Raw genomic sequence first — 57671 nt, forward strand, 5'->3', positions numbered from 1 at the left:
GGTCGCCGGAGCGATGAATAATTAAGCCGGGCTGAGGCCGCCGTAAGGCAATGGCTTGACCGAAAGCTCTAATAATCAGGCTTTCTTCCATCGTCATGTCAACGCACCAGTCTACAATTCGTCGCGAAAATAGCGGGGCGGCCCGTGCCGTCTAACCAACTCGCTAAGTATGCCCCGTCACCACCCGTAATCGGGAGATAACGGGGCCGCCCGTGCGGTTATATCGCCCCCCCAAGCCTGATCGGCTCGCACAGGTATCCCCAACTCAAGCAACAAATTAGGGCAAGCCTGCAGACTATGACGCGAATCCGTAGTACGAGGCACAAAACTACGGGGTTGAATGGCCTGCCAATTTTGCTCCTCCATGAGCCGTCTGATGCGATGACGACCTATCTCAATGCCTTCCTCGAGAAGTGCTTTTTGCACCCGTCGACTGCCATACCGACGGTGATGTTCCCAGAAGATCTCCTGAATAGAAGTTGTCATGTGCTGATCAGCTGGTGAAGATTGAAACGTTTGGCCTGCCCGGTACGCATAGTAGCTACCGCTCCGGCGGTCCGGTTTCGCTGACTTCCAGAGTATTACACAGTAATCTTACCGGAAAACTGGCTTCTTCCTGCTGAATGAATTGGTAAGTTAGTCTCAGGTCATGCGGCCGCTACGGCGGCCCGTTGAAAATGGCGATAGCTTTTTTTTAAATATCGCGTTCCATCCCAGTTTGGCGAAGTTGTCGTCGTAGTGAATCGACTTCATCTTCCAAGACGGAGGGCTGTTTCCCTTCCCCTTTGTTCTTTTTTTCAGCCGCTCGCCAAGCATGGATAATGCTATCGCTGATGCCCATTTTGCGGGCTACGCTGAGGATGGATTCGCCATTAGCAACCAAGCGGAGGATGTCCGCTTTAAACTCAGGCGTGTACTTTCGTTTGGGAACGGTCCGCCGTGGCGGTTGAATGTTTGGCCATTTGGCACAAGGTTAAAAAAGTTTCGTGTCCGGATTTTTAGGACCATCTCATCTAACCAATCTGCAACGAACAGAAAGATGAAACAAGTAACCTACTAAACCAGCCTCACCACACCAACGGTGTAAAGAATTTCCTTAGTAAGCCCTAAAATTCCATTTAGAATTATCGCTCCTAAAATCAAAGGCTGCCAAGGTCGGTGTGCTGTCTCCGGATGATACCAGCGCAAACTTTTTTCCTGAAGTTGGCACTACCTTAGGCATTATTCGGTAGGTGCCATCCGTCAATTGATCAATTCGCCATAGCTGTTCAGGCGCTCCGGTAAATGCTGGTACGGTTAGTACTTCCGCATCGGCAGTAGCCGCTAAGGCCCGATCGGTTCCGGCTAATACAATTTTATAGTAGGGTCCGCCTAAATACCCGGTGGTATCAGGCGCATCGGTAATCGTCCATCTTTGATGGGGACGAGACATGTAGTCACCAATTCTCACCTGAATAATCCCGGTTGGCCAGGTTTTTATGACATCAGCCAGCTGCTGGGCCGCAACGGGCTTTATGGGGTCGTTGTCGGGCTGGTTAAATCTCCGGGGTGCCACGGCCATTCTGGTGAAATCAACGGCCAACTCTAAGCCATAGCCTCTTCGTACAGATTCAATTTCGTATGTGCCCTCCTTAAACCTTTCTCCAGCAACAGGCCAGCCATCCTTCCAAACCACCGGCAGAATGCCTAACACACTTCGACCACCCTGCTCCAAATCGGCTTCATAATGAAGGGACATTTTTTCAACGCCTTGTTCAAGTATGATGTGCCCAAAATGACCGGGGCCAATTAAGCCTCCGCGTGTAGCCACCACCAGTTTACCGCCCCCTTCCAACATGCTTCTGCCTACATTATCGATATAGGGACCGGTTATTTTTTTGGATCGACCCACCACCACATTGTAGGTTGAGTTGGCCCCATCGCAACAACTGCCATGAGTGGCCAGCAGGTAGTACCAGCCGTCGCGGTACACCAGCGTGCTGGCTTCACAGACGATGGCGACATCGACGGGTGTATTGCCGGCTTTGAGTTTTCCGGTTTTGGGGTCTAATTCGATCAGCCGGGTGTGGCCGAAATAGGTGCCATAGGTTAGCCACAGACGTCCGGTAGTGGGATCTAATAGTACGCCGGGATCAATGGCGTCATTCTCTTCATAGCCATCCGACGTTGCCACCACATTCGGTTCAGAATATTTAAAATCAGGGGATTTTGGGTCCAATGTTTTGTTCCACATGGTTAGAATGGCTCCTTTGTGGTTGGGTGAACCACCGGTGGCGCCATAGACAACCAGGTACCGATCCCCAATTTTGAGGACATCAGGAGCCGCTCCCCCACCCGGTCTCACCCCGCCACCATGCCAGGTCCAGCCATCATTGGAAATCAATCCGCCACCGCCGGTGCCGAATGTGTAATACTTGCCTTCACATTCAGCGATGGTCGAGGGATCATGGATAAAGGGTCTGCCAACCTGGGCCAATACGGTTTGAGTTACTAATAGGGCTACCAGGAGTATTAGGTGGGGGACTTTCATGCTTTTCATGTACTAATTCGTTTTAATCCGCTTGAGCAGACTACTACCTATTATTCGTAACTAATACGGAGGTTTTGTACAGGCGTTCCTTTTTCATCAAGAAAACGAACGCAGAAATTAGCCATACCCGGTCCGTTTATGACGCCCCCCCGGATGATGTTTCTTCCCTTTTTGAGCGTCAAACGGGCAGAGGTCCCATTATCGGCAATCATATCCCGGTCACCGGAAAGCAACAAGGCTTCCTGACCATTCAACCACCACATGCTGCCGGAATTACAGCCGACAGCCATCCGTACATTTTGGAGTTCGTCAGGGCAATCGATGATCGTAACCAGCCAGACTAGTATGCCATATTTGGGCTTGTTGATGGCATAGGTAAACTGGTATAAGTTAACATTGAAGGCCTTGCTGTCCAACGCATACCACTTCAGTGTCTGGTTGCCCACGTTTACCGTTTCGCCATTGCGGGGAACGGTGGTGTAATCGCTGGAAAAATTATCGGCCGAAAATGTGGTTCGGAGATAGTTGTCCGTAAATATATTATTCCGGACAATATCTTTCTTGACGGGTTCCAGCACCATCCAACGCTGAATAAAGCCCTTGGCATTCGGGGATTTCTGGGCGGCAGAGGCCAACGTGAAGTGTTTGGATAAGGTGTGTGTCGTATCGCCTTTTAGAGGTATAGGCGGGAGAGGTATTCTTTGTCCGGGCCCTTGGGCAAAAGCAGTAAGGCCACCTAGTTGTACTCCTGATAAAACGATAACCGATATCAGTGGCAATAGGTATTTGTATGTTCTGTTCATCGCCTATTCCTTATGAAAGGAGTATTGTTGCTACATAAAGCGTAGAAAATGGAAACCTACTAAACAAAGCGGTGGAAGCATAGTCAGGCTGGAGAGGGCATATCTAGTGATTGATGACTAGTTCGATCATCAGAACAGGTCGTGTACTATCTGTACGTCGCCAACTGAAGGTGGACAATACTGAGCACAATGTATTTTCTGGTTATTATGGATCGGCCGACCAAAGTCGCCAAAGAGTTGTTGGGGCATTATTGTTCCCAGTACAACCGCACGGTCGGCCCAGTCCCCAGCAAAAATGGGAAGAAACATAGGGAGCTTATCACACAACAGCAGCGGCTGCCGCCTGTTCAGACTATATCCGTTCAGGAAAACCCTTGGCCAACTGCACGCCTACTCTTGCCCGGTAAGATAGATTGTTATATTCATTTACGGCTTGAAACAGTTCACGAAAACATTGGAATAAAATCAGGACAGAACGCGCAGCACTTGGTGATACTCCCTGGTCAACTGGAGCAGGTGATCAACTATAGATGACCCATCAAACGCTTCGACGGGTAAGTCGAAGCGTTTGCCCTTTTCATCCAGCAGGTAAGCCGATACCAGCACGTTACCATTGGCAACAAAACTGTTTAGGACTTCCAGTTGTATCTCCAGTTCCGCACAGCAAACACCAGGGCTATGCAGGGTACCATCCGGAGCCTTTAGAGAAAAATAAAGAGTCATGGCCTTGCTGGTAGGGAGAGGCTAGAACGTAATTTTATATAAGGTCCCGTCGCCCAGGCTGGTCAGATAAGCCGTGTGGCTATCAACCACTTTCAAGTCCGTTGGCAGGTTCAGCTTGTCGAGCAGTACATCGCTACTGGTTCCTTTTGCCCGGAGCAGCCGACCCGTTTTCGGAGTCCAGCCCATGGGCCCAAACACGGCAAATTCAAGCGCTAAATAGTTGCCACTGCCATCGTTTTCCAGATCAACCAGGCTGTTAAAGGTCTGCTGAAAGACACTGATTTTCCCAGCCAGATCCATCCGATAAATGAGCGCTTTGCCCGCCGGAAACGGGAAACCAAGCAAGGTACTGATGGCAAACTGCTTCCCATCGTACGTAATCCCTGTGGGTACCGATTGAACAAAAGGTGGCCCTGGAGGAGGGCCAGCCGGATTGGGATTGGCGATACCCGGCACGGCCGTTACGACACCTAATTGCCCGGTTTTAGACCGGCGAATAATGGCGTTGGCGGCTGCATCGGAGAAGTAGAGCGCTCCATCTGGGCCCAAGGTCATGTTATATAAATGGGATTCGCCGGTATCCTCGGTGAAGGTATAGTCAATGACGAATTTCTGAATGTTTTCGGGCGTCAGACTAGACGCCGGAATGGGCGCATCGCCGGTTTTGTATGCGCTGATATTGAACGTATAGAGGCCTTTGGCATTCAGAATGTAAAGCACACCATCGGCGGCCAGTAGGTGGTCCGTCGCGTCCAGCTCATTATCGGGGCGTGTAAAGGAATACAATCCGGTAATGATCGGATGCACTTTCCCATCCGGCGTGATTTCCGAGACGCGGCCATCATTGTTACCCGTGCCTTGTTCCGTGACGAAGACTCGTCCAGTGGCATCAGTCTCTACGCCAATTACTCCCACTAAGCCGGTTGCCAACGTGGTCATTGTGGGCTGAACTATCGAGGGAATCCGGTGATCCTGGCATCCTGTGAGTAGGCTACCCGCCAGAAATAAACTTAAAAGGGGTCGTTTGTAGTGCATAACTTGAGTTGTTTAGAGAAAAAATAGGTAGATTGAAAAGTTAAGTCAGGCCAGCGCGGCCTGCACGTTCGTGAATCGCTCGGCCGATAGCTCCTCCTGGGCCAGTTGCCAAAAATGATCGTATACTGCCTGGGGAGCCCCTTGTTTTACGCCCGACAGCCAGGCAATTACTTCCTTATCGTTGATGGATCGCATCATCCAGCGGCTCTCGGCCATCAGCGTCTGAGGGGGAATTGACGCTATAATCGCCTGTTCCATCTGCCGAATCTCAGCGTCGGAATAATGCTTCCAGAGTAGTTCGATCAAGACGGTCTCTTCCTTATTCATATGGTAGAGATTAAAGGCGATAAATTCATGGAAGGCAAACAGGATCTGCTGGCCAATGGCTTCACGCTGGTTGCCGGAGGTGGCGGTTTCCCACGCCCGTATGTGATCGAAGAGCGTCTGGGTCAGTTGGTGATCGATCTCGTGATCTTTTTCCAGTTCATCAATGAGTTGCGCCTGATAGTGGCGAATGTAAGGCAGAATAAAGCGGTCCTCATTCTCGGCGTGTTCATCGAAAAACAGGAGTAACTGATGTAATGGCTCAATGGCCTTGCTGGCTTGTGGCCCAGAAAAATCGGTTTGTTGTAAGCGAAGCGCTGTATCATACAGCATGCCCCGCAGCCCTTTGTGAATTTGGGTGAAGACGTTGTGTCGTTGATCTTGCATGGGTTTTAACAGGTATGTATTGGTCTGATTAGTTGACAATTGAGTTGATTGCTCATTGGGTACGGCCCAACTTACAAGGCTTGAATAATGCGGGCATACACATTGTTGAGCCGATTCACATCGTACCCTCCGCCACTGTCGTCGGCTACGTTCACCGTGATGTTGGACACACTCCCCGAGTTGGCACTCGTTCGGGTGATGCGAACGCCCAGACTCACCGTACTGTTAGCTCCCACCCCCTGGCCCTCATTAATCATCAGACTCAGTTGCCGACCCATCACCGAACTGCCTTGATGCCACCGGGCATTATCGACCGCCACCGGGTTGGCACTCCCCCCCGACACGCTGATAGTAGTCAGCGTGTTGTCGAAGTTGACGCTGTAGCCAGGGGGGACGCTAATGGTCATCACGATGGCCCCACGGGCGGCTGTCCCGTTGACCTCCTGAAGCTGGAGCAGCAAGCCCTTGGTTTCTCCCGCCGAAAAGTTGGCATCGGGCAGACTAACGATGGCCGTCAGGTCGGGACCGCTCAGGGCCGTCACGCTCACCAGGGCACTTTGGCTACAGTTCCCACTGGTGGCCACGACGGTAAACGTTTGCACCCCGGCCGTGGTTAAGCGGGCCAGCACCGCCGAACTCGTGGCGGGGCTGGTCAGGGAGGCCGAGCCAGGGGCGCTCCACTGGTAGGAGAGTGGACCGGCGGCTCCACTGGCCGAAGCGGTCAGGCTGACCACCACACCTACATTGGCCTGAGGCAGAGATGCCCCCACCGTGAGGGTCAGTGCCGATTGGCAGTCCGATTGGCGCTCACTCTCGTAGGCCCCCATGTCGATGGTCGTTTGCTGAATCCGGCTATTCCCCCCCAGATCGGTGGCCGGTCCCCCCGCCGTCTGGTAGGCCCCGTTGTCGCCCGCATTGATGGCTGGCGAGCCCGCTCCTAAAAGCAAGCTGGTGGGACTGGCAAAAGGCGAGCTGGCCGTGGTTCGGTTATTACCAGCGTCCGTGTAGCCTGTGACGGAAGCCTCCAGCAGACTGTAGCGGGCCGACAGGGTCACCTCACCCGTGTTGGAGAAGGTAGTGGCTCCCCCATTGTCAAACAGCACGCTGTTGGCCAGCGTTAGCCCGATGGGGCCACCAGCTGGAGCCCCCCCCGGTATGGAGGTTGCATTGTAGAGAGCGCCACCCTCCCCCGCCCGGTTGCCCGAAAACGAGCAGTTGGTGATAAGGGCATTGAGGACACTCGCCAATGCCGTGGCTTGCCAGATGGCGCCACCCTGGGTAGCGCTATTGCTCTGAAAGGCGCAGTTGGTGATCACCGGGCTTACGGTGTCCCCCTGCGCAACGTTAACGATAGCTCCGCCCCATTGGGTAGCACTATTGCCCGCAAAGAAACAGTTGGTGATCACCGGACGGCTGTTGCCACTGGCCGTAAGGTTGGCGATGGCTCCTCCCGCGGAAGCCGTCGTGTTTTGCTCGAAGCGACAGTTACTGATGACTGGACTGGCCGCACCACCCAGCCCATAATTTAGGATGGCTCCGCCTATGCTAGCCGAATAGTTGTTAATAAAGAACAGGTTGTTCAGCGTGGGGCTACTGCTGCCTGAATTGGCAATGTTCGACAGCCCTCCCCCGACGACAGCGCCTGCATTACCCTCGGCCCGGCCACCGGTGATGACAAAGCCATCCAGCACGGTGGTGGGAGCGAGGTCTATCCCTGCAACGACCACCTGACTGTTATCCAGGGCGTTACCCGGCTGGCCAATATCCCCACTCAGAGTGCTGCTGCTGGGCTGCGATGCCCCACCCGAACCCATATTGGGATTGACTGAAGGGCGCTGGGAGAGGATGGTTTCGTTGCCCACAAACCCCCCGTAGAGGGCCACCCCGGAGAGCAGTGAAAAGTAAACATTGCGGTCACCGGTGGGAGTGGGTTTGTAAACGCCCCCGGCCACCCAAATTTCCTTGAGATTATTCGCGCAGGCGTTGCCCGCACTGAGAGCAGATTGCAGATCGGTAAAGGCATTGGCCCAGTCCAGGCCCGTGTTGCCCCCTGTAGCGCTGGCGTTGACGTAAAAACGGGCGGGCACCACGGGCCCAACCGTCAGACTAAAGGCGGTACTGGTCAGACTGAGTCCTCCCCCGGTAATCACCACCACGTAGCTACCCGCATCCGTGGGATTAGCCGAGGCCAGCGAGAGGGTAGCCGAGGTCTGGCCCGAAACCAGGGTGTTGTTCTTGTACCACTGGTAGGCGGTGGGTGTGCCCGAAACGCCCACGCTCACACTGACGGAGTTGTCCGCACAGACCAACAGGCTGGCTGGGGGCTGGCTGGTGATGCTAAACGGAGCCACATTGATTACGTAGGGAGTCCCAATGCCTGTGCAGCCATTGGCATCGGTGGCCTCAATGACGACCGTAAAACTGCCGGTTTGGGTTGGGCTTCCTGACAATCGGCCATCAGCCGACAGACTAAGGCCCGGCGGCAGACTCCCGCTGACGACGCTAAAGCTGCGGGGAGAAACGCCCCCCGAGGCCGTGAAGGCTTGACTCACCGCCTGATCCACCAAAAAAGATGACGTGGCCGGATTGGCAACGGCAATCCCAAGACTGGTCACCGTCGTGGTGGCCGATCGAGTGCAACCGTTCAGTGAACCCACCACTGCATAGGTGCCCGGACTGTTCACGACCAGCGTGTTACTGGCCGGATCACCAGCTATCGTTAGGTTCCCTGTAGTAAAGGTATAGGAGGTCGCTCCCGATGCCGTCAGGGTAACACTGGGCTGGGCGCAGGTAAGCGGACCGTTATTGGTTAAACTCACCGTGGGCCTCGGGTTGATTGTAACACTAGCCTGACCACTCAGGTTACTGACCGGGGCAAAGCCCTGGTCATCAAGCAGTGATTCAATGGTCAAATACAAGTAAGAGCGGGGAATATCTATCGTGCTGACAGGGATCGAGAAGGTTGACCCGCTGCCTGTGCCCACTGTACCATTGCTGAGCACGATCGTCCAGTTGCCTTTGGCGTTAATGGTGCCCTCTATGTTCGCGGACGAGCCATCGCAGATCGCCAGACTGGTGGTTGTGATGGCTGCAGTAGCTGTGTTTTGGCTAAAGTCAATGGTGGCTATGCCATCCCGGTTCCGACTGATTCCGCCGATACCCGGCGTTACGCTGGTGTTACTGCCAGCGGGACTCACATACGAATAGCCTCCCGTGGCTCCTCCATTAGACGGAAACACACTATCTCCGCCATGACCCCCACCATAACCTCCGCCCCCGCCACCAACCGGTCTCAACGGGGATGCGTCACGTCCGCCTATGGCCCCACCACCCCCAAAACCACTACCGCCAAACCCATTAATAGAACCGTCGTTATATGTCCCGCCGACACTTAGGGCCGTTAAGCTGGCGGCTCCACCGCCCGTGCCTCCCGGACTGTAGCCGCTGATCCCATTGCCCCCTGGCCCATCCAGGCCACCACCGCCACCGCCACCACTGTAATTACCGTCAGCGGAAATACCATTTTGCCCCCCCTCTCCACCGGTACTGGGACCAAGGCCCTGGCCACCACCACCCGGCGTTATGTTTCTTCGCCCGCCACCGCCACCACCGCCAGCAGCCACCAGGAGCGTTTGGGTACCGCTATGAGTCAGCACCACCGCCGATCCACCACCGCCACCGCCACCGCTACCGTTACCATCGCCCCCGAGGCCCAACTTACCACTCTGACCAACCATCACTGTTAAGAGATCGCCACTCTGAACCGTATAAGACCCCTCAACACGGGCCCCAGTGCCGCCGATCGAATACGCCCCCCCATCTCCGCCCCGGGCCGTCAACCAGACTCGGTAAGGACCACCAGCCGGGACAGTGTAGGTGTAGAGACCGGGGGTAGTGTACGTGGCGACCAAACTCATGTCGATCGGCTGCGTTACATTCACTTCGTACGGAGCACCAAGGCCCGGGCAGCCATTGGCATCGGTGGCCTGAATGACGGCCGTAAAACTACCAATCTGGGTTGGGCTTCCTGACAACTGGCCATCAGCCGACAGACTCAGTCCCGGCGGAAGACTCCCGCTGACCACACTAAAGCTGCGAGGAGAAACGCCCCCCGAGGCCGTGAAGGCTTGACTCACCGCCTGACCCACTACGAAAAGCGTCGTGGCCGGATTGACAACGGTCACCGTGGCAACACTAGTCACCGTTGTGGTGGCCGAGTTCGTGCAACCGTTCTGGGAGACGCCCACCACGGAATAGGTGCCCAGACTGGTCACGACCCGGATGTTACTGGCCGGATCACCAGCCAGCGGTAGGCTTCCCGTAGTAAAGGTATAGGAGGTCGCTCCCGATGCCGTCAGGGTGACACTGGACTGGGTGCAGGTAAGCGGACCATTACTGGTTAAACTCACCGTAGGCACCGGTTTGATTTCAGTAACACTAGCCTGACCACTCAGGTTACTGACCGGGGCAAAGCCCTGGTCATCAAGCAGCGATTCAATGGTGTACGTGGTGGGGCTGGCCGGGCTGACAGGAATCGAGAAACTGGTCCCGCTGCCCGTGGTCGTTAGGCCGTTAGTCAGCACCAGGGTCCAGCTGCCTGTGGCGCTAACGGTGCCCTCTATGTTCGAGGGCGTGCCCTGGCAGACCGCTAGGTTGGTGGTTGTGATGGCTGCGGTAGCCGTATTTTGGCCAAAACCAATGGTGGCTACGCCCTCCCGGTTCCGACTGGCTCCGCCGATACCCGGCGTTACGCTGGTGTTACTGCCAGCGGGACTCACATACGAATAGCCTCCCGTAGCTCCATCAACCGGAGCTCCATTATCTCCGCCATGACCACCACCATAACCTCCGCCCCCACCACCGACTGGTCTCCCTGGGAGTGAGTCACCTCCGCCCACGCCCCCACCACCCCCAAAACCACTACCTCCAGCCCCATCATCAGAACTTCTATACGGCCCGCCGGAACTTGGGGCCGTTAAGCTGGCGGCTCCACCGCCCGTGCCTCCCGGATCGAAACCGCTGCCCCCATTGGCCCCTGGCGCATCCAGACCACCACCACCACCGCCACCACTGTAATTACCAGTTGATCGGCCACCTACTCCACCGGTACTGGGGCCAAGGCCCTGGCCACCACCACCCGGCGTTATGTTTACTTGTCCACCACCGCCACCACCGCCAGCAGCCACCAGGAGCGTTTGGGTACCGCTATGGGTCAACACGATCGCTGAACCACCACCGCCACCACCACCGCCCCTACTGAAGAGCCTGCCACTCTGGCCAACAATCACCGTTAAGAGATCGCCACTCTGAACAAAATAAGACCCCTCAACACGGGACCCAGTGCCGCCGAGCGACTGCGCCCCCCCATCTCCGCCCCGGGCCGTCAACCAGACTCGGTAAGGACCACCCGCCGGGACAGTGTAGGTGTAGAGACCGGGGGTAGTGTATGTGAGGGCCGGACCTGTGAAGGTAGACTGGGTTACATTCACTTCGTACGGAGCACCAAGGCCTGGGCAGCCATTGGCATCGGTGGCCTGAATGACGACCGGAAAATTACCGGTCTGGGTTGGGCTTCCTGACAACTGACCATCAGCCGACAGACTCAATCCCGGCGGAAGACTTCCGCTGACGACGCTAAAGCTGCGAGGAGAAACGCCCCCCGAGGCCGTGAAGGCTTGACTCACCGCCTGACCCACTACGAAAAACGTCGTGGCCGGATTGACAACGGTCACCGTGGCAACACTGGTCACCGTTGTGGTGGCCGATCTGATGCAACCGTCCAGGGAGCCCACCACGGAATAGGTGCCCGGACTAGTCACGACCCGGATGTTACTGGCCGGATCACCAGCTATCGTTAGGCTTCCCGTAGTAAAGGTATAGGAGGTCGCTCCCGATGCCGTCAGGGTAACACTGGACTGGGTGCAGGTAAGCGGACCATTACTGGTCAAACTCATCGTGGGCGAAATTATGACAGCAGCCGTTCCCGTTAGCTTGTTAGCATCGGCCAATCCCTGTTGATCGGTTAGGAAAGCAATGTTGTAAGTGGTTGACATGACCGGACTGACCGGAATCGAGAAGGTTGACCCGCTGCCTGTACCCACTGTCCCATCGCTGAGCACCAGGGTCCAGCTGCCCGTGGCACTGACCGTGCCTTGTAGGTTGGTCGAAAAGCCCGGACAAATACTCTGGTTGACCGGGGTAAGGGCTGCGGTAGCTGTGTTGTTGGGAAACGAAAGAATCACTAAACCGTCCTTGTTTTTACTGGCACCATCGGCCCCCGGCGTTACGGTGGTGGCACTACCTGCAGGACTTACAAACGAGTAGCCACCCTGGGCATTCAAAACGGCTTGTGGGGTAGAAAAGGCTCCCGCCCCATTTCCCCCTCCATACCCACCACCGCCACCCCCGGCAGCTTGGGGAGGGTGTGAGTCATATCCGCCCACGCCCCCGCCACCCCCAAAGCCACTCCCGCCAGCTCCATTTGCACCGGAATTGCCACCGGGACTGATGGCCGTTAAACTGGCGCGCCCCCCGCCAATACCACCCGGATTAAAACCTGCAGTACCATTGCCCCCCGGCCCATCCAGTCCTCCCCCGCCACCACTACCACTGTAATTGCCACCCGTTGGTCCACCTGCACCGGCAGAACTCGTTCCAATGCCCCGCCCGCCCAAGCCTTGTATCGTTTCCATAGGAAAATTTCCTCCCTGATTAGTTCCTCCCCCACCACCACCCCCAGCGGCTAGTAACAGGGTGGGGGTTCCATTATGCGTCAATATCACCGCCGACCCACCGCCACCACCGCCATTTGCTGGATTACCAGGATTACCAGTAACGGGCACACCGCTTTGGCCAATGATGAGGGTTACTACATCTCCACTCTGAGCAGTGAAGGTTCCACCAACACGGGCCCCACTGCCTCCATTTCCATCTCCTCCCCCGTCTCCGCCCTGGGCCGTTAATTTAATCTGGAAAGGGCCACCCGCCGGAACGGTGTAGGTGTAGAGACCAGGGGTGGCGTAGATGCCACCGGACTGGGCCAGCATGGGATGACTGGACAGCATAAAAGCCAGCCCCACGAGCAGGGAGGTGGCCGAATAAACAAGTCGCTGAAGAGCGGGGTGAGTGAGCCGGAAAGGTAGTTTCATAAACGTATGTAGGGAAAGAAATGGGATGTACTCAACTAAATCGGATGCCGCGCCCGCGGCTTTTAGGCTGCGGGTGGAGACGTCGGTCGGGCCAGGTTCCTCCAGGATGCAAGGCGGATCGTCCGCGTCTAAGGACAGGCCAAAACTAGGAGGCAGACACCCCGTCAGACGATAACAAATGGTCCAAATCCGATAAGAAATGATCCAAAATGATGCCTAGAGGGCTGTCAAGACGGGTTAAGTGAGCGCAGTTCAGGATTAGTATAGGAAACGATCGCCAGGCCACTTACAAGCCGGTAATAATACGGGCGTACACATTATTAGTCGGGTTACCGTCATTTGCTACGTTGACCGTAATATTGGACAAACTGCCCGAGTTGGCACTGGTTCGGGTCATACTAAAGCCCAGAATCAACTGGCTATCGGCACCAATGCCTTCTCCCGAATTGATGGTTAGGGTGAGCTGCTGATTACCTATGTTATTAGTCACATGAAACTTGCTATTCTGGACAGCAATGGGGGTATTGCCGCCCCCTGACACCAGAAGGCTGGTAAGGGTGTTGGAAAAGGCCAGACTATAGCCCGTCGGGGCAGTTAAGGTAATGACCACCGTCCCGCTAGCCGTTGGTACGTGTCCCACTTCATAGAGGTTGATAGTAAAGTTGCGGGTAGCCTCGGGTCCACTGGCGGCAAAGTTGGCCTGGGGCAGCGTTAGGGTGGGCGACAGATCGGGGGTACGTACGGTGACCATCGTGGTAGCAGTGCCCGAACAGTCTCCAACGGTACCAGTCACGGAGTAGGTGCCCGCCGTACTGACCGAAATACTGGCTGTCGTTTGTCCGGTTGACCATCGGTAACTAACCGCTTCCGAAGCGGTCAGGGTAGTCGTCTGTCCCTGGCTGATGGTCAGAGAGGGATTGACCGTCAGAATGGGACCGGCATTGGGCCCACCTCCTGGGGTAGTGGTCAGTATGCCTGTGTTATTGGCAACATCAAAATAGCCCCCATTGAGGTTTCGTATTACCCCTGAATTATTAGTAATTAGGCCACTACAGCAAGGCGCATACTCAATGATGAAACCGGAGTTGTTAAACTGGGTATAGTTATGGTATTCGTCTGGCCGGTTAGCCCGGCGTACAAAATAGTGGCTTACGTTGCCATAGCTCTCTATATAAGCGTCACAACCGGTGTTGTAAAAATTGCCTACATTACGAATACCATTCAAGCCGACTTGTTCGATGGCTCCGATAATAATCTGACCCTTGTTGGTAAACTCGGCATAGGTATCGATGCCAGGGCCAGCGAGCTGTGGTATACGGTCAGGATAAGGATATATATCATCAGAAGGATCACTTAAACCAATAGTCCTGTTATCCTCGTTCTTCAAGGCAAGGTTGGTTGTGCGGTCAATGGCGATAACTCCGCCCGGATTGTTGTTGAATGTAGTCTGATTATAGAGTCCCCAATAGGCTGCTTGTGCGACCCTGCCAATCGTAATTCTGGCTGCGTTGTTAACGAGGCCAGTGTTCCACATACCAAATTTGGACGTTCGGTCAATGCTGATAATTCCACCCGCACTATTGTCCAGAGAGCCCAGGTTATAAAATCCAACGAAACCCACCTCTACAGTGGCTCCGATGGAAATCTGAGCCGCGTTATTGAATATATAACTGTTTTCCAGGCCGTACCATGATGTTCCGTTAATGGAGATAACACCCCCTGGATTATTATCGAAGCGAGCCGAGTTTGCCAGGCCTATGATTCCCACCGTTGTGTTAGCCCCGATGATGATTTGCCCTGAGTTGGTGAATAGCTTTCCTGTAGTAACACTGTTTTGCAAACCATAGCTGGTTGATCGGTCGATAGCGATGCCCCCCCCGTTTCGTTGGAGAAGCTTCCCTTGTTTATAAGTCCATACCGACCTACCGCTGACGTGTTGCCAATAACTAACTGCCCCGCGTTGGTGACCGTGCCACTCGTGTAGAAAGCCGTTGTTTGGCCGCTACCAAAGTCCCTGGAGCCGTTTAAGGTTAGCTTACCACCACTGGTAATACTCAGTGAAGCTCCGCTCTGTACTTCTACCGAACCAGCTAGAGCCGAGACAGTTAGAACGGGCTGCTTAGTAGCACTAGCGGCAATCACTACATTGTCGCTGGCCGTAGGAATGCCAGCCGGGCTCCAGTTGCTGGCTGTGTTCCAGTTCGTCGTCGTCCCGACCCAGTTTTTTTGCGCCTGCGCGTTTAACCCAGTCAGCAGTAAAAGCAAGCCCGACAGAAGACTGCCCAACAAACGTGCATAGACGTGTCGTGGTTGACGGGTAAATGTGTACTGTTGTTTCATAGCGTGTAAGCGGATAAAAAAGGGTGGTTAGTTTTAAATAACGTAGTTGGTCAGACCAGGATTACGGCTCTCCTGATCATCGGTACTACTATCAGTCAGGCCAGAGATATTGGCTGGAGCGTAGCCGCTTACAAAAACTGCCGTTCCATTCTGGCCGCTCTCCACGGCTTCCAGATAAGCGCTGGCTACAGTGGCCGCCGTTGGGTATTGGGTGCCATCCAGACCAAATAAACCAGCCGTTTCGGCCACAAGCGGGGGATGAACAATCACCAGTCTTCGGCCCTGGGTCATGTCCAGGGCAGCCGCCCGGACAAAGCCTTCCAGACCGGCATTGACCATGGCCACCAGCGACGTTCCGGGCCAGGGCGTATAGGCCAGCATGCCCCCCGTCATCACCAACACACCTTTGGGCCGCAACCTGGCGATTCCTTTACGTACCATGTTAATCTGGCCCATCAGCTTGCTTGATAGCGTCAGTTCTATCTGGGCATCGGTCAGTTGATCCAGGGGACCAAAGGCCGCATCACCACCCGTAATCACTAGGGCATCCAACTCGCCGATCGGCTCGTAAAAGGCATCGATACTGGCCAGGCTGGTAAAGTCAACGCCGGGCTGCGTAGAACGGGATGCTCCGATAAGTGTAAACCCCTGCTTGGTAAAGAGTTGAGCGACGGCTGTGCCAATGGTGCCCGAGGCTCCGATCAGTAGGACGTTCATGATAAGATAGATGAATGAGATACCGATTAAAATACACCCGGTCGGTCTGCCAGCAAGCGGCCGATGGGGCGATAATCCGTGAACGCAATGTTGGGGGCGATATAGCCGGGTCTGATGGGTTCTTTCCGAACCAGGTCGGTGCTTAGGTATTTTTTGTTGCAATCGCACAGAACCGTCACCACACGGGCTTTTGGGCCCATTCTCTGTTGTAGCTTAATGGCACCGACCAGGTTGGCTCCCGACGAAATCCCTACGGCGATACCCAATTGGCAGGCCAGTTGCTGAGCCATCAGGATAGCGTCGCCATCGCTGGCCTGCACCACATGATCCAGTTCGTCTAGCTGTAGAATACCGGGAACGAACTCATCAAAGAAGCCCTGAATCCGGTGCGTTCCGGTTTTGTAGCCGACCGATAGCGTGGGCGATTCAGCGGCTTCGAGCGGATGAACGCGAATGGCCGGGTTTCGGGATTTCAGGTAACGGCCTACCCCCATGACCGTCCCCCCCGTACCGACCCCGGCCACAAAGGCATCCGGTATAACGTCTACGCTTTCCAGCTGGCGCCAGATTTCGTTGCCTGTGGTCAGGCGGTGGGCTTCCGTGTTATCGGTATTGGCGAACTGGCGGGGCAAAAAAATACGTGGGTCGCAGGCGGCCATCGCTTCTGACCGGTGAATGGCGCCCATAAACCCGCCTTCTTCTTTGGTGAACAGCACGACGTCGGCTCCCAGACTTCGAATGATGTCAATCCGTTCCTGGCTAACACCGGCGGGCATGATAATGGTAACAGGGTGCCCCAACGCCTGGCCTATGGCCGAGAAGGCAATCCCTGTACTGCCGCTGGTGGCTTCCACAATCCGGTCGCCCGGACGGATCCTGCCTTCCCGATACGCCTGATACAGGACATGAAGCGCCATGCGGTCTTTCATGCTGCCGGTCAGGTTGTATTGCTCACATTTAACGTAGAGCGAACGAGGCTGCCCCTGATCCGTGTAAAATACTTCCAGCATGGGCGTGTTGCCGACCAGGTGCCAAAGCCGTTCAAACTTTTTCTGAACAGCGGGCGTCAGCGTCGTGGCTGGTGACGAAACGTCATCCGCAACCTGCGTAAACCGCTGAGGATATTGAAAAATGGTGTGCATAGATCGGTGTCTGGGTTGGGTTAGGTTCATCTTAATTTCAGTTTACTTCATGCAGAAACAGATAAATAGCTTTCAATTCATCGTCGGAATACGTGAAGGATTTGACCGGCATATACGGGCTTAGTACACGGCCCTCAGGGGTTCTCCCATTATGAAACAACTTGACAAAGTCCTGCTGTGTCCAGCTGCCCAGGTGGCCGGTCGATGAAATGTCGGGGATAGGCGGTTGTTCGGGCGAACGGGAAGGCGCTCCTTTGTAACTGGCCGTATGGCAGCCCGTACACGTCACGGCCAGGTATTTCCCATAATCGGCATTGATGGCCGGTTTTACCTCGTCTACATATGTAGCGGTATGATCAATTTCTTTGGCGGGCAACAACGGAAACTCACCCAAAAACGTCAGAATCCGCCCCAGTGGCTTGATTGATTTTGGTGGAGTCGTTTTATCGACTGGTGGCTGCTTTTTAACGTAACTGATCAGGGCGGCCATATCCTGGTTCGACAAGCCGCAGATCTCATGCGAGGGCATAAACCAGAGTGATCTGTTGTCTTTTCCCAGGCCATGCCGGAGCGCCCGAATCCAGTCCTGATCGGTGTACTGAATTCCCCCCTTGCCACTCGTAATATTCGTGGCCTGGATGTAGCCGATTGGTGAATGTTCATCGGCGAATACTTCACCTGTTGCCAGATTAGCCCCGTGACAACCCAGACAACCCCGGATCTCGGCAATGTGTCGGCCAGCGATATACTCGGCTGAGTCGTCGGGAATAGGGAGCGGCTGGAGGGTTACCGCATACACTTTATGAATATCCGCTTCGGTTTTGGCATAGACAATACCATAAAAAAGCAGGAGCAGCAGAACCAGACTCCCCAGGGCAAGGCTGGTCCATTTGAGGATTTTTTTGACCATGGTGATCGCGAATGAACACGTGAAAACGTACTGGTTATCGTTTCTGAAAGACCAGGTCAAAAGTAGAGGGCGGGTGGTACGGGGAACGATAACAAATGGTCCAAATCCGATAAGAAATGGTCCAATTGGCACCAAAGCATAAAATGAGTCAGTTCGCTGAACTGTGCTTCATACGCCATATCTCGAAGATATGGCGTATGAAGCACAGTTCAGCGAACTGACATTCAGGCTTGAGCGGCAAATTCACTGGGGCTCTGCTGATACAGTTCCCGAAAACATTTACTGAAGTAGGCCGCACTCTCGAAGCCCACCTGATAGGCAGTTTCGCTCACTGAAACATTGGAGCGTAGTAGCTGGGCGGCTTGTTTCAGGCGGTAATTGCGGAGCAGTTCATGGGCCGTCAGTCCCGTCAGGGCTTTTACTTTGCGGAACAGGTTGGTGCGGCTCATGCCCAGTTCACGCATCAGTTGGTCGAGGCCAAAGCCCGAATCGCTCAGGTTGGCCTCAAACAGGGCGTATAAGCGAATCAGAAACGGGTCTGTGGTTTCGGGAGATGGCGGAGGGGAAGCCGGATCAGGATTACGCAGACTGGCCTGTACCCACTCCCGTTGCCGCTGTTTACTCACCAGCTGATTGCGCACCCGGAGTTGAAGCTCCGTGATCTGAAAAGGCTTGGTCAGGTAGTCATCGGCCCCCAGCGAGAGCCCCGCCAGCCGATTCTCCACCGACGACTTGGCCGTTAGCAGAATAACGGGAATATGGCTGGTACGCAGGTCGGCTTTCAGTTGATTACAGAGCGTGAAACCGTCCATCAGCGGCATCATCACATCCGAGAGAATCAGATCAGGCATCTGCTCCAAGGCTTGCTTCAGGCCATCCTGACCATTGACGGCCCGCTGGATGCGGTAGTTGCGGGGCAGACTTTCGGCAATGAAGCGAGCCAGCTCATCATTATCCTCCACCACGAGCAAGCGGGGATGATCTGATTCATCCGAGGCTTCCCCGATGTCGTCGCTGGTTTCCCGGTGCCAGTGGGTAGCTCCGTCCGGTGCATTGTCCGACGCATCAACCCGGCGGTAGGGCAACTCCACCACAAACGTAGTGCCCTGGTTTAGCTGGCTCTCGACTGAAATGTGCCCCCCCTGTAACAGAACCAGTTCCTGCACCAGCGCCAGACCAATGCCCGTACCCGGCGTAGCGGTTGTATCGCTTGCCGAACCGGTTCCGCTCTGGTCGGGGCCAACTCCCTGGACGGACCGGTGAGATACCCGATCAGCTGTATTACTCACTTGGTAAAAGCGATCGAAAATGTGAGGCAGGTCCTGAGCCGAAATGCCAACGCCCGTATCGGCAACGGTCAGTCGGATAGGCCCCGACGCTTCTGTCAACGTTACGGTAATCGTGCCAGCTTTGGTGAACTTCAGCGCGTTGGCCGTCAGGTTATAAACAATCCGTTCCAGCTTTTCGGCGTCGAACCAGTAATCGCCCGTTACCTCAGACGTAAATGTCAGATGGAGTCCCTGCATGGCGGCCTGATCAGTTAAAGGATTGAGCCAGTGCTGGACAAACTCAGTGAGGTTCCCTCTCGACTCGTGGATGGGCATGACGCTGGCTTCCAGCTTGGACAGGTCCAGCAGTTGATTGATCAGGCCCAGGAGTTGATGGGCGTTCTGTTCGATCGTTTGCAGTCTTCGCCGATTTTTAGGGCCCGGATTCTCGCTGGCCATCTGTTCGGTGGGACCCAGAATCAGCGCCAGGGGTGTCCGAAACTCGTGGGTGATGTTGGTAAAGAAGTTGGACTTCATCGTATCGACGGCCCTGAGCTGGTCGGCTTCCTGCTGGCGGAGCTGAATGGTTTGGTTGAGTCGGATTCGATTCAGGTACACCTGAAGTAAAGCCCAGGCCATGCTTAAACCGATCAGGGCGTACAACCCGTAGGCCCACCAGGTGGCCCAGAAGGGCGGCTGAATGGTAATGGCCAGTTTGCGCACGTACCGGCTCCATCGATCCGAGGTGTTGGATGTATTGAGCAACAAGACATAATCGCCCGGTGGCAGGTTGGTATAATTAGCCTCGGGCCGGTTCGTCTCCTTCCAGGCATCTTCCAGACCTTCCAGGCGGTAGCGATACCGGTTTTTGGCGGGTCGATTAAATTGCAGGGCGGCAAATTGAACGGTCAGGTAATTCTGGTTATGCGCCAGAGTGAGCTGGCTAGTAGCCTGGATAGGTAACGTACCCAGTACGGAGGTTTCCACTAAGGATCGGTTGGCGGACGTCGTGGCGTCTGTGCCGTCTGGTTCTGGCAGATCAGGCTGAACAATCTGATTGTTTACCTGAAGCTCGGTTAATTCAACTCGTGGCTCAAAAGTATCCTGACCGATCTGGCGGGTATTGAATAGGGTGAATCCTTCCAGACCACCCATCAGGATGTTTCCCTCGGGGAACCGGACGTAGTGGTAGCGGTTAAACTCGTCGGCCATAATACCGTCATCCCGCGTAAAGGTTTGGGTGGTAAAGCTCCGGCGGTTCATCCGGCATAAGCCTTTGTTGGTACCCATCCACAAATACCCATAGCGGTCGGCCAGAGCCGAGTAGACGACGTTGTTGGGTAGACCCTGAGCCTGGGTAAACCGGCGAAACCGCCCCGTTCGTTTATCGAATAGACACAACCCACTACCAAAGGTACCAATCCATAGCCGATTGCCATCAGCGGGATCGGCCGACAGGCAGTACAAGGTATTACTGCTCAGGGAGGTGGCATCGCCGGGCCGGTTGACAAATTGCCGGATCTCGCCATTGTGGCGGTCGAGCCGCCAGAGTCCCCCCACCTGACTGGCCAGCCAGAGCGCCTGCTCATCGACCACCAGTTCGGTAATGGGACCCGAAGATAAGCTGATAGGAATTGGGTAGGGAAACCGGTTCCAGCGCCGGGTCGGCTCATCGAACCAGAACGCCGTGGAGTGATACACCGCCCAAACGCGGCCCTTTGGATCGGTGGTCATGGGGAACGGGATCATTGTACTCCCGTCCAAGTAGCGCAAGCGGATAGGCAAGGGGAAATGCCCGGCCTGGCCCGTTTCCCGATCCAGCCGGTAGAGGTCCGAGGTGCCTACATTGAACCAGAAACAGCCGGCCCGGTCGAAGGTCGATCGAAAATTATAGTTGATCAATCCCCGCAGGCTGGCCAGTACCGCTGGGGGAACGGGGGGTAGTCCCAGCGAATCGCGGGTGAGCAGGTCCCAATAAAATTCATGTTGATACCGGTGCTTCTGAAACGGGCTCGGCTGAAGATTGTAGGTGCGGATACCAGCTCCCGTGGTGCCCATCCATAAGACATTGGTCCGATCAACGAGCAAACTCCGGCACTCATCGTTGGGCTGGTCCCAGTGGGCCACGAGTTGGACACCCTGTTGGTCGGTAAACCGAAACAGGTTCTGTATCCGACCGAAATAGACCGTTCCCTGCCGGTCGATGGCCGTATGAGCGCCTAGCCAATCGTTCCCCTGGGCGGGTAATCGATAGGAACGCAACTGGCCTGTACGGGGCTGTAGCAGGGTCAGATAGTACCTGGAAAAGAGCATAAGCTCGCCGGTCGGTCGAAGCCGAACGGCGCCTAACGAATCTTCGGGCAGCGACTGGGCCTGGCCCGGCTGGTGTCGAATGTGGGTAAACCGATGGCTGGCTTCTTCGAATCGGTCGAGCCCGTTTGACGTAGCCAGCCAAATCGTCCCATCCGCTCCTTCCAGAAGATCGTTTACCGAGTTGGTAATAAGAGAAGCAGCTTGCCGGGGTTGGTGACGGAACCACTGCCCCTGTTTTTTGGCCACATCCCAGCAAAGAATGCCAGTGCCAAACACTACTAACCAGAGCCGATCCTGTCGGTCAATGCGAAACTTATACGCAGTGCCGGGTTTGACCAGTCGGCGAAAGGCGGCCTGCCGGGAGATATTGGTAAAAGTTTCCGTCCGTGGGTCGAAGACATCGATATCCATCCGCTCGGAAAGGATCCAGATGCGTCCGTGCCGATCCAGTTCAAGTTGGTTGAGTCCGGCAAAGGAGAGCGAGGGGCGTCCGTCGGGGTCGGGTTGAAAAACCTTAAACCGCTGGCCATCGTAGCGACAGAGGCCATCGCGGGTGGCGACCCAGATAAATCCCTGTTTATCCTGAAGAATGGAGGGCACAAAGGCCTGGGGTAGTCCCTGGCGGTCGGTAATGACCTGAGGCTGGGGTAAGCGAAACGACTGCGCTCGCAGACTGCCCGATGAGGCCAGCAGGCTCATCAGACAGACCAGTGTACGTATAATTGACGGTATGGATAGAGTCATACCCGTTCAGCAAGCTCAGGCTAAATCGTCTGCTGTGACGTGTAGCCTACAGGCATCGCTAGTTGTTTATGGGTTAGTTGAGTAACGCTTGAAACAAAGCTAACTTTTTTTGCACTACACTCGGCCTTCCTGAGCTTAAAAATGAGTGAGAGTACATATGTACGTACGGTGTCTACAGGTAGGCGTATTTCGCATGACATTTCCTGGCTATGCTTGCCACTGACTTATCCTGAGTAGTCCCAACTATATATTAAATTAGATAACAACCCCTTGTATGAACGATTTAGGCTTAGAATAGGCGTTGATTGAAAAGCATTCAGAAAAACGTCCTTTTGTGGACAATCCACGCCATTGACATCGCCCAGGTGCCCCGGCCGGTTTTTGCGACAATCTCCTCCATAGGTGCTTGTTTCAAAGCCACGCTGTCCGATTGGCAAATGAAGTAAAATCCAGCAGGGCGGCCTATGCGGTTTCAATCATAGCTTTGCTGATGATCGCCATTGCTGTGTTTATTGAAAGTTCGCACGCCACGGGTCGCCCCGCTCAAAATTCACATGGCTACGGGGATTTTTCATGAAGTTTAAAACAGCTTCATCTTTATAATCAATAAATTCATTCAGGAAACCCACCGATAGTTTTCCTGACAACACATATTATCAACGCGTATTGAAATTGCGGGATAACTCCAATGACGACCAGGGGGCAAGATAACGATAGTCCTGGCCATCAACTGTTAACGCATCAAAAGAGCTGTCAATAAAAATAATGACAGCTCTTTTGATTTAATCTTGACCTAACCTATTGATTCATTATGAATTAATAAAAGCCAGTAGGTCCGCATTAATGGTATCCGCTTCAGTGGTGGGCATACCATGGGGAAAGCCCGGGTACGAAATTAATTTCCCGTGTTTTAGCAATTTAACCGCTTTTGCCCCGGAAATGGGGAACGGAACGATCTGGTCATCTTCGCCATGCAGGACCAGAACTGGTATATCCACACCTTTTAGATCTTCCGTAAAATCGGTTTCTGAAAAAGCCTTGATACCATCATGATGGGCTTTTATGCTTCCCATCATGCCCTGACGCCACCAGTTATCCCGAATGCCCTGCGAGATGGTTGCCCCCTCCCGATTGTATCCATAAAATGGAATCGTAAAATCCTGGAAATATTGGGGGCGGTGTTTAGCCGTTCCTTCCCGTATTTCGTCAAATACCGACATCGGAACACCGTCAGGGTTGGCTTCTGTCTGGACCATTAGGGGTGTAACCGCACTTATCAGCACCGCTTTAGCAACCCGGCCCTGTCCATGTTTGGCCACATAATGAATCACCTCGCCACCGCCCGTTGAATGGCCAATGTGGATCGCATCTTTTAAATCAAGAAATTGGACCAGTTCTGCCACATCGGCGACATACGTGTCCATATTATGACCCTCAGATGTGTGCGATGAACGGCCATGCCCCCGGCGATCATGGGCAATCACGCGAAATCCACGCGCTACGAAGAACATTAATTGTGTGTCCCAGTCATCGCCCGATAAAGGCCAGCCGTGGTGAAACATAATAGGCTGTCCTGTTCCCCAGTCTTTGTAAAAAATTTCGGTACCGTCTTTTACTGTGATCTTGCTCATGATTGTAGGATTAAACTATTGAGAGTAGATAAAAATTAGCGATTGGTATTCTTGGTTTACAAAGCCATTCCCCTTCATTGATCAGGTTAACCGGCAGTTAGTATTGCCTTCAATCAAGGAGTAGTTGGGTCTTGACCTGGTTATTTTCGTCAGAACAAAACTACAGCCAGAAGTCCTTTAGGCAGCGGTACAAACAGATGGTATTCCAGTAAAAAGAGAGGATCATAAAACAAACTTTTCAGGTATAATCTGCTATATGATCCGGATCACAAAGAATTTCCGAAAGCTACCAGGAGTCTTTTTTAAATGGTAATCTTTTATGCATCAGCTCGTTGCAACTGTATCTCTTCCCGATCCAGTTCGTTTTCTAATTCATGGAACAAGTCTACATCAATCAATTGGTCGTCCCGTAAGGATAATAACTCAGCCCGTTGCGCCTGAAGGGATGATAAAGTCAGTTTTTGACTGAGTTGATGCTGAGACAACGTCTTAGCGGAATCGCTTCCTTCAAGCGCATCAACGCGTTCCTGATGTCGGTCAATGATTTCCTGGACAGTGTCTCCGCTAAGCCCTTCCTGATCAATTACACGATGAATCACCGTCAGCGCTTTACGGGAAAGCCGTTTACGGATCTCCCGGCGGGATAAATAGTCGGTGGACGGCTGACCGAATTGTAAAGCCCGAATCACAACAGGTAGCATACTCCCCTGCCCGACCAGCGTAAAGAGGATCACACAAAACGTAATAAACAGGATTAGATTCCGGCCGGGGCATGGCAGGCCATTAGGAAGTCGTTCAGGTATCGACAGGGCAGCCGCCAGGGATACAATGCCCCGCATGCTGATATACGCCAACAGCGTCGTGTGTTTGTAAGACGGAAACACAGGCGCAAGGTGCAACACCTTTCGTATCCGGGTAGAAACTGTATCCGCAATAAAGATTCCCAGGAAGCGGATTGCCACAGCGGTCAAACTAATGAGTAATCCGAACCAGGCGAGTTGCCCCAGCGACTGCCCTTTGATTGAAGCCACCACATGCGGCAGTTGCAACCCAATCAAAATAAAGATTAGCCCATTCAGCAGCACAACGACAAAGTCCCAGACCGCTACTGCCTGCATCCGTGTGGTTGGGCTATGTACGCTTGACTGCTTATGGCCTAACAATAATCCCGCCGTAACCACACTAAGTACCCCGCTTAACTGAAGATGTTCTGCGGCAATATAAGCCGAGTAAGCCGTCACAAACGTCAGCACTGTTTCCAGCGCGGGCTCCAGATTGCCGTACTTGTGCAACCAGAACGATAAATAACCAATAACAAGTCCGGTACCAACTCCGCCCCCGGCTAACCAAATGAAATCCAGTAGCGAACTGGTCAATGAAAAGCGCCCGGTATTCATGGTGGCCAGAGCCAGTTGAAAGAGTACTAATGCGGTTGCATCATTAACCAGACTTTCGCCTTCGAGAATAGCGACAATTTTTCGGGGAACTGCCAGCGTCTTCATAATCGCTGTAGCGGCTACGGCATCGGAAGGCGAAACGATAGCTCCCAGTAGTAAGCCCGTAGCCAGCGTAAAGCCGGGAATAACCGATTGCGCTACGTACGCTATACCCACGCTGGTTGCCAGCACCAAGCCCAGGGCGAGCACAACGACAGGCTCTAAATTTCGGCGAAAGTCGCTCCAGTTGGTATACCAGGCCGCACTGTAGAGAATGGGTGGTAAAAAAACCAGCAGCACAACCGAGGAATCTAACCCTACGTTTGGCAGGCCGGGAATAAAGCCAATAAGCAAGCCGCCTACCGTCAGTACTATCGGAAAGACCAGATGTAGTCGCCGGGCTATCAGCGCCAGCCCGATAACAAAAATCAGTAGCAGTAGAACCGTTTCGAGTGGATGCATGCCTGGTTTAAGTAGGTGTGCTAGGTGTTAGGGCAGGTTGCTCCCGTTCGCCGTACTATGCCCGTTTGGCGGGAGATTAGGGCCTCTATTCGCCTGTTGCAATCGGTTGAGGAGTTTGGCAGAATCCCAGCTAAATGCCCTCAATTCAACTACCCGATCATCTTTTATTTGCCAGCAGTGGACAAAAGGAACAACAGCGGGTTCGTTGTCTGCCAGAAGTTTACCTTCAAAAAAACCGGTCGTAATAACAGCGTTTTGTTGGGGATCATTTTCCGGCATGAAATACACGAGCGAATGCACGCTGAGGTTTTCACAAATTGTGTAAAGGCTGGACATCATAGTTAAAAAACCACTTCTGCCATGGTATTCATTACCGGCAGGGCCATTCTCAGCGATATATAGCACAATTTTCTCATCCAGCACGGGCAGTATTCGGCTTAGGTTGTTGTCCGAAAAAACACCGTAAACTACTTCGATTAAATGCCTGGGAATAGCCATATCAACAAGAGGTAAGCTTCATGACTATAGGCTCTATCAAGGTAAGTGCCAGCCTTTGACACCTGCGTAAAATAGCAATTTAATGGGGTGAGGAATTCCAAATTCCTCATTATCAACAGGCAGTAATCCTTTTTGGGTGTTGATCGGTCAACTGGCCTGATTTTTCAATTTGGAGAACTCCAAAAAAACTGGAGTTTTCTATTTTTTCCGTAGGCCTAGTTGAATCAAGCCTCCGGTTTCAGTTTGAGTAAGCCTGTTATGCAATTAATTTTTACTCAATTTATGAGCTATTTATTCCTTCTCTTAATCGCTATACTAAATAAAGTAGTTAGTTTAACAATCGTTTTCATGCCCTTTGCGCTTCTCAGGCATAATTGGGACTAATTCTTGTAAGCAGATGAAAACGCGGTCTGTGTATGCAATCCTTTAACCCATTTCGGACTATGCAATCACCAGTCAACCCTCCTCTTTCCTCACCGTCTGCCTGTAAAATATTAATCGTTGAAGATGAATACATTATTGCGAATGACCTGGAGCTCATTTTACAGGAAGCAGGCTATCCAGTCATTGGCGTTGCCGACTCTGTTTCCGAAGCCGTGGCAATTATGGATCAACAAAAGCCCGATATCGTTTTACTGGATATTTACCTGAAGGGAAGAGAAACCGGCATTGATCTGGCAAAGCAACTGGACGATCTTGGCATTCCCTTTATTTACATATCAGCCAATGACAATAAGAGTGTGCTGGAAGCGGTAAAGGCCACACAGCCAATTGGCTATATTGTCAAACCGTTTCGGGAAAAAGATATACTGACGACGCTGGAAATCAGTCGATACCGCCATGCGCATAGTGTTGAAATGAAACTCCGGGAAGAAAAGGCGCTTCAGATTGCCCTGATGGATGCCCTGTCGGCTCCCGAAAGTTGGGAACAGAAGCTGCTGAAGGCTGCGATGGTTCTTCAGCAGCATGTGCCGTTCGATTTCATGTCGATTCAATACCAGAAAAACGGCACAATCCAGCATTTTAATTACTACCGGGTGGGCTTTGAGGAGTATCAAACGATACGTCTGGCCGATTTCCAGCAGATGACGAACACCCCCATCGATCAACTTCTCCAGTTACAAGTTGACCAGCTACCTCCCGGCCCTGTTCGCTATACTGACGATTCGTTTAGCGTTCTCTGCAAACAGAGTCCGTTTAGGCAGTTACTGGCTAAAACATTCCGGTTTGAGTCGGCATTAACGATACCGCTACGGGTAGGGCCAGTTGATACATTCAGTATTTCGTTCCTGAGTCGTAAATCCGATGCTTACCTGTCCCGGCACGTTAGTTTACTGGAGCGGCTGGAGCAACCGGTTGTGTTAATGCTGGAGCGGGTGCTCGCCTTTGAGGAAGTGGCCCGCCTGAGCGAACAATTAAAACGGGAGAATAACTACCTCCAGGAAGAGGTCAAAACATTAGCCAATTTTGAAGAGATCATTGGCCGGAGTCAACGCCTGTTACGGGTTTTTGATCAGGTAACCCAGGTTGCTAATACCGACACAACCGTACTTATTCTGGGTGAAAGCGGCACTGGAAAAGAACTCATTGCCCGGGCACTCCATAACCTGTCGGCCCGGAAAGATAAAATTCTGGTCAAAATCAACTGTGCAACCCTACCGGCAACGCTGATTGAGTCTGAACTTTTTGGCCATGAGAAGGGGTCGTTCACGGGGGCCTTCGAGAAGCGGATCGGTAAGTTTGAACTGGCGCAGGGAGGCACTATTTTTCTGGATGAAATTGGGGAAATGCCCCTCGAATTACAAGCCAAACTACTGCGCGTACTGCAGGAAAAAGAGATCGAACGAGTAGGCGGCCGTACCCCCATCAAAACGGATGTACGCGTGCTGGCTGCCACCAACCGGTATCTGGAAAAAGAAGTAGCCGAAGGCCGTTTTCGGATGGACCTGTATTATCGGTTAGCTACGTTTCCCATTACCTTACCAACGCTACGGGAACGGCCTGCCGATATACCGCTCCTGGCCCAGTTTTTCGCCCAACGTTCGGCCCGTAAATTAGGGAAACCCTTTCGAGGCATTAGTGAGACCGTACTCAATGAGCTGATCAATTACAGTTGGCCGGGAAATATCCGGGAATTGGAAAATGTGATTGAACAGGCGGTTATCATCAACGATGGTCATACACCGTTAACGCTGGGCCGCCCCCTGGTGAACAGCCTGTTTTCCAGGACTATGGCTGGCCCCACGCTTCATCCAGACACCAGTTTGATTGGGTATGGTCAATCGGGGATGTCAACGCCAAAAGATTTGCAGGATGTAAAACAGATTCAACAGGAAACAGAACGGGAATACATTCTGGCGATTCTGAAACAAACGAACGGGCGTATCCGGGGCAGCGGTGGAGCTGCTGAATTAATGAACTTAAAACCAACCACACTGGAGTATCGGATGGAAAAGCTGGGTATCCGAAAAGTACTTTCCGCTCAGCCACCCACTTCCTCATCTGGTATCAATTAAGGTATTGGACATAATGAAGCAGTACATTTTTCTGGCCGTGTGGACGCTGTCAACCTTATCGGTCAATGCGCAATGGTCTCCGGCTCAAATTGATAGTCTACAACGCTTATTGAGCGTTCGTAAACTGGATACCAACCGGGTGAACTTACTCCTTCAATTGAGTCAGTGTTACGTCCTTAAACCAGGTGAAGATGCTCATGATCTGGACACGGCGTTACGGATGAGCCAGCAGGCCACGGCATTAGCTCAATCGTTGCATGATCAGACCTGCCTGGGTGAGGCTGCTTATACCTCATTCCTGATCTGGCTGGAAAAAGGAGATTTTTCGAAAGCCAGCCTATATGCCGAGCAGGCAGGTGAATTTTTTCGGCGCCATAAGCAATGGGATCAGCTTGGGTATGTGTACATGAATCAAGCTCGTTTTTACACGCTCGAAGGCGATGAACTGCCCAAAAAGATTCATTTCTACGAAAAAGCACTCGCTTGTTTTATCCAGGCCAACGATAAAGTTAAACAGGCTGACATGTATAAGGAGTTATCGGATCTCCATCAGATACAGGAAAATTATGCGTTAGCCCTGACTGAACTGCAAAGTGCCCTTAGGTTATTTCGCGCGATTGGTCATACAGATTTAGCTACGGTATATGATCTGCTCGGGTTCGTATCGGCAAAGCTGGGCGATTATAAAGAAGGACTGGCGTTTGGTTTGATGGCTGTTCGGGCGGCCGAAGCGAACAAGGATAGCTCACTGACACTCTGTACTATTTATAACCGGGTGGGCCTCACGTATTATGGGATGGGTCAGTTCAAACAGGCGGAAGTTTATTTTCAGAAATCGCTGGCCATTGCCTTAAAACATAAAAACAATGCCTACATCCTGCATCTGGTGGGCAACCTGTCTGATTTGTTAGTTCAACAACATAAATCGGAGCAGGCCCTTCGCTTTTTACGGGAAAAGTCCAGACAATATCCACCAACGACAGCGGAAAGCCAACTGCTGGTCGACTTTCGTTTTGTTACGATTTATACGGCACTAAATCGGTTTAAACTTGCTCAGACCTACTGCAATCAGGCATTGGGACTACTGGCCAAAGGAGGCATTGGGAGTTTGGGCCACGCCCGCATTTATCAGGCGGTTATCAACTTTTTTATTAAGAGCGGGCAGTTTCAGCAGGCCCGGCAGTATCTGGCCCTCAATGAATCGCGCTGCCAGTTAAACGGGTCGATCATGGCGTTAGCTAAAAATCACCTGCAATGGTTCAAGCTGGATTCGACCCAAACCAGCTATTTTTCCGCCATTCGGCATTATCAACGCTACAAAGGACTCCAGGATTCTTTGCTGAATACCACAAAAAGCCGGCAGATCGCCCAGTTGGAAATTGAGTTCGAAAGCGAGAAGAAAGATCAGAATTTAAAGCTCAGTCAGCAGAATATTCAATTTTTAACGAAGCAAAGCCACTTGCAGCAGAATCAATTACAACAGGCCCACACCATTCGAAACGGTACTATTGTGGGCATTATCATGCTGATTTTACTGTTGGGGCTAAGCTACAATCGCTACCACCTCAAGCAACGGAGTAACCAGCTCCTGGAAGCCAAACAGCTGGAGATCAATCAGAAAAACAGATCCCTCCAAAAGGCAGTCGATGATCAGGAACATTTATTACGGGAGCGCGAATGGATGCTTCGGGAAATTCACCACCGGGTAAAAAACAACCTGCAAATCATTACCAGCCTGCTCCATTCTCAATCTACCTACCTTACAGATCAGGCCGCGCTGGCCGCCATCCGCGAAAGCCAGAACCGGGTTCATGCGATGGCCCTGATTCACCAGAAATTGTACCAATCAAACCGGTTGTCCAGCATTCCAATGGCTGAATACATCAATGAAATTGTTGAGTACCTGATGGGTACGTTTGACCTTAAGGGGAATATAAAAAAGCAGATTGCCGTTACGCCGGTCGATCTAGACGTTACATTGGCCGTTCCACTGGGGCTGATCATCAATGAAGCCATTACAAACTCCCTGAAATATGCGTTTCCGATGGATCGAAGTGGAACTATACAAATTGAGCTTAACCAGGTGGATGATCATAATTTCTGGCTTTTAATCGGCGATGACGGTATCGGTTTACCAACTGACCTGAATCCTTCCCGAAGTCGCACGCTGGGCATGAGTCTGATTCGGGGGTTGAGCAAACAGCTGGGGGGCAAGCTGCAAATCAACCAGATGAATGGTGTGCAGATTAGCCTGCTGTTTGCCGAAGATAAAGTAGGTCAGTCAGCGCTGGTCAGTGCGTAACGTTCATCGATTGCCGATGTGGATGCGTTTGGACAGAAAAAGGATTTTTAATACAAACAATCGATGCGAAATTGGGCACGACTTTTTCAACGAGTGAGACAATTGGCAACAGTGTATGCTACAAAAATTGCCTGGTTAAGCCTGTTTAATATTACGTTTCATATTTTGGCTGCGGCCTCGTGCAATGGCCAAAATAGTACACGAAAAATGGTCAATCAATTATTGATCAAACTACAGAAAAGTGAGTTCGATACAGCCCGAATTTCTACCCTGATTAGCTTAGGAAAATTTCACGTATATAAAGCGGGGGAGGCTAAAATTGACCTGGACAGCGCGCTACTTTATTTACATCAGGCCGAAGAGTTAAGCAACAGGCTCCACGTTTCAAAAGAAAAACACCAGGCCGAAAGTATATTGGTTATTGCCTATATGGAGCAGGGAGATGTCCGGCTTGGCGAGGCCGTTTTTTCTAAACTCATTACAGATTGCCGCAGAACGGGTGATAAAGAAACGGAAGCCGATGCCCTATACCGATTCGCCACCGCCCAGCGGTATATCACCCGAAATTATCCCAAAGCGTTTGCTGGATATCGTCAGGCCGCATCGCTATATAAAGTGCTCAGAAATCCGGAAAAAGAAATTCAGCTATATGAGCACATTGCTGGTCTCCATGCCGATCTGGGCGAGCTGGATCTGGCTGAAAACGAGTTTCTGGATGTGCTGAAACGGTATAAAGCGATCAACTACGCGAAGCTTCATTACACTTACAGTTGGTTGGCCAGTGTTAGTCGATTAAAGGGAAATTTTGAGAAAGGCCTTTATTACGCGTTGCAATCCCTGGAAAGTATGAACAAAACCCAGGATACATTGGCTGCTGCCAGCTTTTATGGGACTATTGCCGAGGTATACATGGAGCTGGGCAAACCCGATCAAAGTACGTACTGGTTTAAGAAGACACTTCAGCAATGGCGGCAGGAAAAACTACCGAATTATTCGCTGTATTATGCGGCTAGTTTTATTGTGCAAGACTTAATCGGACATCATAAAACCCAGGAGGCCCTTCGATTAATCAAAAACCTTATTAAAGAAATTCCGCCCGTTACGATTATTCAAAAAGGATGCATCGCGCAAATATTCGCATACTGTTATAACGACCTGCAAAATTATTCGTTGGCCGAGAAATATTACCTGGAAGCAATTGCCTGGTATAGCCAGTCGGGTAATGACTTCGAAATGGCCCAAAAAGCACCTAAAGAAGTCGGCGAATTTTATTTAAAACGTAACGATTTAAAAAAAGCAGGCTTTTATTTACGAAAAGCCCTCGCCTTCTCACCCCAGAAAAACGCCCCATCAACTGTAAAGGATATTCACTTTATGTTATTTAAAGTTGATTCTACAGAGGGAAATTATTTGTCGGCCATTCGTCATTTTCGACAACACAAAGCGTTAAATGATTCCATTTTCAATGAAGTGAAAAGTCGGCAGTTTGCGGAGTTGGAGGTTAAGTATGCAACCGCCAAAAAAGTGCAGCAGATTCAACAACAGCAGAATGAACTGGAAAAAGAAAAAACAACCCGCAATGGAATACTGGCGGGAACCGTTCTGCTCCTGGGTTTACTAGGTGTCAGCTTTAATCAGTACCGCTTAAAGCAGCGGAGTAACCAACTTCTGGAAGCCAAGCAGTTGGAGATCAATCAAAAAAACGAATCCCTTCAGCGTATCCTGGACGAGAAAGAAATCCTTATTGATGACAAAGACAACCTGCTCGATGAGAAAGAAGGATTGTTGGAAGAAAAAGAGTGGATGCTTAAAGAGATCCACCACCGGGTCAAAAACAATCTTCAGATAATCAGCAGTTTACTCCATTCACAGGGCGTTTACCTGAAAGACAAAGCGGCCCTGTCCGCTATCCGCGAGAGCCAGAGCCGGGTGCATGTGATGGCCCTGATCCATCAGAAGCTTTACCAATCGGACCGTATATCAACGATTCCAATGGCCGAGTATATTGACGAAATCGTCGATTATCTACTGGTTACGTTTGCCTGCCAGGATTCCGTTACCAAACGAATGGCCCTTACCCCCATTCATCTGGATGTAATTCTGGCGGTGCCACTGGGCCTTATCCTGAACGAAGTCGTTACTAATTCCCTAAAATATGCTTTCCCCGCTAATCAGCAGGGGAGCCTATACATTGAACTTACCGAAGTGGCTAAACGAACCTATCGACTCACCATTGGTGATGATGGGGTTGGCCTCCCCCCCGATCTGAATCCGAACCGAAGTCGAACATTGGGTATGAGCCTGATTCGGGGATTGAGCAAACAACTTGGGGGCAAATTGCAAATCAGCCAGCCAAACGGGGTGCAGGTCAGCCTGATATTTTCTGAAGAAAAAGTTGGCGTGCCCGACGTCGCGAATGTATAATCCCTGGTTCTTACCTAAAGGAAGACTGTAAATAAGCATTTCTAACGCGGGCAGGAACGAACAAACTTCGTCGGTACTCCGTGGGCGTCGTTTGATAATACCGTTTGAAGAGCTTGTTAAGGTGGCATATATCAGTAAACCCAAACTCGTCTGCTATCTGCGAAATGGTCATACTACTCAACCGCAGCCTTGTTTCTACCAATTGAAGTTTATACCGAATAATGTATTGGTTGATGGATTCGCCCGCCTGTTGTTTGAATAGAGCGCTCAGGTGACTTTGGGAATAATTGAACACATCAGCCATCTTTTCCATGCGCAGGTGATCCGGCATGGTAATATGCTGGCAGATGTACACGCCAATTCGCTGCATCAGTGAGGCCGCGCTAACAGTTGATGAATTTAAGCCCTGCTGTTGAGCGAGTTGCCGATCAATTAAACTCAAAATCGTTTTCATTAGAGCCTCTACGATTTGGTTCGAGATCAGTGGCCGGTGGTTTTTCTGTTCCGTTAACAGGATGTCGACCAGCGCATTCAGATTTTGTTGTTCGATACGGTCTGTTACGATACTACCCACGAGTTGACGACTAGTCGTAAGTGCTCGCTCTTTGATTTGTAGCCAGCCGTCTGTCCCGGGCGTCGTCAATCCAGTCATATAAAGTTCAGTGAAAGAAAGACAGCAGAAACAGGTCATTTTATCAATTAAAAAATAATGGCTGTCTAAATGTCCCAGAAAGAATATATCGCCGGCCTGATAAGCGAATCGATTGCCATTAATTATATGCTGTCCACTGCCGGTTCGGATCAGGATGAGTTCAAAGTGATTGTGGTTATGAACTGGGTAAGACCATTGGTTAGTTTCTACGACCTGAACCGTCAGGAGTTCATGCTGCATGTTGCGTTTCATACGGGGAAGTGTTCTAGATAGATATGTTGACTCAACCACTTCGAACAACTTTGCCAATAAAATGCCAAACTAAAAACGCCCTTAAGCAAACAAAAAATTTATCATAAAGCGTTGACAATCAAATATATATAAACAAACTAGACATAGAGGCTACCTCCAAATAAATTGGAGAGTCCATTATATTTGGAGGTAGGCACTGGAGTTATTGCTTCGTTCTTTTGTTGCCAGAAAAGTTCAAGCTCACCTCGCTAGTTATGGCCGTCTGAATTGTGTCTATTTAAGATGTGTCCGCAACATCCAGGCTATTTTTTCGTGCTTTTCCAGTATCCCTGTCACAAAATCGCTTGTTCCGGCATCCTGATGGGCCTCCTGGAACTCGTTGATATTGGTGCGAATAAATTCGATGATACTTCCTTGGTCACTCAGCAATTTCCAGATCAGGCTACCGACCCTTGTTTCACGAATAGTAGCTTTATAAGTTGATCAGATTCGTTCAGCCAGAAATGCGGCAACTTCAGCCAGGCGATTCGAAAATCCCCATTCGTTATCATACCAGGCGGCTACCGATAATAGGTTACCTTCCTTGGCTGTCAGGGGTAAGTCAATAATGGACGAATGCGGGTCGGCCACAATTCGGGACGAAGCCCACTCATCCTCCAATACATCCAGGACCCCTTTAAGCGGGCCTTCCGCAGCGGCTTTTCGGAATGCATCATTGACCTCCTGTACCGTGCACTCTTTTTCAGTGATTAAATTCAGCTCGGCAATGCTGCCCGTGCGCGTTGGGACGCGGTACGCTTTACCCGTAATTTTCAGGTCTTTCCAGATAAATTGCAAAGCCCTGGCCGCCCCCGACGATGAAGGAATGATATTCTCGGCCGCAGCCCAGGAGTCACGACGATCTTTCATCGGCTGGTCCGTTAGGGACTGGGTATTGGTGTACGAGTGTACCGTCGAAAAAAGGCCGTACTGGATACCAAAATTTTCCCGAATCACCTTGACCACCGCTGCCAGCGCATTTGTTGTGCAACTACCCATGCTGATGATGTGGTGGTTAACCGGATCAAAGGTATCCAGATTGATGCCTTTCAGGAGTACGGCATCACAGTCGGCCAGGGTTTTGCTGGGCGCACTGATAAGCACGTACTTAGCCCCTCGGTCAAGGTGTACCTGCGCTCCGGCACGGGTTGTGGCCCGCCCCGTGCAGTCGACAACTAAATCAACGCCGAGCGAACCCCAATCAGGTACTTCTTTCAACGAATTGATGTAGGGAATTGTCTGTCCGCCAATTGTTAGCTTGCCATCGCTTCCCGAAACAGGTTCCGGCCATCGACCATAATTGGTGTCGACCGCAAACAGTGCAGCCAGGGTTGGCTCGTCCCGAATGTCGGCAATAGCCGCTGGAACAAACAGGTTGTGCTGTAATCCTATACGCAGGAATTGCCGCCCGATGCGGCCAAATCCATACAAAGCTATTGTAGCCATGTGGTGTATTTTTTAGAGGAGATCAGTTAGTCAGGTTACTGAAGATGAACGAGGTAACGAACTTAATTTCATCTTTAACAATTGCATACCCTTTATTGTTGAGTGGCGGTTTATATCCGTTATGAATTGGGTTGCTTACCGGGATGCCAATACGGGAAGTGCTTTTTCAATACGTGTCCTGGAGGATTCGTACTGCTTCGGAAGTTTTAGATGACTGCCCAACTCCTGTAGGGGCTCATCGACAGTAAAGCCGGGATTGTCGGTTGCGATTTCAAACAGGACACCACCTGGTTCGCGGAAATAGAGCGAAAAGAAATAATCTCGGTCAATTTTCGGGGTTATCTGTAATCCTTTGCTCTGGATTTTCTCCCGGAATTCCATCTGGATAGTCTCATTGGCGACCCGGAAGGCTACATGATGGTTAGTGCCAGCGGCATTTCTGCCTATTGCCCCTGCTGGTTCTTCCAGCAAATCGACTATTGCTGCCGTAGCAATGGCATCGGTCACGAACCGGTAGCGATTGCCTTCCTGCGCTTGTAGCGTATACCCAAAAATGTCGGTCAGCACACGAGCAGTTGCCTCCATTTTTTGCAGGCTTAACGTTACGCTATGAAATCCCTGGGTCGCCATGTCTTGCTTGATATCGCCGGTTTCCCAGGCGGGTCGATCATCCGAATGCTGAATGAGGGCAATAGCCAACCCATCGGGATCCGTAAAGGGCAAATAAGTTTCGCTAAACCGCTCCGCCTGTTCACCCATAGATACGCCAAACTCTCTGAATCGCCCAGCCCAGTTATCCAGGCTTCCGGTCGGTACGGAATAACCTATTTCGGTAGCCATACCCACACCGTTTTTGCCAGGCCCAATGCCTTCCCAGGGAAAAAAGGTAAGAATGGTGCCGGGGGATCCATCTTCATTGCCGTAGTAAAAATGATACGTGCTGGGGTCGTCGAAGTTGACGGTTTTTTTTACCATCCGCAGCCCCAGCACGTGGGTATAAAAATCGTAGTTGCGCTGCGCGTTGTTAGCAATCGCCGTGATATGATGAAGGCCTAAAATTCGGTTGTCCATATCTGATAAGTGAATAGTTGTTAGTAGAGCTTCGTAATGAATCTAATCGGGCCTGATGCTTCCAGGTTAGTCTAAAAATCGCCTACTTATTGTTCATGTATCTGATTTTCACGCCATCGGAAGCGATAAAAAACACACTTTAATTGCATCCGCAATCTGGTCATATTCGTCAACATGAACTGGTTTTTTGATAAAGGAGTTTATCCCTTTTGCATAGGCTGATGTTATTAATTCTGGCTGGTCACTGGTTGAGAGCATGACAACCGGCGTAGAAAATAGTTGGTTTTGCGCCCGAATGAATACCAGCGTTTCCAGGCCATTTAATCCGGGCATGTTCATGTCCAGGATGACTAACTGAATAAAATTTGTTTGCAGCAGAGCTAGCGCTTCTTCACCATTTTTGGCCTCCAAAACAGCCAAATCGTCGATGACCCGCTCAATAGCCTGACGTAGAAAGTAACGATCATCGTCATCATCGTCTGTCAATAAAATGGTAGTATGTCTTTGGTACATAGTCAACTACAGTAATCTATGAACAGATTCTTCGCAAAAGCTCAACCGGATCTACCATTCTTAAGCTAATTCAGCTCCTATTAAAAGTGGGCGCCCGGTCCTTATTCACATTGTCTTTACTTTGCTGGCAGCTTCTAAAATAAACGCAGCTACTTTCTCTGGCTGAGCCAGCATGGCAACATGGCTGGATTTGAGTTCAATCGTAGTAGCCTTGAGTTTTTTGGCCAGCGTTCGTTCCATATCCGGATTAATCATTCGGTCATTAGCCGCTACGACGTACCAGGAAGGTTTGCTTTTCCAGGCTGCTTTGGTGATTTTTTCTTTCAATGCCGTGAACGCTTGTGGGCCCTGCGTTGCTACTAGTAACTTCCGTTCCGATTGGGGTAAATCCTGTGCGAAATCTTCATTAATTCCTTTAGGCGACATGCTGACAAATCCATAGGCATCGGGTTTTATTTCATCATTGCCCGGTGTGGAGGCTGCGGTCTGCACCAGTTCCAGAAACGACTGGCCTTCATCAGGAGCAGCTGCAGCTACGTAAACAAGCCCAGCTACCTTGTCATGGTTACCCGCTTCGGTAATGACCACGCCCCCCCAGGAATGACCCACTAATAAAACTGGCCCATTCATTAATTCGATGGCTCGTTTGGTAGCCGCCACATCGTCACCCAGGGAGGTAAGTGGGTTTTGTACGGCTATTACGTTAAATCCCTTAGCTTCCAGCAACGGAATTACCTTGGACCAGCTTGAGCCATCAGCCCACGTTCCGTGAACCAATACTACATTTTTTACCCCGGTAGCTAATGCCTGAGCCGAAACGTTCTGGGTTGTTGAAAGAATTAGGGCAATACTAAGTGATGCGCATAAAACGGCGCGATTAATTGTCCACATGGTTGTTGAGGATTAAGAATTGGTTGATTTAAATACAGGTCTTGTACAACTGATGGAATCAAGGCGGTAGTAGGTTGCGTGCGTTATTCATCGCTTATATATGGATAAATCGATTGATATACCGGATAGGAGTTCAAGAACTTAATGAAGTTTAACGTCCGGCTTTTGTCGAAACAAACCTACCAGAAGAAGGGCCGGGAAAAGCGGTACAAACAGATGGTATTCCAGTAAAAAGAGGGGATTTCAACCGTTGCTAAACAACGAACAATCAATGAAATACCTGAAATGATGAAAACGGGAAAACAAAACCCTAGGCCCTGCCTTAGCAGTCGCTCATGTTAATGAATCGCTCACGTTAATGACTCATATAAGCTAGAGTTTTGCATCTTAGACTAGTATTGCCGAGCAAATCTAAAAGCATACGAAAATCAATATGTCGTGGGTAAAGTCAGTTCAGATAAGGAAATGCACAGGTAGAGGCCCTAATTCTCCGGTTCAACTAAGCTTGCATTCTTCTACCTGATCTCTTTCGCCAATTTTACTTCCTAATTAGCCTAGCCAGGCAAAACGGATCTATTAGACAACTTTAGAAAATGAATTATAAGCTGATTATTTTCGATTTTGACGGAACACTAGCCGACTCATTTCCGTATTTTCTACAGACCATGAATGCATTGGCAACTACTTATAACTTCCCTAAAATTGATTCCCAGGAGGTAGATCGACTGAGGGGGCTAGATGCTCGCCAAATGATGAAACGTGCTAAATTGCCAGCCTGGAAAATGCCACTCATTGCTCGCTCGTTCATCCATCTTATGAACCGCGATATTGATCAAATACAACTGTTTGATGGCATATCTGAACTATTGCGAACGTTAGCTACTCAACAAGTTAAGTTGGCTATCGTCAGCTCTAACAGCGAGGAGAATGTGCGTCAGGTACTAGGTATTGAAAATGCTTCATTGATTAGCTACTACGGATGCGGCACATCGCTTTTTAATAAGGGTCATACGTTCAAACGAGCTATGACAAAGCTGAAAATTAAGCCTGAGGAAACGCTTTGTATAGGCGACGAAGTGCGGGATATTGAAGCAGCCCAAAAAGCAGCTACGGCTTTCGGTGGCGTTGCATGGGGATATACCCGTTCAGATGCATTGGAAGCCAACCCAGGTGTTATTATGTTCTATACCCCTAAGGAAATCTTAGAAGCGGTTTTAAGGGTTTGACTATAGACCCTATCCTATCTATTCTTGATACACTAACTAACTAAACTGCTTACCCAGCCAACAGGAAAGATACTAATTTGAGATTTGCGGCAGTAGCCGACCAATAGAACAACAAGTAGTACCATGAAACCTTTGCTTCCTTCTCCACTGCCGCTCAACTGGCCGATGAAACCCCTTGTATCGGCACGCACAAACTTTTCGGTGATGCCCTACGGCAGTTACGAACTGACTATTGAACACGAACTTATACGGCACGTCACGCCGACAATGCTGCTGTGGTGGTTCAGGCACATTGGCGGCACAATGACGGTTGAGACGCATACTTACCCCCGATACCGGATCTGGCACCCGCTCGATCATATCCACTGGTCAATGACCAACCCCGGCCCTGACGGTGCCGCGCAGGTCGGTTCGCGGTTCCGCATCGTAGAAGCCTTCGGGTGCAACCCTGACCACTTCGTAGACAGCGTGGAGGCCGTAGTTAAACTGGACATAGAAGGTATCCGGCTGGTTCGGCGTGAACTGGGTCAGGAAGTATTCAGCCTGCAACACTGGTTCGAGACGGCTTCGGGTGGAACGCACTATCGGTCACGCATGCAGGTAGGCGCGGAAAACACGTTTGGTCAGTACCTACTCAATCCCTTGATTCATCGCTTCCTGTTTACACCCGCGATGGGCCATGCGTGGCTGAAGCATAATGTAGAGGAAGTAGGTAATTTTGAGCATTTTCTACCAAACTTGTATCAACAACAGCTACATATTGAACCAGTCGGGTAACGTACCTTCGGTAGGAATGCGCGCCTGTCAGTTATCGCCACTCCGAATTAACAGCTGTGGGGCCGATGTATGTAAGTTACCCATTTTTGCTGATGACCACGCTCCAACCAGTTCAACAATTAGTTATTGGCGTTTTCAAGGGGCTGAGCCGTTGGCAAAAGGGGTAGCGTTACCCGAAACCAGCCTTCCTTTTCCTTAATAAAAGGTAGGGGGTAGCCCAGTAGCCGGTATTTATCAGCAATATTATTGAGCCCCACCCCATTCGATTCGACTCGGACGTTTCGATGCTGCATATTGTTTTCGACTACTAAGTACCCTTGCTCCGTTGTGCAGATGCGGATGGTCAGCGGCTCATCAGACAGGACACGGTTATGTTTGACGGCGTTTTCTACTAGCAGTTGCAGGGTCAGTGGGGGAATTAAGGCGTCGTAATAATTGGGGGCGATGTTCAATTGGGGGCGGATACTATCACCGAAGCGGGTCTTGAGCAGGTGAACGTACGACTGGATAAATTCCATTTCGACACCTAGAGTTGTCAACTCCTGGTCCGCTGACCGCAGCAGGTAGCGGTATACGCTGCTTAACTCGTCTACGTAATCAGTGGCCTGACGCGGGTTTTCGTCGATGAGCGCGGAGAGCGTGTTAAGCGCATTAAACAAAAAATGCGGGTTAACCTGACTTTTCAGGGCGCGCATCTGCGCTTCGGTATGTTGTTGCTTGAGTTGTTGAAGCGCGAGGTCGGATTGAAGTTGCTGTCGCAGGTGTTGTTCCCGTTCGCGGATGAGCTCCTGTTCGGCCCGCATTTGTTGCATAGCTCGCTGCTGTTGCCTGTACGAGAGGCCCAGTGACACGCAGGCGATGTCTATAAGGATGCCAAACTGAATAAGAAATCCGGGATGAATCGGTGACGGCAAATCAGAAAAACTTAGTATTCTCTCCTTAGCCGCATAATAACTGATAATGAAAACACCAATGCTTTGGGTAATCCATAAGGCCAGGGTACCTATTATAAAAAAGAGGGCAAGCAGATCACTAAATCGGACGTGCTTGATTACCGTGTAAAGAATCATCAGATAGACCACCGAAACAACAAGCACCCTCATACAATTGAGCTGGGTTTCGTGCCACTGGGTTAGCCAGGCCGACGAGAATAAATTAAAATATACTTCGGGCAACGCCACAATCACTATACCTTTCTGTATAATCCGATACCCTTGCAACAGGTCGGGCCGGGATTTTAACTGTAGAAACGTTATGGCTATTTCGAGGTACAACCAGGCAAAAATGTGCACATTGACGGTGTGGATAAAAGCGGTTAAAGGTGTGACAGGAACGTTATCTAAGCCAAATGCGAGTAGTAACAATAGAAGGTATAGTGTATAAAGTCCGTAAATCCGCTCCCGGCGCACAACCCATTGGATTAGGTTAGCAGCCAGAATAACCATAGTAGCTCCAAAGTAGAGCAGTATCCATTGATTATAGGTTGGTAAAAAAGAGGGCATAGTTCAAATGGTTCGGCATTGACGAAGTTAATTAATTAGCGCTTCAGATGACGCTGTTCCTACTGAAAGTGAGTAAACCCAGCACGTCGCCAATGCGCTAAAGTTCTGGCTGGCCTGTAAAACATTAATTGCGGCTTCACAGGTTTTTTTTCGTTCCACGCGCCTTCCGCTTCCCCGCGAACAGGAATGTGAACATGTGGACTACCCTGTGTGACAACACCAAAAGGCTTATCCAATTGAGCGGTTAGGTAAGATCGTCACGCTGTGCGACTTGATCTATACAGAGCCCCGGGGAGGGACAACGTTCAGGCCCTCTTTAGCTAAGGGGCACCGACTGATCGTACAACGCCTGGTGTAGCAAATTCAGTAGTTCGTTCAGATAAAGTCCATTGGCTATCGGAAGCGGATATGAAACTTTACCAGTTGTTAACCTGCATTATTCCCATGCATTTAAGAGGCAGGATTACTGAGCCAGTTAGAGTCGATGGAAGCCTACCCTTTATAAAACGTATCGGATCACTTTATCACTACTCACTAATAGCTGTTGAGAAAGAACCCTGTTTCTGTCGCTGATAGTAGCGCCGGGCTTTCTGCTTGGTGCCGCAGGTTTGCATATCGCACCATTTCCGGCGGTGATTCTTGGTTTCATCCAGGAAAAACCACGCACAGGCATCACATTGTTTAATCAGGCGTTGGTCTTTAGTGGTTAATAGCTCATAGGCCGACAAACTAAAGACCCAAACGGCTTGCATAAGTTCTTTTTCAGGTCGTTCCCAACTTAGTTCCAGTTTGGCTCCTTGTGCAGAAAACCCTCGCTTACCAAGCGCTTCCTTGATATGCCCGTTAAAGGATGCCAAGACCTGGGCCGTAGCCTGTGGCAGCTCTCCTTTTACCAGGGCTGAGAGTAGGGTTAGCATAGACTGCCGGACCGTACGGGCTTCTAACAAAACACGCTCTGCCTGCTGCGAATCTTGTTCCGCTAATCGCTTCAGAGCAGCAAGCGTGTCCGTATCCAACAGCGATAAGCGCTGGATTAGTGTCAGCAGATCGGTATAGCTATGGAGCCGCTCCACTAACAGCTCATCGTTGAGGACGGTGTTCACAAAATCAAGACAGGCGGCACCGCCTGCCAGATCCATTTCGGCAATCGTACTGACCTTTCCCATATCCTAAAGGCGAACAAATTACATAATCGCTAAAACAAGTTTAGTCGGTTATAGTTTCTCTTTCAGAATTCATACCATTATAGTTCATTTTAACGGTTATATTATGAATAAGGCAATCGGCCCTCGTTTTTGGTTGGTTTTAGCTTTTATAGCCATCTATTTCATATGGGGAACGACCTATCTGGCCAACCTATATGCCCTCAAAGCAATTCCGCCATTTATCATATCCGCGCTTCGTTATCTTCTTGCGGGCTTATTGCTGGCAGTCCTGGCCTATAGCAAAGATCAAGTTATTCCGACTGGGAAACAGATCCGGGATTTGGCGATTAGTGGCGTCTTAATGCTAGTGGGTGGCTCTGGCCTGGTCGTCGTCGCTGAGCAGTATATTACCTCTGGCTCAGCCGCTGTTATCGTAGCAACCGAGCCATTTTGGTTTGTCCTACTGGATCAGCCTCGCTGGAAGCTCTATTTTAGTGATAAAAAGATTATCGCCGGTCTACTGCTTGGCTTTGCCGGTATCATCCTGTTTACCCAGTTTTCGCCAGCGAGTACCTCCCATGAAGGCCAATCTGCCAATCAGCTGCTAGGGACAGTAATCGTTCTGGCAGGTGCTGTTTTGTGGGTAGGCGGAACCTTATTTGCTTCGCGGAGGATAAAGCCGGGTAGCTACACACTTTGGCATACCACGATTCAGCTCCTGGCAGCCGGGCTTTTTGCGACGTTCCTTGCGCTGGTCAACGGCGAGTGGAACGGTTTTGCCTGGCAAGCCGTGTCAATGCAAGCCTGGGGCGGGCTTGCCTTCCTAATTATATTCGGTTCCCTGATCGCCTATCTGGCCTTTGCCTGGCTGGTCACCATCCAACCTCCCGCCATCGTTAGTACCCATACCTACATAAATCCACTTATTGCTGTGCTTATTGGATGGATGGCCGCTGGCGAACAGGTTACTGGACTTCAACTCATCGCGTTAACGGTCGTCTTGACGGGTGTGGTGCTAACACAACTCAGCAAAACACAAGTTGGGAGTTGACACCTGCAGAATACCTTGATTGACTTGGTCATTTCGGGCCCGCATTGATCTTCTGAGCTTGTTATCCGTTTACAAATCGCGTAAGCATATATACAGTTGATGCGCTAGTTGACTCATCTCAGTCGGGTTCTGATACTGGTGGCTTGTTGGTTAGTGCACTTTTGTGGCGAAAGAACGGCACGAAGTCGCTCTAAAACTTTTCGTAAACAACGCCATGAACGTACGTTATTACCTTGTTTTTAGCTGGAGCCTGCTTGCAACCCTATTGGCCTGCAAACATGATCAGGAACAGATTATTCCTGGGCCTGAAGAGCCCGTTAAGCAGAATTTCATCCGCCCTAAGGGAACGCCCAATGGTCAACTCGTTCAGAAGACCATTGGCCCTGAAGGCGGGACGCTGGTATCCGCCGATCACCGCCTGATAATGACTATACCTGCTGGAGCGGTTAAACAGGTAACTAACTTCTCTATCCAGCCAATTACCAATACCCTGTCGGATAGCGCCAGTAGCGCGTATCGGTTGCTGCCCGAAGGAACCACGTTCGAGAAACCAGTCACACTTCAGATGCCTTATACGCAGACTGATTTGCTCAACACCTCCGCTCAGGCTCTGTTTCTGGCCTATCAGGGCAGCGATGGGGTATGGAAATACCTACCAAGCACCGAACTAGATGAAGCGAACAAAACGCTGAAGGTGCAGACCCATCACTTCAGCGATTGGGGTGTTTTTGCTGAATTTTATTTGTCCTCCAACACTGGATATCTGAAGGCTGGAGAAAGCGCCGACGTTCACTTATTGACCTTCGATTTCGGGAACATAACTAGCCTAGATAATCCAGAGGTAGAAATTGCCAAGCAAAAGACACTGAACAATCCAGCTAATATTCAAAACTGGAAAGCTTCGGTTGGTACACTGGAAGTACATAGTTCAAAAACCCTGGCTTCTTACACGGCACCAGCAGAGGTACCAGACTATGGGTTAACTGCACTGATTACCGTAGAGGTGGCCAACTTTATTCCCCCTGGGCAGGTCAAACGTATAGGAGGCACCGGCCGCGTTACAATGCTCACTACGATTATCATTGAAGGCCAAACGTATTTTCACCTCTTCGAAGATGACGATTCAAGACTGGATGTGACCTATGGAGCCTTTATTTCGGCAGAAGAAGGGGGTGTTATTACCGCATCCATGCGCAATGACCAGGCTTTGGCCATCGTGATCTACGCCGATCCAAATGATTATAGGCGCAGTTATCCCTACTATTTCAGCGAACGGGATGCCACTAAGAATCACAAGGCCGAAATCAGTATGGGAGCACCGGGGAGTCCAGAAAATTGGATAAGTCGCTACGAGGGTTGTACATCAACTGGTGAATTTGACCCGCACGTATCGCCCGGTAGCGTTCAAATTACGGGGCAGGTTGTCCTGAATGGAAAGATGTACCTGACGGGCAGCTTTACAGCTACTCTATATTTAGAAAATGGGGTTTGCGGAAAAAATTACAACCGACAGGAGCGATCGGTGCATGGTGATTTCAGGGTGCAAGTACTTAACTAACTATCCTTTTTTGAACGAACAACATGAAAACAAATCACATTCTCCTGATAGTCTGGGTGCTATTGGCTTCCCTCACCGCCTGCAAACATGAGCCCGACGTTCCACCGAATCCGATTGATGAGTTACCTGACGAGCAGCCTGGTACTGAGTTTATGGCAACAGCGAGTATGGACAAAGGCTTAGCGGTGAGCCTGACCTGGGATGCCCAGATGGGAAATCCTACCTATCGAATTTTACGAGCGTCGGCCAACGATATATACAGTGATCCAACGACAATGACTTACCAGCAGGTAGGGGAAACAAAGGAGCATTCGTTCAATGACACGCAGGTTAACCCGAGTTCTGTTTATTACTACAAAGTACAGGCGCAATACAGCGCGTCAACGGTAGTGACGAGCATCGTTACCGTTGGGCGAACCACAAAACCGTCTTACGAAGAATTAGCCGATGTACTTTACACCCGACTCGGTGAAGGTACGGGCGGTAAACGATACGACGCCGATAGCCCCAATGCTGTTTTAGCAACCATTTTCACCATCATACAGGAACAGGCGGGCACTAAGGGGGCCGATGTCGTGATTCTGCTCGATGATACAGGTAGTATGGGCGACGACATTGATGCGGTGAAAGCGGGTCTGAATAAAATCATTAGTGCACTCCCCCCCTCCACCCGATTGGGCGCAGCCACCTACAACGACCTGAATGAACTACCGGATAGCTGGTATAACTGGCGGGATTTAACCACCGACTTTGCGTCGATCCGAACATTTATTAATGCAGCCAGAGCATACGGGGGTGGCGACCGGCCAGAGTCTGTCTATGATGGCATTTACGAAACCTTAACGCGGGTTAGCTGGACTAGTACTAAACGAATTATGATTGTAGTAGGTGATGATCCCCCGCTGGAAGGCAGCAAAACCAAGCATAGCTATGACGATGTGGTGGCAACCTGCAAACAAAAGGGTATTGAGGCCAATCTGTACCCCATTCTGATTAAAGAGGACAATAACAAGAGCAACTAAGAGGCTATTATTTCCCTGCTTTCCAATGGCATAATTAGCGGTAGACGAACAATGAAGAAGCCATCCTCTTCCTCAACAACAGGGGCTGGTTGCTCAAGATTACGAAGTTGGCTGGCAATGGTTGATAAGCCAACCCCGTTCGATAATACCCGTACCTGTTTACGCTGAAGGTTGTTACGTACCAGTAGATATCCATCCTCATCGGTATAAACCCAAATGCTTAAGGGACGCCTGGGCAAGGTCACATTATGTTTGACAGCATTCTCCACCAGGAGTTGTAAGGTCAGTGGAGGTAGTAATCTCGTTAGGTGGTCGGCCTTGACCTGAATCGTCAGGTCAAGGCCGCTGCCATAACGGGTTTTTAGTAAACGATAGTACGATTGAATAAAGTCTAATTCGTCCGCTAAGGTGGTTAATACCTGATCATTCGCTTTCAATAAGTAGCGGTAGACTACGCTCAGCTCATCAACGAACTGGCCTGCCCGCTGGGGCTCGTCGTCAATTAACGACGACAGTGAGTTAAGGCTATTGAATAGAAAATGTGGGTTAACCTGCGCCTGTAGGGCTCGGAGTTGCACATCCTTTTTTTCTTGTTCCAATCGCTGTTGGGTAAGCTCGGCTATCAGACTCTCGTGCTGACGCTGTTCACGTTCGTGGCGGAGTTGCTCTTCCACGCGCGTTTGCTCAACGGCACGAGCCACAGCTAGCTGTCGCTGACGGAGCAGCAGACATAGCGAAAAGCTCAGTAACTCAAAAATAATAATGACCTCCATGGAGAGTAATAACCAATTGGCCGTTGCCGATGGGGGACCTATCGGCGTAGCCCAAATTAATCCGCTGAAGGAAATAAGGGCCCGCGCTTCATCCAGAAATACCAAAAAGCTACCCAGTAGAAAAAAACGTCCGACCAGATCCCGGCGCTGGGCCGCCACCCACATGCTGAGCGCGCAGCACCCCACAAAAAAAGCACCCGATAGGACGGTCAGGGACCATACTATCAGATTATGATGTCGGTCGGCACCAGAAAGGTCGATTACAAAATCGACTATCAGGAGACCAACCAGCACCCGCTGGACAATTAAAAACCAATGATGCAGGCGGGAATGTTGTTCTTTAAGGTTGAACAGGCGGTCGACCAGGGCGATATAACAAATGTGTATTGCCGTCAGAGTTACATCATAGATAAGGTTTCGTTCCAGATTCGTTAGTACCAAATTGAATACCACCGCATTTATTAGCGACGGGAACATTTGAAAGGTGAACAAACCATAGATTGAATCCCGGGAAATCCCCCATTGAACAGCGTTGAGTATGACAATAGACCCAACCGATCCTAAGTAGAAAAACATGACTTCTTGGCCAGCCATATAAACGATATATGTAATTGCACGTATGATGAAACGTTAAAACTACACCAAAAAACATACTAGGACCAGCTCTTTCGCCACTCAGTAAAAATCTACCTATCGTCCGATGCATTACCTATACGAAAGAACTCCTGAACTGTAGGCTATGGGTTGATTTGTCTCAGACCAGTTCCTTTCCTACTCAAAATCGTTTTTAAGACAAGCTAGTAACGTTATTACTTAAAGACTGAAAAAGCATTACGTCCAGTTAAAGTCAACGACTTTGCCATTTAGTTTCCACTTCTGAGGTAGTGGGTTCGTTAGCCAATCGATCGGTTCGGCTAACGGTTGTGGGTTGGCTGCCTGGGCAAACGCTTTTTTTACGGCTATTTTTTGCGCTTCACCCATAGCTTCCGGCTGGGCCGAAATGAAAAGTGGCGATCCACTTTCAGCTAAGAGTCTCAGCCATTGCTTATTCTTATCCCAGGCTATGCTGGTTGTCAGGCCAACACAATCGCCATCTACGGCGTAAAACTTATTGTGCTGGGGTAGCCGAAACGCCAGTGTATTCACCCCCATTTTCAAGGTGCGGCTCCATTCCTTACCACTGGTATCGTCCCCAATCCGGCAAAGCTCAACCAGGCCTGCACTCAGGTGGCTCATGGTATTACAGCCAATTATATAGATGCCATTACCTGCCGCGTCTCGGATGGATTGGTAGAGGTGACCTATAATCTCAGCATTGGTTTTACTACGGTCGTAAAAATTCCACCCGGCGGCCGTAAGGCTTTCATTCATCGAAAATCCCCATCGACCCAGTATATCATAAGTCGTAAAATCGTGTTTTACCAGCTCAAACCCCCACGTTTTATACGAATCGAAATTGCGTTTTATCCGCTCAATGTTTTCTGGTATGGTAGGATCGAGAACCGGCATTTTGGGGTTATTACGACCGGCAATTTGGGGCGCCAGCAGACTGGCTTTCTCATCATGGCGCGCACAGAGTGGCCGCATCCACAACCCCGGCCGCATGCCTTCTTTCCTGATGGTATCGGCCATCAGGTGCATATCTTTAAACTTAGCATTCGGTCTACTGAAATCATCATTCCAGCCCCCATCACCAGGCAACAAGGGCGAGTACGTTGCCCATCCGGCATCAATGACCGAGAACGGCCTGTTATTCACATCAGTTACCAGTTCGGCCATCAGAGCCGTTGTTTTTTTGATCAGCTCAAAGCTATTTGCCCCGTACGCGAAGTACCAGTCATTGATCCCATACACAGGTTTTTTAGGTAACCGTGGCTTGTCGCACATCAGCCCACAGAATCGATGGTCGACCTGATACGGGCTTTCACCCGAGCGACTTTGCATAGTTACCACATCAGCCGCATGTAGCGTACGCTCACCCAGTAACACGCCGTTGCCGCCCGAAAGTGTATCACAAGTAAGTTCCAGACTCGTGTTGCTCAATTGCCACCAGCAGATACTGCCAGAGCCGGTTTTAACCCCAAAACAGGCCGTCTGCTTCCCGTCGTAAATGAGTATATACCAGGGATTTCGGTTAGCTTGTGAAAGGGGCTTCCAGCTCAGATCACCGTAGGAACGCTCAAAATGATCACCGACGAACTGGACGTTGGGTTTCGGCGAATAACGCCAGGATAACCGAATAGCCTTTATGGGTTGCGAAGGCGATTGCAGATAAATCCCACTGGCATTTCCGTTCGTTTTAACCGTAACGACCACATCCTGATCGCTGAATGTATCACCATTGGTGCGTTTCAGACTGATCCATTTATCCTCAAGTTGAGCCCAAACGGCATCGGGTGCATTTAATGCGATTGCCTGAGATACAGAAGCATACGTTAGCCTGCCCGATAAAGCCGCTACTGAAACTGTTGAAGAGAGTTTAACAAATTGTCGTCTGTGCATACTACTTAATCTGTTATTAGAATACCTACGACCGTGTCTTATCCATTACAAATTCTATGATCCTAAACGGAGTAGCCGTTCGCTTGTTTATGCCGCTACGTTTACACGTCTGATTTAAAGGCTTTTTCTTTAGGTAGTGCATTGAAGCAAATATTTCATACCCGCCGGGTTATTGTCGATGGTCTCAAAAACTGCTTGAATATCTTCCAGGGGAGAAATTTGTGTGATAAGCTGACCGAGCGGCAGTTCGCCGGAAGCGGCTAGCCGGATGGCTTCATCGAAATCCTCGGGTTCATAAACACGTGTGCCAATGAGCTGTAGTTCCCGCCAGAAAAAGCGAAAGAGATCAACCGGCTTAGGTTCACTATGAATAGCCACCATGACAATCCGCCCCCGCGCCCGCGCCAGCTGCGTCATAACCGCAACCCCCGCAGCCACGCCCGACACCTCAAAAACAACGTCGGCCATTGCGCCATTCGTAAACGTTTCTACTGCGTTCACTAGATCAGTAGTCACAGGATTCACGGCAGGCAAATCCAGTTGACGACACAAGGCTAGCCGGGTGGCATTCGGCTCGGAAATGAGCACATGAGCTCCTTTGTGCCTGGCGACAAGGGCAATCAATACACCAATGGGACCACCCCCAATAATCACCACATGTTCACCCGGTTGCAGTCGACTGAGTCGGACGTCGTGACAGGCAACCGCCAACGGTTCGGTTAGTGCACCTAGCTGTAGCGGCATTGTTGCGGGCAAACGGTGTAGTGTATACGCCGGAACATTCCAATACGTCTGCATCCCGCCGGGGGTATCAATACCGATAAATTTCAGGTTTTTACCAATATGCTGCTGGCCATTATCCGATGGATCGTTGGCACCCGGCTGTAACGGCCTCACGGCAACCCGATCGCCCACCTGCCATCCTGAAACACCCTCGCCCAGTTCCGCGATTTCAGCCGATACCTCATGGCCAATTACCTGCGGCATCTGAACGCGCTGATCCATTTTACCATGATAAATGTGTACGTCGGTGCCACAAACACCGCAGTAAGCCACTTTAAGCCGAACCATACCCGCTGGAATCGGCTCAGGGCGCATGGGCTTCACTTCAAACTGCTGATTACCAGAATAATAGGCTGCTTTCATACGTAATGAGAAAAAGATTTACTTAATAATGTCGTTTATGACTGGATAGGGCCACGTTCCAGAATTTGAAGCATGTTGCCTTCTGGATCAAAAAAATTGCGAACACGACCTCCGCCAATGGCGTTGGTTAACTCTCCTCCCCACTTAATACCCTGCGAATCGAGCCAGGCAACGGCCTGATCAATATTTGCTACACGCAGCGCTACGTGCGACCATCCGGGCGTCCACGTAGTCCGGGCAGGACGTAGCGTCTGATCTTTCGGCATGATTTCCAACAGGGTTTGGTCGGGAGCCAGCAGCATCCAGACCGGCTTGTCGTGGCGAAACCAGCGTTGATAGCCCAGCACCTGGCAGTACCAATCGGTTAGGGATTCGACATCATCGGCGGCAACAGCGGGGTGATCGACGCCCAGAAAAAGGGATTCGTTCATAGTAGGTAAGGTTTCTGAATGTTGAGAGTTCTGCTGATCCCGAATGGTCAGCCAGGGGTAAGGGTAAAACCGATTTCGTTTTCAGTTAACGTGTAAATCGTTGTGTTGATAGTCAGCGAAAGCGATAGTTTATTGGCGTAAGAACCGGTCAGTTGGCTGGTAAATCCCGGCTTGCTGATTGTCCAGGTTTGATTACCTGTCTCTGCTTGCCAACGGTCAATCGCTGCCAGATCGTCGGCGGCCAGTACGTGAAGTTGATGGATGGATGTCGCTTTTTGCGCAGCCGTGTGGCGAAACACTAGACCGCTTCCGGGCTGCCCTTCGCCCTGTTGAGCTGGCTCAGGATGATAAGCATCGTGCAAATACCCGTAAACGGGGCCAGCTAGTGTACCCTGACCGATATGCCAGAGCTTGAGTCCCGTCTGGTGGCGGTAGAGCGTCAACCTGTTCCCATCGGTTTGTACAATCGATTCGCCGTCCCGATTATTCAGTAGCCAGTTCCAGACAGTACGAACGGGTTCGCTCGCCCGTATACGGTCAATCACGAACGTAAGGTGGGGGCCAACCTGAATCCAGCAGCGCGTAAATTCCTGAATGGGGTAGCCATAGGAAGCGGCTACTTCTGATACTACCAGCGATACGTCGTCAATTCGTTTAACTGTAATCAGTTGACCCCCTCGTTCAACCGGTGAGCTGATGGAGCCGTCGGGGTGAATTCGCCGACGAGCCAATACATTCCGCTGTTCCAGCAGCTTGATTTTCGCCAGATCTTCCTGTAAACCCAACGTGTCCTGCTCCAGCAGAAACGTACAGGTAGTATGCGTTTGCGTAGCGCATTCTAGTCCGTGAATTAGATTTCGGTAACAACTGTGACCGGGGTCGGCCAGCAATCGTTCGTGATTATGCACGAGCATAAAGCTATTTAAATCACCCTGCAAATGACCGGGCGCGTATACGCCATCGTTGTTCCCGCCCTGAATAGCCAGCACCGATTGACCGTTCCAGGCATCGCGTACCAGTGTATTTCCATTTGAAAACGATACGGTCAGGGGCAGATTTGCTTCCGCTGGCGACATTGCGTTTTGGGAACGTAGCAACAAGGGCAATGTTAGAAATCCCCAGTCATTCACCATGCCGAACGTAGCGAGATCGTGCGGTCCCTGCGTTGGATCAGGTTCGTAATAGTCCTGAAATAACCAGCGGGCTAGTCCGGCCTGGCGTGGGTCATTCGAACGGGCCGCTACATGAAGGAGCAAATCGCCAGATGGCCGAAAAAGGGCTGCGGAGTCATTGAAGTTGACCGCTCTGGCTCGTGGAGAGTCACCCCAGTTGCTCATCGGTTTACGGTACAGCATGCTTTGTGCCATCCAGCTCATCCCACGTCCGTAAGCATCCACATCGAGTTGCTGTGCCAGATCAGGATAGGAACGTATCAGTGATTCGTAAGCCAGCATCAAAGCGTTGGCCAGGTAATTGCCGTATTGCAACGACTCACCATACGAGCCATCCGGCTGGAATGCCTGCGCCATACGGACTACGTCTGGAAGTAACGCCACGAGCAATTCTTCATCGCCCAGAGCCGCCGACGCCACCAGTGCACCAGATGCCATAATACCCCGCCAGTTGGCCAGATGGCTGTTTTTGGCCAGCCAACGCTGACAGAGGAGAATACCTTTTTCGTACAGCACCTGACGTACCTCTTCCCGTTCCGTTTCGGTAAACACCGCACCTGCTAACGTCAGCACAGCCGCTACGCCCCAGCAAACATGCGCTGTTTCCAGATGCCCCATAAACGGTTCTGCGTGACTGCGAAACCACGGGCCAACCCAATCCGTTACTGGCAACCGGGCAATATGGAGCGTAGTACTTCGGAGCCAGGATGCCAGAGCATTGGTGGGTTCGAGCGCATAGTGCATAGCTGCGTCAGATAGATACTCGGCCGCCGGATACCACCAGCCAAGCGTGGCCTGACCAAATGCCGTACTGTCTGCCTGAAGGCCGGGTACGGCCAGACGCTGCGTGACCCGAAGGGCAAGCGCCCGCCGAAACCGCCGGATAACCGTATCGTGGCTGGACAGAATGGCGGTTTTTTCAGCTTCTGTCAAAAATAAGGCCGTGGCTCTGACTACCTCCATCAGAAATAGCCGCCGTTTTTAACCACTTCCGTTGGCGTCATGCCACTTTCAACCATTTCCTTAATGCCTTCTTCTTTGTGTACAATTTTTTCGGCGGCTACCAGCACATCGTAGGCAATGGCCTGTGGGATAGCGATAACACCGTCGATGTCGCCGAAAATCCAGTCGCCAGGTTGTACGATCACTTCGCCGATTTGCACCGGTTTCTGGTAATAATACATACGGAATCGACCGAGCATTCCCGTGCTGGTTTTGTACTTGTGAAAGACCGGAAAGTCCAGAGACAGGATGGCTTTGGTATCCCGAATACCATTGACGAGCGCTCCCCGGCAACCGGCTTTGAGCGCTGCCATCGTCATCACCTCGCCCCACTGCGAGGTAACTGTGTCGCCCGTACAGTCCCAGATAACGACTGAATCCTGATGCAGATCTTCAAGCATTTGCGCCCGCAGCTCAAACTCGCCATCGGTCGTAATATCAGGGCCACCTTTGACGGTGAACGCCATACCCGCCATTTTCATTTCTTCCCGAAGCGGGGCAAAGGCAGCCGGTAAACTGGAGGCATGCATGTTGTAATTGAAGCGCAGTACATCGTTGATAGCCCCCGTAAAGAGCTGCATGTATCGGATCCGCATTTCCGACACCGGAATCGGGAAGGGAAGAACAGGCTGTTTGCCGTCCAAATGGTGTTTTCCGTTGGATTTCATGATTGTGCCAGAAATTTCATATTGTCAAAATTGATTTCCCGAATGAGGACATACTCCGGCTGGTTGAGCACGAAGAGAATAACCCGGGCTACGTCCTCTACTTTCAGAAATTTTTCGCGCGCTACGTTCCGATCGCCCCAGTAGTTGCTGTCGGTTGGTCCCGGATTCACGTCCGTTACCCGAATTCCTTCTTTCAGAACCTGATCGGCCAGACCACTGCTCAGGCCGCGGGCCCCGAATTTGGAGGCACAGTAAACCGGAGCGGTTGGATTCGTCCGTTGTCCACCCATCGAAATGACGGTTACGATATGCCCTTGTTTACGGGGTTTCATCTGCTTCAGTGCTTCGCGGTTGCAGAGGAATACACCCCGCATATTGATGGTAATCATCCGTTCATAGGTCTCCAGATCGGTCGTGGACAAATCGGTGGTAGTCAGACCGATGCCGGCGTTATTGAGGAGAATATCGACTGGGCCAAAGGTTTCCTGGCAGGCCGTAAAACCCGCTACTACGTCAGCTTCCTGACTAACATCTCCTGTAAACGACCGAAGATTTTCGTGGCTTACGTCGTCGGTTAACTGATGCGTTCGGCTAAAATCAAAGACTTTAGCACCTTGGTCCAGCAGCGTGATGGCGGCCGCTTTCCCTATTCCACTCGATGCGCCGGTGATGAAGACGACTTTGTCTTGTAAATAATTCATAGTCAGATTAATTCGCGTGTGTCGTTCATTTTTTAATGCTCATTGACCGTTGTGCCCATGGGTGTTTGGCGATGCGTTGTGTTTTTGATCGGTGCGCCGGGAATCGGTCGGCTGGCTCGATACCAAATTATTGCTGAAAGGACCAGGCAGAGTAGTCCGGCACCCATAGCGACCCGGCCACTGGTTTCGCCCAGCGAGGGTAGGCTCATGGCCATAAATAAACTACCGGTTACGACCAGTGCGACGGCATATAACCGGTTCATGGTCTGCATAAAGCCTGGATTTTCGGCGGGCTTTTCGGCTTCAGTCAAGGGTGTGCGAAGGCGACGAAAGAAGGCTTCGACACGCTGGCGATAGGCATCATTTTGCGAAACGACGACGCCCGAAAGAAGGAATACTACTACGCAGGAAATGATTTCGATCAACGTAGCCCATTCCCACGAAACCTGCGGCATAGCGTTGAGTACCAGCCCTAAAGCCACACCAACAACCAGGGTAGCAAACGCGCCCCAGGGTTGCGGTCGTTTCAGGACAATGCCCAGCACCAGCGGCAAAGTCATTGGAATGGCGAACAGGCCTGTAAAGAGTTTATTCGCTTCAAACGCACCGCCGAAGCCCCCTACATACAACGCACCCAGTGTGACCAGTGCGCCCAGAACCAGCGTCATTAATCGCCCTACCCAAAGCATTTCGTTGTCGGCCGCTTTGGGGTTGAACAGTCGCTGGTAAATATCCCGCGTCAGAACGCCCGCCGTTACGTTGTATTCGCCACTCAGGACAGACATCGTAGCGGCAAACATGGCGGCTACCATCAGGCCCATGATCCCTTCGGGCAACAGTTTCAGGCAGACACTTACATACGCCATTTCCGGGTTTTCAAGGTTCGGTATCAGGGCTTTAGCTGCAATGGATGGGAATAAAAAAATGACAGGGAACAGAAAGAAAAATACGGCCGTCAGCATCCCTTGTTTCTGGCTGGCACGTTCATCGCGGACGCTGTAAAACCGCTGAATAAACGTCCAGTTGCCACTGTATTTAACCAGAATCATCAGGTAATATACCATCAGGTACAGTGGCATTCCCTTCGGCCCGTTGAACCAGGTGAAATGATCGGGAATAGCGGCCATCATACCAGGCAAGCCACCAGCCGCCTGGATCGTCAGCGGGACCAGAATCAACGTAGCAACGATCAGAATGATAAACTGCACGACATCCGTCACGACCACGGCCCATAACCCACCGACCACCGTATAAAGCGCGACAATGATTCCGCAGGCCAGGATGGAGCTTTCCAGCGAGAGGCCCGTGGCTGCTTTCACAAACAGCCCCAGCGCATACAACCGGACCATGTTGTCCAGAATCTTGAAGAGCACGCCCATCCAGGAAAACGTTTGCCGGACAGGCGCATTGAAGCGGGTTTCCAGAAACTCCATGGGGGTCATGATCCCCGCCCGTCGCCAGCGTTTGGCAAAGATGGCTACGCCCAGTAAGGCGGGTAAAACGGTGCTCCAGATCAGCGTCAGGGCCACGAACCCGTGTTGGTAGGCAATCCCCGCATAGGCCACGAAGATAAACGTACTGAACTTGGTCATGAAGTTACTGATGGCCCCCGACACCCACGGAATGGCATTCCCCCCCTTGAAATAATCGCCGATGTTTTTGACGAATTTCCCTAAAAACAGCCCAATGCCCGCCATCAGGAGCATGTAAATGGCAATGGCCCAGTAATCCAGTTGTTGTAGCGTTTGCACGGTTAGTTTGATTTAGGCATGTTAGGAGAATTTCGAACGTTTTTAAGCTGCACTACTTCCGTAACAGCCGGGCTTTGCTTCGCTTTCAAACCATTGACTTCCAGCGTATCGACGTCCTCGGCGAAAATGGCCGGGCGGTTTTCCTCGTCAGCGTAATCGAGCGTAAGATTGTCCAGAACTATATTCCTGCCGTGCCGGATGTAAAAACCGTAAGCCGGTAATCGGCCGAACATTTCACCGCGTGGGTAGGCATCCGTTTTTTCAGGGACCACCTGATTAACAGGCGGTGGCGCGATGGGTACGGGTTTGCGGGTATCATCGTCGCCCAGTAAAGGTTTGTTGCTTCCATCAAACCGAAGCCGGATTTGTTTCAGGGTTATGTTTTCGACGGGGAAACCCGGAATTCCCGTAATAGAACAACCATAGCCGCCAATCCGGGTCCCCTGCACATTCTCGATCAACACATCTTTTAAGATGCCCGTGGCCGCTTTGGCATTTTTTCGATACGTCCGGTTTCGGGCACCCAGTCGAACGAAAATGGCAGTGCCTTTTACGTTACGTACCGATATGTTCGAGATGTTGATCCGTTCAATACGGGCACCGTCTACGGTCATTAGGCTGATCGCATCGACGCGGGTGTCGAAAACCGTACAATTTTGAACGGTAATATCTTCAAAGGCTCCACTTGTTTCCGTGCCGATCTTGATGCCCGACGCATTGGTACTAA

The 57671-nt window shown here is 51.0% G+C and carries 43 protein-coding genes (2 of these 43 only partly in view); 8 read left to right on the plus strand and 35 right to left on the minus strand.

The annotated features are described in order from the left end of the window. The 18 genes from EXU85_RS26020 to EXU85_RS26110 all read right to left on the minus strand — a co-directional run. Nucleotides 1-97, minus strand: the 5' portion of a protein-coding gene (locus tag EXU85_RS26020; protein ID WP_142774887.1) for a hypothetical protein. Its footprint begins 83 nt before the window's first position; 97 of the gene's 180 nt are visible here — the first part of the coding sequence; its start codon is at nt 95-97; the stop codon falls past the left edge of the window. A gap of 80 nt (nt 98-177) precedes the next feature. Further along, nucleotides 178-486: an IS3 family transposase gene (locus EXU85_RS26025; RefSeq protein ID WP_142774888.1), complete on the minus strand. Its 309-nt coding sequence runs from the start codon at nt 484-486 to the stop codon at nt 178-180. 208 nt (nt 487-694) lie between these two features. Next, complete coding sequence (locus EXU85_RS36250) at nt 695-883, minus strand: transposase (protein ID WP_371731951.1); 189 nt, start codon at nt 881-883, stop codon at nt 695-697. A gap of 213 nt (nt 884-1096) precedes the next feature. After that, complete coding sequence (locus EXU85_RS26035; RefSeq protein WP_142774890.1) at nt 1097-2539, minus strand: family 43 glycosylhydrolase; 1443 nt, start codon at nt 2537-2539, stop codon at nt 1097-1099. A 41-nt stretch (nt 2540-2580) separates the two neighbouring features. Beyond that, a complete protein-coding gene (locus tag EXU85_RS26040) occupies nt 2581-3333 on the minus strand; it encodes an acetylxylan esterase (RefSeq protein WP_142774891.1) in 753 nt (250 codons plus the stop codon). Nucleotides 3334-3798: 465 nt separating this feature from the next. Beyond that, nucleotides 3799-4056 (minus strand): hypothetical protein, encoded by a 258-nt coding sequence (locus EXU85_RS26045; RefSeq protein ID WP_142774892.1) that lies wholly within the window; start codon nt 4054-4056, stop codon nt 3799-3801. A gap of 21 nt (nt 4057-4077) precedes the next feature. Continuing rightward, on the minus strand, nt 4078-5091 hold the full coding sequence (locus EXU85_RS26050) for a ScyD/ScyE family protein (RefSeq protein WP_142774893.1): 1014 nt from the start codon (nt 5089-5091) through the stop codon (nt 4078-4080). Between the two features lie 45 nt (nt 5092-5136). Continuing rightward, entirely contained in the window at nt 5137-5802 is a 666-nt protein-coding gene (locus EXU85_RS26055) for a hemerythrin domain-containing protein (protein ID WP_142774894.1), read from the minus strand. Between the two features lie 71 nt (nt 5803-5873). Beyond that, nucleotides 5874-12950: a putative Ig domain-containing protein gene (locus EXU85_RS36075; protein WP_210422515.1), complete on the minus strand. Its 7077-nt coding sequence runs from the start codon at nt 12948-12950 to the stop codon at nt 5874-5876. 286 nt (nt 12951-13236) lie between these two features. Continuing rightward, on the minus strand, nt 13237-14790 hold the full coding sequence (locus EXU85_RS26070; RefSeq protein WP_168207871.1) for a hypothetical protein: 1554 nt from the start codon (nt 14788-14790) through the stop codon (nt 13237-13239). Then, entirely contained in the window at nt 14706-15290 is a 585-nt protein-coding gene (locus EXU85_RS26075) for a hypothetical protein (protein WP_142774896.1), read from the minus strand. Before EXU85_RS26075 ends, EXU85_RS26070 begins: the two co-directional genes overlap by 85 nt. Nucleotides 15291-15323: 33 nt before the next feature. Further along, a complete protein-coding gene (locus EXU85_RS26080) occupies nt 15324-16007 on the minus strand; it encodes a short chain dehydrogenase (RefSeq protein ID WP_142774897.1) in 684 nt (227 codons plus the stop codon). A gap of 26 nt (nt 16008-16033) precedes the next feature. Beyond that, nucleotides 16034-17149 (minus strand): PLP-dependent cysteine synthase family protein, encoded by a 1116-nt coding sequence (locus EXU85_RS26085; protein WP_142774898.1) that lies wholly within the window; start codon nt 17147-17149, stop codon nt 16034-16036. A gap of 37 nt (nt 17150-17186) precedes the next feature. After that, nucleotides 17187-18059, minus strand: a complete 873-nt coding sequence (locus EXU85_RS26090; RefSeq protein ID WP_142774899.1) for a cytochrome c — start codon at nt 18057-18059, stop codon at nt 17187-17189. Nucleotides 18060-18283: 224 nt separating this feature from the next. After that, on the minus strand, nt 18284-22384 hold the full coding sequence (locus tag EXU85_RS26095) for an ATP-binding protein (RefSeq protein ID WP_142774900.1): 4101 nt from the start codon (nt 22382-22384) through the stop codon (nt 18284-18286). 809 nt (nt 22385-23193) lie between these two features. After that, complete coding sequence (locus EXU85_RS26100) at nt 23194-24015, minus strand: alpha/beta fold hydrolase (RefSeq protein ID WP_142774901.1); 822 nt, start codon at nt 24013-24015, stop codon at nt 23194-23196. A 317-nt stretch (nt 24016-24332) separates the two neighbouring features. After that, entirely contained in the window at nt 24333-25913 is a 1581-nt protein-coding gene (locus EXU85_RS26105; RefSeq protein ID WP_142774902.1) for a Na+/H+ antiporter, read from the minus strand. Between the two features lie 27 nt (nt 25914-25940). Continuing rightward, nucleotides 25941-26411, minus strand: a complete 471-nt coding sequence (locus EXU85_RS26110; RefSeq protein WP_142774903.1) for a nuclear transport factor 2 family protein — start codon at nt 26409-26411, stop codon at nt 25941-25943. A 443-nt stretch (nt 26412-26854) separates the two neighbouring features. On the opposite strand from EXU85_RS26110, the gene EXU85_RS26115 reads away from it, so the two are divergent. From EXU85_RS26115 to EXU85_RS26125, 3 genes are all read left to right on the plus strand, one after another. Continuing rightward, nucleotides 26855-28927 (plus strand): sigma 54-interacting transcriptional regulator, encoded by a 2073-nt coding sequence (locus EXU85_RS26115; protein WP_210422408.1) that lies wholly within the window; start codon nt 26855-26857, stop codon nt 28925-28927. A gap of 13 nt (nt 28928-28940) precedes the next feature. Then, nucleotides 28941-31229, plus strand: coding sequence for a histidine kinase dimerization/phosphoacceptor domain -containing protein (locus EXU85_RS26120; RefSeq protein ID WP_142774904.1), 2289 nt, complete (start codon nt 28941-28943; stop codon nt 31227-31229). 207 nt (nt 31230-31436) lie between these two features. Further along, nucleotides 31437-33653 carry a sensor histidine kinase gene (locus tag EXU85_RS26125; RefSeq protein ID WP_168207872.1) on the plus strand — a complete coding sequence of 739 codons (2217 nt, stop codon included), beginning with the start codon at nt 31437-31439 and terminating at the stop codon, nt 33651-33653. Between the two features lie 10 nt (nt 33654-33663). On the opposite strand, the gene EXU85_RS26130 is transcribed toward EXU85_RS26125, so the two are convergent. From EXU85_RS26130 to EXU85_RS26155, 6 genes are all read right to left on the minus strand, one after another. After that, on the minus strand, nt 33664-34557 hold the full coding sequence (locus EXU85_RS26130) for an AraC family transcriptional regulator (RefSeq protein WP_142774906.1): 894 nt from the start codon (nt 34555-34557) through the stop codon (nt 33664-33666). A 273-nt stretch (nt 34558-34830) separates the two neighbouring features. Further along, on the minus strand, nt 34831-34986 hold the full coding sequence (locus EXU85_RS26135) for a ferritin-like domain-containing protein (RefSeq protein WP_246859250.1): 156 nt from the start codon (nt 34984-34986) through the stop codon (nt 34831-34833). 54 nt (nt 34987-35040) lie between these two features. Beyond that, complete coding sequence (locus EXU85_RS26140) at nt 35041-36042, minus strand: type I glyceraldehyde-3-phosphate dehydrogenase (RefSeq protein ID WP_142774907.1); 1002 nt, start codon at nt 36040-36042, stop codon at nt 35041-35043. A gap of 135 nt (nt 36043-36177) precedes the next feature. Continuing rightward, nucleotides 36178-37113, minus strand: a complete 936-nt coding sequence (locus EXU85_RS26145; RefSeq protein ID WP_142774908.1) for a ring-cleaving dioxygenase — start codon at nt 37111-37113, stop codon at nt 36178-36180. 108 nt (nt 37114-37221) lie between these two features. Then, nucleotides 37222-37626: a response regulator gene (locus tag EXU85_RS26150; protein ID WP_142774909.1), complete on the minus strand. Its 405-nt coding sequence runs from the start codon at nt 37624-37626 to the stop codon at nt 37222-37224. A 105-nt stretch (nt 37627-37731) separates the two neighbouring features. After that, nucleotides 37732-38517 carry an alpha/beta fold hydrolase gene (locus EXU85_RS26155; RefSeq protein WP_142774910.1) on the minus strand — a complete coding sequence of 262 codons (786 nt, stop codon included), beginning with the start codon at nt 38515-38517 and terminating at the stop codon, nt 37732-37734. Between the two features lie 593 nt (nt 38518-39110). Between EXU85_RS26155 and EXU85_RS26160 the strand changes: the two genes are divergently transcribed. Next, on the plus strand, nt 39111-39743 hold the full coding sequence (locus EXU85_RS26160) for an HAD-IA family hydrolase (RefSeq protein ID WP_142774911.1): 633 nt from the start codon (nt 39111-39113) through the stop codon (nt 39741-39743). Nucleotides 39744-39866: 123 nt separating this feature from the next. Then, complete coding sequence (locus tag EXU85_RS26165; protein WP_142774912.1) at nt 39867-40520, plus strand: DAPG hydrolase family protein; 654 nt, start codon at nt 39867-39869, stop codon at nt 40518-40520. 119 nt (nt 40521-40639) lie between these two features. On the opposite strand, the gene EXU85_RS26170 is transcribed toward EXU85_RS26165, so the two are convergent. Together EXU85_RS26170 and EXU85_RS26175 are read right to left on the minus strand one after the other, a co-directional pair. Next, nucleotides 40640-42022 carry a sensor histidine kinase gene (locus EXU85_RS26170; RefSeq protein ID WP_142774913.1) on the minus strand — a complete coding sequence of 461 codons (1383 nt, stop codon included), beginning with the start codon at nt 42020-42022 and terminating at the stop codon, nt 40640-40642. 527 nt (nt 42023-42549) lie between these two features. Beyond that, nucleotides 42550-43188, minus strand: a complete 639-nt coding sequence (locus EXU85_RS26175; protein WP_142774914.1) for a CGNR zinc finger domain-containing protein — start codon at nt 43186-43188, stop codon at nt 42550-42552. Nucleotides 43189-43291: 103 nt separating this feature from the next. Here EXU85_RS26175 and EXU85_RS26180 point away from each other — a divergent pair, with 103 nt between their 5' ends. The 3 genes from EXU85_RS26180 (at nt 43292) to EXU85_RS26190 (ending at nt 46798) form a co-directional block, all read left to right on the plus strand. Beyond that, a complete protein-coding gene (locus EXU85_RS26180; RefSeq protein WP_142774915.1) occupies nt 43292-44218 on the plus strand; it encodes an EamA family transporter in 927 nt (308 codons plus the stop codon). Nucleotides 44219-44432: 214 nt separating this feature from the next. Then, nucleotides 44433-45776 (plus strand): hypothetical protein, encoded by a 1344-nt coding sequence (locus tag EXU85_RS26185; RefSeq protein WP_142774916.1) that lies wholly within the window; start codon nt 44433-44435, stop codon nt 45774-45776. A gap of 23 nt (nt 45777-45799) precedes the next feature. Further along, the gene (locus EXU85_RS26190; RefSeq protein WP_142774917.1) at nt 45800-46798 is read left to right on the plus strand and encodes a vWA domain-containing protein; all 999 of its coding nucleotides are present in this window, start codon (nt 45800-45802) and stop codon (nt 46796-46798) included. Here the strand turns inward: EXU85_RS26190 and EXU85_RS26195 are convergent. The 9 genes from EXU85_RS26195 to EXU85_RS26235 form a co-directional block, all read right to left on the minus strand. Then, the gene (locus tag EXU85_RS26195) at nt 46795-48165 is read right to left on the minus strand and encodes a histidine kinase (protein WP_246859252.1); all 1371 of its coding nucleotides are present in this window, start codon (nt 48163-48165) and stop codon (nt 46795-46797) included. The two genes, EXU85_RS26190 and EXU85_RS26195, sit on opposite strands and share 4 nt — an antisense overlap. Nucleotides 48166-48402: 237 nt before the next feature. After that, nucleotides 48403-50073 carry a hypothetical protein gene (locus EXU85_RS26200; RefSeq protein WP_142774918.1) on the minus strand — a complete coding sequence of 557 codons (1671 nt, stop codon included), beginning with the start codon at nt 50071-50073 and terminating at the stop codon, nt 48403-48405. Between the two features lie 129 nt (nt 50074-50202). Continuing rightward, nucleotides 50203-51219, minus strand: a complete 1017-nt coding sequence (locus EXU85_RS26205; protein ID WP_142774919.1) for a zinc-binding dehydrogenase — start codon at nt 51217-51219, stop codon at nt 50203-50205. A 35-nt stretch (nt 51220-51254) separates the two neighbouring features. Beyond that, a complete protein-coding gene (locus tag EXU85_RS26210) occupies nt 51255-51650 on the minus strand; it encodes a VOC family protein (protein WP_142774920.1) in 396 nt (131 codons plus the stop codon). 47 nt (nt 51651-51697) lie between these two features. Continuing rightward, nucleotides 51698-53785 (minus strand): heparinase II/III family protein, encoded by a 2088-nt coding sequence (locus tag EXU85_RS26215; protein WP_142774921.1) that lies wholly within the window; start codon nt 53783-53785, stop codon nt 51698-51700. Further along, entirely contained in the window at nt 53785-54492 is a 708-nt protein-coding gene (locus EXU85_RS26220) for an RraA family protein (RefSeq protein WP_142774922.1), read from the minus strand. Before EXU85_RS26220 ends, EXU85_RS26215 begins: the two co-directional genes overlap by 1 nt. Further along, nucleotides 54489-55193, minus strand: a complete 705-nt coding sequence (locus tag EXU85_RS26225) for an SDR family oxidoreductase (RefSeq protein ID WP_142774923.1) — start codon at nt 55191-55193, stop codon at nt 54489-54491. The genes EXU85_RS26220 and EXU85_RS26225 overlap by 4 nt, the downstream gene beginning before the upstream one ends. Before the next feature lie 32 nt (nt 55194-55225). Further along, nucleotides 55226-56944 carry a sodium:solute symporter family protein gene (locus tag EXU85_RS26230; protein WP_142774924.1) on the minus strand — a complete coding sequence of 573 codons (1719 nt, stop codon included), beginning with the start codon at nt 56942-56944 and terminating at the stop codon, nt 55226-55228. A gap of 2 nt (nt 56945-56946) precedes the next feature. Further along, nucleotides 56947-57671 carry the 3' end of a glycoside hydrolase family 28 protein gene (locus EXU85_RS26235; protein ID WP_142774925.1) on the minus strand. Its footprint extends 787 nt past the window's final position, so only the last 725 of its 1512 coding nucleotides appear in the window; the start codon falls outside the window, past its right edge; its stop codon occupies nt 56947-56949.

It is taken from the genome of Spirosoma sp. KCTC 42546, from assembly GCF_006965485.1.
Taxonomy (GTDB): domain Bacteria; phylum Bacteroidota; class Bacteroidia; order Cytophagales; family Spirosomataceae; genus Spirosoma.

Excerpts from the sequence above, each read along its gene's own strand:
- EXU85_RS26195 (WP_246859252.1), bottom strand. The coding sequence starts at position 48,165 with ATGGCTGGCCAAGAAGTCATGTTTTTCTACTTAGGATCGGTTGGGTCT.
- EXU85_RS26105 (WP_142774902.1), bottom strand. The coding sequence starts at position 25,913 with ATGCATCCACTCGAAACGGTTCTACTGCTACTGATTTTTGTTATCGGG.
- EXU85_RS26190 (WP_142774917.1), top strand. The coding sequence starts at position 45,800 with ATGAAAACAAATCACATTCTCCTGATAGTCTGGGTGCTATTGGCTTCC.
- EXU85_RS26170 (WP_142774913.1), bottom strand. The coding sequence starts at position 42,022 with ATGCCCTCTTTTTTACCAACCTATAATCAATGGATACTGCTCTACTTT.
- EXU85_RS26220 (WP_142774922.1), bottom strand. The coding sequence starts at position 54,492 with ATGAAATCCAACGGAAAACACCATTTGGACGGCAAACAGCCTGTTCTT.
- EXU85_RS26090 (WP_142774899.1), bottom strand. The coding sequence starts at position 18,059 with ATGGTCAAAAAAATCCTCAAATGGACCAGCCTTGCCCTGGGGAGTCTG.
- EXU85_RS26115 (WP_210422408.1), top strand. The coding sequence starts at position 26,855 with ATGCAATCACCAGTCAACCCTCCTCTTTCCTCACCGTCTGCCTGTAAA.
- EXU85_RS26155 (WP_142774910.1), bottom strand. The coding sequence starts at position 38,517 with ATGTGGACAATTAATCGCGCCGTTTTATGCGCATCACTTAGTATTGCC.
- EXU85_RS26075 (WP_142774896.1), bottom strand. The coding sequence starts at position 15,290 with ATGAAACAACAGTACACATTTACCCGTCAACCACGACACGTCTATGCA.
- EXU85_RS26205 (WP_142774919.1), bottom strand. The coding sequence starts at position 51,219 with ATGAAAGCAGCCTATTATTCTGGTAATCAGCAGTTTGAAGTGAAGCCC.
- EXU85_RS26210 (WP_142774920.1), bottom strand. The coding sequence starts at position 51,650 with ATGAACGAATCCCTTTTTCTGGGCGTCGATCACCCCGCTGTTGCCGCC.
- EXU85_RS26215 (WP_142774921.1), bottom strand. The coding sequence starts at position 53,785 with ATGGAGGTAGTCAGAGCCACGGCCTTATTTTTGACAGAAGCTGAAAAA.
- EXU85_RS26130 (WP_142774906.1), bottom strand. The coding sequence starts at position 34,557 with ATGAAACGCAACATGCAGCATGAACTCCTGACGGTTCAGGTCGTAGAA.
- EXU85_RS26160 (WP_142774911.1), top strand. The coding sequence starts at position 39,111 with ATGAATTATAAGCTGATTATTTTCGATTTTGACGGAACACTAGCCGAC.
- EXU85_RS26050 (WP_142774893.1), bottom strand. The coding sequence starts at position 5,091 with ATGCACTACAAACGACCCCTTTTAAGTTTATTTCTGGCGGGTAGCCTA.
- EXU85_RS26165 (WP_142774912.1), top strand. The coding sequence starts at position 39,867 with ATGAAACCTTTGCTTCCTTCTCCACTGCCGCTCAACTGGCCGATGAAA.
- EXU85_RS26035 (WP_142774890.1), bottom strand. The coding sequence starts at position 2,539 with ATGAAAAGCATGAAAGTCCCCCACCTAATACTCCTGGTAGCCCTATTA.
- EXU85_RS26055 (WP_142774894.1), bottom strand. The coding sequence starts at position 5,802 with ATGCAAGATCAACGACACAACGTCTTCACCCAAATTCACAAAGGGCTG.
- EXU85_RS26120 (WP_142774904.1), top strand. The coding sequence starts at position 28,941 with ATGAAGCAGTACATTTTTCTGGCCGTGTGGACGCTGTCAACCTTATCG.
- EXU85_RS26110 (WP_142774903.1), bottom strand. The coding sequence starts at position 26,411 with ATGGCTATTCCCAGGCATTTAATCGAAGTAGTTTACGGTGTTTTTTCG.
- EXU85_RS26125 (WP_168207872.1), top strand. The coding sequence starts at position 31,437 with ATGGTCAATCAATTATTGATCAAACTACAGAAAAGTGAGTTCGATACA.
- EXU85_RS26085 (WP_142774898.1), bottom strand. The coding sequence starts at position 17,149 with ATGCACACCATTTTTCAATATCCTCAGCGGTTTACGCAGGTTGCGGAT.
- EXU85_RS26045 (WP_142774892.1), bottom strand. The coding sequence starts at position 4,056 with ATGACTCTTTATTTTTCTCTAAAGGCTCCGGATGGTACCCTGCATAGC.
- EXU85_RS26200 (WP_142774918.1), bottom strand. The coding sequence starts at position 50,073 with ATGCACAGACGACAATTTGTTAAACTCTCTTCAACAGTTTCAGTAGCG.
- EXU85_RS26175 (WP_142774914.1), bottom strand. The coding sequence starts at position 43,188 with ATGGGAAAGGTCAGTACGATTGCCGAAATGGATCTGGCAGGCGGTGCC.
- EXU85_RS26140 (WP_142774907.1), bottom strand. The coding sequence starts at position 36,042 with ATGGCTACAATAGCTTTGTATGGATTTGGCCGCATCGGGCGGCAATTC.
- EXU85_RS26025 (WP_142774888.1), bottom strand. The coding sequence starts at position 486 with ATGACAACTTCTATTCAGGAGATCTTCTGGGAACATCACCGTCGGTAT.
- EXU85_RS26095 (WP_142774900.1), bottom strand. The coding sequence starts at position 22,384 with ATGACTCTATCCATACCGTCAATTATACGTACACTGGTCTGTCTGATG.
- EXU85_RS26185 (WP_142774916.1), top strand. The coding sequence starts at position 44,433 with ATGAACGTACGTTATTACCTTGTTTTTAGCTGGAGCCTGCTTGCAACC.
- EXU85_RS26100 (WP_142774901.1), bottom strand. The coding sequence starts at position 24,015 with ATGAGCAAGATCACAGTAAAAGACGGTACCGAAATTTTTTACAAAGAC.
- EXU85_RS26225 (WP_142774923.1), bottom strand. The coding sequence starts at position 55,193 with ATGAATTATTTACAAGACAAAGTCGTCTTCATCACCGGCGCATCGAGT.
- EXU85_RS36075 (WP_210422515.1), bottom strand. The coding sequence starts at position 12,950 with ATGAAACTACCTTTCCGGCTCACTCACCCCGCTCTTCAGCGACTTGTT.
- EXU85_RS26180 (WP_142774915.1), top strand. The coding sequence starts at position 43,292 with ATGAATAAGGCAATCGGCCCTCGTTTTTGGTTGGTTTTAGCTTTTATA.
- EXU85_RS26080 (WP_142774897.1), bottom strand. The coding sequence starts at position 16,007 with ATGAACGTCCTACTGATCGGAGCCTCGGGCACCATTGGCACAGCCGTC.
- EXU85_RS26145 (WP_142774908.1), bottom strand. The coding sequence starts at position 37,113 with ATGGACAACCGAATTTTAGGCCTTCATCATATCACGGCGATTGCTAAC.
- EXU85_RS26150 (WP_142774909.1), bottom strand. The coding sequence starts at position 37,626 with ATGTACCAAAGACATACTACCATTTTATTGACAGACGATGATGACGAT.
- EXU85_RS26040 (WP_142774891.1), bottom strand. The coding sequence starts at position 3,333 with ATGAACAGAACATACAAATACCTATTGCCACTGATATCGGTTATCGTT.